Below are 43,471 nucleotides of genomic sequence, written 5' to 3' on the forward strand. Positions count from 1 at the left end.
GGCCAGGCCATCCGGTCCGGCCAGGCCAGGGCGCAGGCGATCGGCGTCTTCATGTCCGGCGGCCCCATCTGGGCCAGGGTCGAGCCGTCGATGAACTCGACCAGGCTGTGAATGATCGATTCGGGGTGGACCACCACGTCGATGCGATCGGCCGGCATGTCGAACAGATAGGCCGCCTCGATCATCTCGAGGCCCTTGTTGGCCATGGTGGCGCTGTCGACGGAGATCTTGGCGCCCATGCTCCAGTTGGGATGAGCGACGGCCTGTTCGGGCGTCATCGCGGCCATCTCCGCCCGCGAAGCCATGCGGAAAGGACCGCCTGAAGCCGTCAGGATCAGTCGCGCCACACGCTCGGGCGCCTCGGTCGGAAAGACCTGAAAGATGGCGGAATGCTCGGAATCGACCGGGATCAGCCGCCCGCCGGACGCCGTCACCCGCCCGATGAGGGCCCGACCGCAACAGACCAGACTTTCCTTGTTGGCCAGCGCAAGCGTCGCACCGGTCGCGGCGGCGGCCCATGCCGACTTCAGCCCCGCCGCCCCGACGATGGCAGCCATGACGAGGTCGGCCGGTCGCGTCGCCGCCTCGACGACGGCCGCTTCGCCCGCCGCAACGGCGATGCCGGTCCCGGTCAGGGCCGTCCTCAGCGTCTCCAGCCGGTCTGGATCAGCCGTGACGGCCACGGCGGGACGCCAGCGGCGCGCCTGTTCGGCCAGTCGCTCGATATTCTTGCCGCCCGTCAGGGCGACGACCTCGAAGGCGCCGCTCCCGGCTCTTTCGGCCTGATCCATCAGGTCCAGGGTCGAGGCGCCCACCGATCCGGTGGACCCCAGCACGGTCACGCGCCGCCGGATCACGTGCTCGCGCCGAAGTAGTTGGCCAGCGTGCGTCCGACGGCGACGACCACGATGGCGAACATCAGTCCGTCCACCCGATCCATCAGGCCGCCGTGGCCGGGGATCAGGTTGCCCGCGTCCTTGACTCCGAACCGACGCTTCAACGCCGATTCCCACAGGTCACCGGCCATGGTCGCAAGCGCGGCGGCGAAACCGAGCAGCGCGCTCCATCCGATCGAACGCACGCCGGACTCAGGCAGGGCCGCCATGGCGGCGCCCGCAACGGTACCGGCGATCAGGCCGCCGATGAAGCCGGACCAGGTCTTGTTGGGCGAATAGCGCGGCCAGAGCTTCGGACCACCTACGGCGCTTCCAACCAGGAAGGCCACGATATCCGAGGCCCAGGCGACCACGAAGGCCAGCGTCACCCAGTAGAAGCCGACTGCCGTGGTCCCGTCGCGCAGCCAGATCAGCAGCAGGGCGGGCCAGCCGAGGTAGAGGACGCCATAGGCCGCATCGATGCCCGACTGTCCGCGGGCCTTTGCGAACACACCGGCTGCGGCCGCGCCGAAGACCAGCAGCACAAGACTGAAGGACAGGGCCTGGTTGGGGTTGGACAGCAGGGTGGCGCAGAGCGCGAGGGCGACTGCAGCGGCGACGGCCTTCCAGTCGGCGGGCGCGCTCATCCTGGCCCATTCCATCGACAGGACCACGCAGGCGATCAGCAGGACGCCGAGAATCCAGGGGCCGCCGAACCAGACCGCCAGCAGGGCCAGAGGCGCCAGCACGATGGCCGAGGCGGCGCGCAGGCCCATGTCGCGCACCTTGAACGCCATCAGCTGACCGCGAGCGCTGGTTCGACCGCGATGGCGCCGAAACGGCGGTCACGCTGCTGGTACTGGCGCACAGCATCAGCGAGGGCTTCGGATCCGTAGTCGGGCCACAGCACGTTCTGGTAGACCAGCTCGGCGTAGGCCGCCTCCCACAGGAGGAAGTTCGACAGTCGCTGCTCGCCCGAGGTCCGCACGATCAGGTCTACCGGCGGGCCGCCCGCTGTCGACAGCCCCAGCCCCAGGGTCGCCTCGTCCAGCGGCCCCGTCGCCTGACCGGCCAGCAACTGGTCCACATAGCCTTGGGCCGCATCGACGATGTCAGCCCGGCCGCCGTAGTTGAAGGCGACCTGCAACAGGAAGCGACTGTTGTGAGCCGTCGATCGCTCCGCGCGTTCGACGATGGCGGCGATATCGGCGGGCAGCCCGGTCCTGCGGCCCAGCACGCGCACCCGCACGCCCTCCCGCTCCAGCCGGTTCAGATCGCTGGCCACATAGGACCGGACCAGACCCATCAGGTCGGAGACCTCCTCCGCCGGACGCCGCCAGTTCTCGGTCGAGAAGCCGAACACCGTCAGGCATTCGATACCGAACTCCGGCGCAGCCTGCACGGTGCGCTTCAAAGCCTGGACCCCCTCGCGATGACCCATGGCCCGGGGCAGACCGCGAGCCTGAGCCCAGCGACCGTTGCCGTCCATGATCAATGCGACATGCCTTGGCCCCGATTCAGGGGCCGCCGCGCCGCCGGTGGGGGCCGTCATCCGCTATCCGTTCTGTCGAGGTTCGAGGAGAAGCCTCAAACCTGCATGATCTCAACTTCCTTGGTCTTCAAGGTCTCGTCGATACGCTTGATGGCCGCGTCCGTGTCCTTCTGGACCTCGGTTTCCATCTTCTTCTGCTCGTCCTGGCTGATGTCGCCGGCCTTCTCGGCCTTCTTCAGGTCCTCGTTGGCGTCGCGGCGAACGTTGCGGACGGAAATCTTCTGCTGTTCCGCATACTTGCCGGCCAGCTTGGCCAGTTCCTTGCGGCGCTCCTCGGTCAGCGGAGGCACGGGAATGCGCAGGGTCTGGCCGTCGACGATCGGGTTCAGGCCCAGGCCGGCGGCGCGGATGGCCTTTTCGACCGGCCCGACCATCGACTTGTCCCAGACGCTGACCGAGATCATGCGCGGCTCAGGCACGCTGATGGCGGCCACGGCGTTCAGCGGCGACGATGAGCCGTAGGCCTGAACCTGAACCGGATCCAGCAGGCCGGCGTTGGCCCGGCCGGTGCGCAACCCCTGGAACTCCTCCTTCAGGGAGGACACGGACTTGTCCATACGGTCGCGATAGATCTTCAGATCGGGCTTGGCCATCGGGGTCTCCTCGTTCGTTTGTCTTGTCAGGCCGCTTTGGCCGGAGCGTCACTGATGACAGTGAACGTTCCCTTGCCTTTCAGCACTTTGCGCAGCGAATCCTCCTCACGGATCGAAAACACCACGATCGGAATCTTCGACTCGCGCATCAGGGCGATGGCGGCGGCGTCCATGACCTTCAGGTTCTGCGACAGCACGTCCTGATAGGTCAGGTGGTCGTAGCGGGTGGCGTTCTTGTCCTTCTTCGGATCAGCGGAATAGACGCCGTCCACGGAAGTTCCCTTCAACAGGGCATCGCAGCCCATCTCGGCGGCGCGAAGGGCGGCGGCCGTATCGGTCGTGAAGTAGGGATTACCGGTGCCGGCGGCGAAGATCACCACCCTGCCCTTCTCCATGTGGCGCACGGCGCGACGACGGATGTAGGGCTCGGCGATGGCCGCCATCGGGATGGCGCTCTGCACCCGGGTGTCGACGCCGATCTTCTCCAGCGCGTTCTGCATGGCCAGGGCGTTCATGACGGTGGCCAGCATACCCATGTAATCGGCGCTGGCCCGCTCCATGTCCGCCGCCGCCGTCGACAGCCCACGGAAGATGTTGCCGCCGCCGATCACCAGACAGACTTGGGTCCCGCCCTTGACCACCCGGGCGATGGCCGCAGCCACGGTGTCGACCGTGTGCATGTCGATGCCATAGCCCTGCTCCCCCATCAGGACCTCGCCCGACACCTTCAGCAGCACCTTCTTGTATTTCGGAGGGGTGCTGTCAGCGGGCATGGGGGTCTCGTTCTCGGGAATCGGGCGGGCCATCATAAACGAAGGGCGCGTCCGGCTTCAAAGCCGAACGCGCCCCAAGTGTCACGCAGTGTTTGCGCTTAAGCTTGCGGAGCCATCATCGAGGCGACTTCCGAAGCGAAGTCCGGGCCCTCGACCTTTTCCACGCCTTCGCCCAGCGCCAGGCGGACGAAGCCGGCCAGGTGCAGGCCCGGCGCGCCCAGTTCCTTGCCGGTGTCGGCGACCAGCTGTTCGATGGTCACGTCCGGGTTCATGACGAACGGCTGCTTGGTCAGCACCACGTCCTTCTGGAACTTGTTGATCTGGCCTTCCACGATCTTGGCGATCATGTTCTCGGGCTTGCCCTCTTCCTTGGCCTTTTCGGTCAGGACAGCGCGTTCCTTCTCGACGGCGGCCGGGTCCAGATCGTCGGTGTTCAACGACAGCGGAGCGGTCGCGGCGACATGCATGGCGATCTTGCGGCCCAGTTCGCGCAGGGCGACCTTGTCGCCGCCGCCGTGCAGGGCGACCAGCACGCCGATGCGGCCGAGGCCCGGAGCCACGGCGTTGTGGACGTACGAGGCGACAACGCCTTCATCGACCGACAGGCGCGCCGCGCGACGCAGCTGCATGTTCTCGCCGATGGTCGCGATCATGTTCGTGACCTCGGCCTGGATGGTGTTGCCGTTTTCCAGTTCGGCGCCGTGCAGGGCCTCGACATCGTGGTGCTCCAGGCCCTTCTCGGCGAAGGCCTTGGCGGCGTTCTGGAACAGTTCGTTGCGCGCGACGAAGTCGGTTTCCGAGTTGAACTCGATGGCGGCGCCGATTTCGCCCTTGCCGTCTTCACGGCTGGCGACGGCAACCAGGCCCTCGGCGGCGACGCGATCAGCCTTCTTGGCGGCCTTGGACAGGCCCTTGGCGCGCAGCCAGTCGATCGCGGCGCTGATGTCGCCGTCGGTTTCCTGAAGCGCCTTCTTGCAATCCATCATGCCGACGCCGGACTTGGCGCGAAGTTCCATGACGAGGGCGGCGGTGATCTCGGCCATTTCTGGTCTCCTGAGGTCTTGAATGCGTGAGCGGCCGGGCTTGGATTAGCCCGGCCGCATGTCAGTTTGCGGACGGTCCGGATCGCCGGACCGATCCGATCAGGCTTCGGTCTTCTCGGCTTCGGCAGCCGGCGCCTCGGCAGCGGCAGGCTCTTCGGCAGGCGACTCTTCGCCCGAAGCCGCCAGCATTTCCTCGGCGACGGCCTCGGCGCCCGCGGGGGCGACATCGGCTTCAACCGGGGCCGAAGCCTCGGCCAGCATCGGCTCGACGGGGTTTTCCGAAGCGCCCAGATCGACGCCCGAGTGGGCGGCGCCGGCGGCCAGACCGTCGAGTACGGCGTCGGCGATCAGGTCGCAGTAGGTCTGGATGGCGCGCGCGGCGTCATCGTTGCCCGGGATCGGATAGGTGATGCCGTCGGGATCCGAGTTTGTATCCAGGATCGCGATGATCGGGATGTTCAGCTTGCGGGCCTCAAGGATCGCGATCGCTTCCTTGTTGGTGTCGATCACGAACATGATGTCGGGGATGGAGCCCATGTCCTTGATGCCGCCCAGGGAAAGCTCCAGCTTTTCCTTTTCGCGCTCGAGGGTCAGCAGTTCCTTCTTGACCCGGCCCTCGCCGCCGCGCTCCAGCAGACCTTCCAGCTCGCGCAGGCGGGCGATGGAGCCCGACACGGTGCGCCAGTTGGTCAGGGTGCCGCCGAGCCAGCGGTTGTTCATGTAGTACTGGGCGCAGCGCTTGGCGGCCTCGGCGACGGGCTCAGCGGCCTGGCGCTTGGTGCCGACGAACAGGACCCGTCCCCCTTTTGCAGCGACTTCGCGCACGGCCACCAGAGCCTGGTGGAACAGCGGCATCGTCTGCGACAGGTCGATGATGTGGATGTTCGAGCGCGAGCCGAAGATGTAGCGCTCCATCTTCGGGTTCCACCGGTGCGTCTGGTGGCCGAAGTGGGCGCCTGCTTCGAGCAGGGTGCGCATGGAGAAGTCTGGCAGAGCCATGATTGGAAGTCCTTTTTCCGATTATTCCGCCGCAGACGTTGAAAGGACCAAATGGTCCCTCGGAACGGAGCGCTTCAGGATTTCTCCCCGAAACGCGCCACGCCTGCGTGTGAAGTGGGCGGGCATATAGGCGAGGCGGGCCGGAAAGGCAAGCGAAGTCCCGGCATGAGAAAGGGCGGTCCGTTCGGACCGCCCTTCTCGTTATCCCGGGTTCGTCCCGTTCTAGATCGCGTCGAGCATGCGCTGGGCATGGTCGCGGTGCACAGTGACCTTGGGGATGATCTCCATCGCCAGGGCGGCCAGGCCCGCGGTCTCGGTGTGGTCCTTGAAGCCGTTCAGCAGGGTCAGGGCCTCATTGTGGGCAGCGACCTGCTGGGTCAGCCAGACCCGGTCGAAGTCGGCCGGGGCTGCCGCGTTCAGGTTGTCGATCATGCCCTGACGGCGCTCGTCCAGTGCGGTCGGCAGGGTCGTGTCAGCGGCCTCCGTGGGTGCAATGGTCTTCAGCTTGGCGGTCGAGGCCGTGTGGTCCGACTTGATCATGCCCGCGAGCTCGTCGATCCCTGTGGTCGACGACCTGGCCATGGCGATCTCTGCGGACTGCAACTCGTACATGTCCGAAACGGCCAGCGAGGTGACGAAACCGCCGGCGGTGTTCGCGCCGAGGGTCGCGGCCGAGGTCTGGCCGACAGGTCCCGACATAGCGTCCTGCGCGGCGTTGACGGTGGCTGCCGCGTCGTCGGCCGGATCATCGGATTGGCTGCAGGCGCCCAACAGGGCAAGAGTGGCGGCGCCGGCGAGAAGCATGCGTGTCATGGAATAATCCTCCGTGGTTAGCCGTCGTAACCGGGGCGGACCACCTTGGGTTCCAATGTCGGATAGAGGACCCCAACGCGGCTGGAGCGCTCACACAGCCAACGGCGGTCGCCCCCAGGGCGTCAGTTCTCCGCCGCCAGCGCCAGCAAGGCGCGGTCCATCACCTCGGTCGCCGACCCGGCCGTCGACGGTCGGTCGTTGGCGTAGATCGAGAAGACCAGCGTCCGGCCGCTGGCTGCGGTGAGGAACCCGGCCAGGGCGTTGACGCCGTTCAGACTGCCGGTCTTGGCGAAGATCCGGCCTTCCAGCGGCGTGCTGACGAACCGCCGTGCCAGGGTCCCGTCCCTGCCGCCGACCGGCAGGGTCGCCCGCCAAGTCTCGCCCCAGGGCTGGCTCATGGTCCACAGCAGGAAGGTGGTCGTCGCGCGCGGGCTGATGCGGTTATAGACCGACATGCCCGAACCATCGTTCAGATCGTAGGCCGCACGCTCGACGCCCGCGTCCGCCATCAGGGCCTCCACCTCACCAAGCCCGTCGGCGCGCGAACCGGAGCCCTCGATCAGGCCCAATCGACGCAGCATCAGCTCGGCGTACAGGTTCTGACTGGACTTGCCGATGCGCCGGAGACTGGCCGTAAGAGGCTGCCGAGTCAGGCGCGCGACCTCCACGCCGTCCGCTTCGGCCGCCCGATCCTCGTTCATGCCCGCGCGCGCGACCGGGTCGTCCGCCAGTGTCAGCGGGCGGTGACGCGCCCGGACGCGCCCCTCGATCACGACCCCGCGTTGCTCCAGAAGGCGGCTGAATCTGGCCGCCGCCAAAGCGGCTGGATCGTCGATCCCGATCCGTAGCGTGATCGCGGCCCCCTGTACCGGCATCCGGCCATAGAGGCGAACGGCGTCCGACCCTGGCCGCCGGTCCAGCCGCAGATCGGCCTCTCCCTCAGCGACCGTGATCGCCTCGGTCTGCAGAACCAGAAGATCGTCGCCCGCCCGCCATGCCGTTTGCAGCGGCCCGCCGGCTGCCTCGCCGGGCGACACCTCCAGAAGGACGACATTGTCATTGACGGTCAGGGCCGAGACGGCCGTTCCGAACGACGTCTGCATGTCCTCCCAGCTCCAGCCAGGGCCCCATCGCTCGTCGGGATAGAGGCTGTCATCTCCGATGACGTCGCCGACACTTCGGGCGCGGGCCGCGACCGCGTCGGCCAGTTCGGCGAGGCATGTCACGATGCAGGCCGGTCCGTCGCCCAACAAGGGATCGCCCGCCCCGATCAGGGCCACGTCCGGAGCTCCGCCGCCGGCGCGCCGCTCCAGCCTGACGGACGTCCCGTCATCGGGGTCGGCCGCATCAAGGTCTTCCAGCCGGGCGAAGATGGCGGCCGTAGTGAAGATCTTGGCATTGGACGCGGGGCTGAAGCGATCGTCGGCCCGCACCTCAGCGATCGTCTCGCCTTCGGACGTCACAGCCAGAAGTCCCCAGCGCGTGCCGCCAAGCGCCGGATCGTCCAGGATGGCGACCATCGACGGCTCAATCGCCACACGGCCCGCCCCTTGGGACGCACAGGCGCCGAGCGAGAGACCGAATCCCGCGAACAGCACCCACAACGCCGCGCCCAGGCCGGGCTTCAAGCCCCGTCGGCGAACGCCCATCCCGCTTCTCCGCCGTGTTTCAGATCGTATGCAGGCCGTCGTAGCGCATCGTCGGGGCAACGCTGAACGGTTCGATATCGGTCAGGCAGCGGACATTTACGGCGATATTGACCTTGCCGTCCGGGCCGGCGCCCTCCCCGTGGGTTTCGACGCCGCAGGTCTTGCAGATGAAGTGCCGGATCTTGCGTGTGTTGAAGAGGTATTCCTGGATCGCGTCCTCGCCCTTCAGCAGGCGAAAGGCCGAGGGCTCCACGAAGGTCAGCCAGACACCCGTTCGGAAACAGTGAGTGCAGTTGCATTCCATGACCATCGACAGGTCCGTATCGACCTCGAAGACGACGTCGCCGCAGTGACAGCCTCCGGTGTGTGTCTCAACTTCGGCCATGGTTCCCTCTTCCTGATCAGGCATCTTCCAGCATCAGCACGCCCGGCGCCGACTTCAGCGCGCCTCTCAGCGCCCCGTCCAGCCTGTAGCGACCCGGCAGGCGGACCTCGACCTCGCGCCGCCCATCCAGCGAGGCGATCAGGGTGATTTCCCCGCCCTTGCCTTGAGCCAGAGCCCGCGCCAGCCGCGCCTGTATCGCCGCCGGGTCGGTGGATCGCGCAGAGACGTGAACCCGCAGCCCCACCGAGGCGTCGTCCACCAGCGCGTCCAGCTTCGAACAGTCGTCGCCGAAGAACCGCACCTCGCCGTCCGACGACTTGGCCCGGACCCGCACCATCAAGGCGGCGCCGACCTCCAGCAGTTCCCGGCATTTTCTCAGCTGCTCCGGCGGGAACAGACATTCGAACTCGCCGGTCGGGTCCGAGAAGGTGACGAAGGCGAATTTCTCGCCCGACTTGGCGCTGGCCCGCTCCTGACGACGACGGACGACGCCCGCCATCATGAAGGCGTCGTGGCCCTGTTCAGCGCGCTGCACCGCCTCGGCGACGAAGGTCACGCGCTTGCGCCGCAGAGCCCCCTCCATGTCCTCCAGCGGGTGGCCGGAGAGGTAGAAGCCGACGGCCGACAGTTCCTGGTCCAGCCGTTCCGGCCCGACCCAAAGGTCCACGCTCTTCAACCGGGGACGCGAGGCCGCAGCCTGATCCGCGCCGAACAACGACACCTGCGACGACGTCCGGTCCGCCGCCACGCTCTGGCAATAGGCCATCAGCACATCGGCCTGTTCGAACAGCTGACGCCGGTTCGGGTGGATGCTGTCGAAGGCCCCCGCCTTGGCCAGGCCTTCCAGCGCCCGCTTGTTGACCGCGCGCGGGTCGACCCGTTCGAGGAAGTCGAAGATGTCGGCGAACCGCCCGCCGGTCTCGCGCACCTCGACGACGTGCTTCATGGCCTCGAGGCCCACGTTGCGGATGGCGCCGAGCGCATAGAGGACCGCGCCCTTGCCCTCGTCGTCCCACGCCACGTCGAAGTCGGCGGAAGAGGCGTTCACGTCGGGCGCGCGCACCGGCACCTCGAACTTCCTGGCGTCCTGATAGAAGACCGCCAGCTTGTCGGTGTTGGACAGGTCGAGCGACATCGAGGCGGCGAAGAACTCGACCGGGTGGTTCGCCTTCAGCCAGCCGGTTTGATACGAAATCAGCGCATAGGCGGCGGCGTGCGACTTGTTGAAGCCGTAGCCGGCGAACTTGGCCACAAGTTCGAAGATGCCGTCAGACTGCTGTTCCGGCACGGACTTTTCGGAGGCGCCCGCAATGAAGCGCGCCTTCTGGATGTCCATCTCCTCCTTCTTCTTCTTGCCCATGGCGCGTCGAAGAAGGTCGGCCTCGCCGAGGCTGTAGCCGGCCAGGATCTGGGCGATCTTCATCACCTGTTCCTGGTAGATGATGACGCCATAGGTCTCCGACAGCGTCTCCTGCAGGGACGGATGCAGGTAGTCGACTTCCTGTCGCCCGAACTTGCGGTCGATATAGGTGTCGATCATCTCCATCGGCCCGGGCCGGTACAGGGAGATCAGGGCGGTGATCTCCTCGATGGAGCCGCAACGCATCTTGCGCAGGGTGTCGCGCATCCCCTGCGATTCCAGCTGGAACACGCCGACCGTCTGACCCGAGGCCATCAGCTCATAGGTCGACTTGTCGTCGAGCGGCAGCAGGTTGAAATCCTGCGCAGCGCCTCTGCGGCTCAGATAGCCGTGCGCCCGGTCCAGCACCGTCAGGGTCTTCAGGCCCAGGAAGTCGAACTTCACCAGACCCGCAGGTTCGACCCATTTCATGTTGAACTGGGTGGCCGGAATATCCGAGCGCGGGTCCTGATAAAGCGGCGTCAGCTCGACCAGGGGCCGGTCGCCGATGACGATGCCGGCGGCGTGGGTCGAGGCGTTGCGGTACAGGCCCTCCAGCTCCAGCGCCGTCGCCAGCAGGTTCGCCACCGACTTCTCGGCGTCGCGCGCCTCCTTCAGGCGCGGCTCGATCTCGATGGCCTGCGCAAGCGTCGTCGGATTGGCCGGATTGTTGGGCACCATCTTGCAGAGCCGGTCGACCTGACCCAGGGGCATCTGCAGCACCCGGCCGACGTCGCGCAGCACCGCTCGCGCCTGCAGCGTGCCGAAGGTGATAATCTGGGCGACCCGGTCCTTGCCGTAGCGCTCCTGGACATAGGTGATCACCTCCTCCCGCCGCTCCTGACAGAAGTCGATGTCGAAGTCGGGCATGGAGACCCGTTCGGGGTTCAGGAACCGCTCGAACAGCAGGCCGAACCGCAAGGGGTCCAGATCGGTGATGGTCAGGGCCCAAGCGACCAGAGACCCGGCGCCGGACCCCCGCCCCGGCCCGACCGGGATCCCGTGCGACTTGGCCCATTTGATGAAGTCCGCCACGATCAGGAAATAGCCGGGGAAGCCCATCTGGGTGATGATCCCGACCTCCCACTCCAGGCGGGTCCAGTAGTCGGCCTCGGGCGCGGACGGTGTGACCTGTCTCAGACGTGCCTTCAGACCCTCGCGGGCCTGGTGCATCAGTTCGTCGGGCTCGGTCCGGCCGTCGCCGGCGTCGAAGCGCGGCAGGATCGGCGGGTGGGTCTTGACCAGGAAGGCGCAGCGTCGCGCGATCTCGATCGTCGTGTCGCAGGCCTCGGGCAGGTCGGCGAACAGGGTCCGCATCTCCGCCGCCGTCTTGAAGAAATGCTGGTCGGTGATCCGGCGGCGATCCTCCTGACCGGTGAAGGCGCCGTCGGCGATGCACAGCAGGGCGTCGTGCGACTTCGCCTGGTTCTGCTTCGCGTAGTGGACGTCATTGGTCGCTGTCAGCGGGACGTCGTTGGCATAGGCCCATTCGACCAGACCGCGCTCGGCGGCGGCCTCGTCCGCCAGACCGTGCCGCTGCAGCTCGACGTAGAACCGGTCGCCGAACACCCCGGCCATGGTCGCCAGCGCATGGGCGGCCTCGCCCGGCTTGTTCTGCACGAACAGGGGATCGACGGGGCCGTCCGGACCGCCGGACAGCAGAATCAACCCTTCCGAATGGGCGACGACCTTCGCCCAGGGCACGTGCGGCTCGTCATCGCCCGCATCGAGATAGGCCGAGGACGACAGGGCGCACAGGTTCCGCCAGCCGATCTCGCTCTGGCAGATCAGGACGATGGTCGGGACCTTGGCCCAACGCTCTGCCCGCTTGCCGCCGATGCCGGTGACCGGAAGCGCACAGGCGATCAACGGTTGAACACCGACGCTCTTCGACGCCTCGGAGAACTCCAGCGCTCCGAACAGATTGACCCGGTCGGCCACGGCCACGGCGGGCATGCCCGCATCGGCCGCCAGCCTGCCGACCTTGCCCGCCTTGATCGCACCTTCCAGCAGCGAATAGGCCGAGCGCACCCTCAGATGGACGAAACCGGTCTCTGAGGGGGTATCGGTGATGGCCTGAACCTCGAGCGCAGGCCGGAGGCGACTCATCTCGCCAACAGGGCGACCTGCCACACCATCCAGACAAAGCCGCCGCACGATGCAAGCGACAGCGCTTCCCGAACCACCCGTGTCATCGTCTTATCCCCAGATTGCGTGTTCCGGTATTGTTCTATGTTGTCTGTTTGTTCTCGTCAACAGGACCTGTGAACCGATGGCGACGCGCCGTGGAAAGGTCTAGGTTCAGCGGAGACATGGGGCCGCCCTTCCGGCGGCACGCGTCAGGAGTACCGGTCATGGCCAAGGGTCAAGTGAAGTCGAACAAGGAAGTCCGCAAACCCAAGGCGGAGAAGCCCAAGCCGGCCGTGTCCGTCGGGACCTCGCCCTTCACCCAGCCGCCCGGCAAGAAGTAGACGTCAGCCGCGCGAGCGCTCGACCGTATCCACGCTGGGATTCGCCCTCAGCGCGGCGATGATGCTGGTCGCGTGCTTCGCGTCGGCGACCTCGACGTCCAGGTCGACGTCGAAGAAGTCCGACTGCCTGTGGGCCATCTTCAGGTTCAGGATGTTGCCGCCGGCCTCGCCGATCACCGTCGCCACCTGACCCAGCACCCCCGGCGCGTTCTGGATCGTGGCGCGCAGGCGGGCCGTGCCCACCACCCCCTGCTCCGCCTGCGGCGTCCACTGCAGGTCCTGCCAGACGCTGTCGTCGTCGGCGAAATCCGCCAGCTTCTGGCAGTCGATGACGTGGACGGTCAGCCCCTTTTCGGGCTCCAGGATGCCGACGATCCGGTCGCCCGGCACCGGGGTGCAACAGGCGCCGAAATGGATGCTGACGCCCGGCGTCAGGCCGCCGCCGCGCACGAACAGCCGCGCCTGGGCGTCGGCGATCTTCTTGCGATCCGTGCCGGTCGTCAGCGTCCCCTTCAGCGACGGGAACAGGATTTCGACGACCCGGTTGGCCTGAATTCGCCCCCGGCCGATGGCGTCGAACAGGTCTTCCTGCGTGCCCGTGGCGAGGGTCTCGACCACGGCCTTCAGCGAGACATCGGCCAGCGACTTGCCCGCGCGCGTCAACGCCTGTTCCAGCGTCGTCTTGCCCAGCTTGTGGAACTCGTCCCGCTCTGACGAGCGGATATGGCGACGGATCGCCGAGCGCGCCCGGCCGGTGACGGTCAGGCTGCGCCAGTCCGCCGGCGCCTCGCGTTTCTTGCCGCGGATGACCTCGACCACATCGCCGTTCTGCAGCGCCGTGCGCATGGGCTTGAGCTCGCCGTTAATCTTGACCCCGACCGCCGTGTCCCCGACCTCGGTGTGGACCGCATAGGCGAAGTCCAGCGCCATCCCGCCGCGCGGCAGGGTGATAAGGGCGCCCTTGGGCGTGAAGACGAAGACCTGGTCCAGGTACATCTCGAGCTTGGCGTGCTCGACCCAGTCCTCGCCCCCCTCTCCGTGCTCGATGACCTGCACGAGGTGACGCAGGTTCTGCAGCGGGTCGCGCCCGCCGTCCTTCTCCATCGCCTCCTGGTCGAATCCGTAGGACTGGTTCTTGTAGGCCCAGTGCGCCGCCACCCCGTCCTCGGCGACCCGGTCCATGGCCTCGGTGCGGATCTGCATCTCGATACGCAGGCCGCCCGGTCCGACCACGGTTGTGTGCAGCGAACGATAGTTGTTCGACTTGGGCGTCGAGATGAAGTCCTTGAACCGCTCTGGCACCATCGGCCAGGCGCGGTGAATGACACCCAGCGCCCGGTAGCAATCGTCCTCGAACTCGACCAGCACCCGGAAGCCGTAGATGTCCGACAGGGACGAGAAGCCGACCGACTTGCGCTGCAGTTTCCTCCAGATCGAATAGGGCGTCTTCTGCCGACCATAGACGCGCGCGGCGATGCCCGCCTCGCTGAGCACCTGCTGGATCTCGGCGGCGACGCCTTCGGTGGCGTGGCCGTGTTCGAGCTTCAGCGCCTCCAGCCGCCGCTCGATGGCGGTCCGGGCCGTTGGATTCAGATGCTCGAAGGCCAGTTCTTCCAGCTCGGAGGCGATGGAGTGGATGCCGATCGACCGGCCCAGCGGCGCATAGACCTCCAGCGTCTCGCGGCTGATCCGCTCACGCTTCTCCGGCTTGACGTACTTCAGCGTCCGCATGTTGTGCAGACGGTCCGCCAGCTTGACCAGCAAGACCCGCACATCGCGGCTGATGGCTAGGATGAATTTGCGCAGGTTCTCGGCCTGGCGCGTGTGCTCGGCTTGCAGTTCCAGCCGCGACAGCTTGGTCACCCCCTCGACCAGAACCGCGACCTCCTCGCCGAACATGCGGGCGATGTCGTCGCGCGTGGCCGAGGTGTCCTCGACCACATCGTGCAGCAGGGCCGTGACGATGGTGGCCGTGTCCAGCCGGTAGTCGGTCAGGATGCCCGCGACCTGGATCGGGTGGGCGAAATAGGGGTCGCCCGAGGCCCGCAGCTGCGAGCCGTGCATCTTCATCGCATAGACATAGGCCCGGTTCAGCAGGGCCTCGTCGGCGGTGGGATCATAGGCCTTGACCGCCTCGATCAGCTCGAACTGGCGCAGGACCGGAATGCGTTTCGCCGCCGGCTGCGGAGCCGACGGCGATACGATGTCATTGGCAATGTCGTTCGCCGGCGGGATCGAACCGGACCGCGCCGGGAGGATGGTGATACCGTTGGCGGGTTCCGCCGTCAGTAGCGTTCCTCCTGGCCGCCGTCCCGGTCGCTCTGCAGCGCGCGGATCAGTTCGGCCTCGGCCATGTTCATGTGCTGCGGCTCGGCCAGCAGACCGACGATTTCCGCCTCGTCCTCGGCTTCGGTGCGCTCGTCGACGCGCTGCAGGGCGACCACGACGGTCTCCAGCAGTTCGGCGGGAACGACGGTGTCCTCCGCGATCTCGCGCAGGGCGACGACCGGGTTCTTGTCGTTGTCCCGATCGAGCGTCAGGGCGGCCCCGTTGGCGATCGCGCGGGCGCGGTTACCGGCCAGCAGGACCAGTCCGAACCGGTTCGGCACCTTCTCGATGCAGTCTTCGACAGTGACGCGAGCCATGAATTACCTCGGGCGGGGGGAGAACCGCGTTGCATACAGATAGGTGTGCATTTGTGCAACGCCACATCTGCATTCCGAGGGCGGCGCTTTTGCGGCGCTCAACTCAGAGGGCGAGCATCGATGCCCACCGTTGCGCCGGCGCTGAGTGTGCTCGCGGTCGTGGTCAGCACCGGATGGCGCCACTCCGGCGCGATCTCCGCCAAGGGCCCCGTGACGAACAGCCGGTCCGCCGCCCTCGGATGCGGCAGGATCAGCCCCTCGCAATCCCCCTGCGAGCGGCCATAGGCGATCAGGTCCAGATCCAGGGTCCGGGGCGCGTTCACCGCCGTGCGTCGGCGTCCGAACGCCTCCTCGATCCGGCCTAGCGCCGCCATCAGGGCGTGGGGATCATGGGCGGTGCGGACGATCGCCACGCCGTTCAGGAAGGGCGGATCGGTCGGATCGGGCCAGGCCTGCGACGCCCACCAGCTGGAGCGAGCGACCACATCGATGCCTTCGGACCGGAACCGGGCCAGCGCCGCCTCCAGAGCCTCATGGCACGAAGACCACACCCCCTTGTCATTGCAGCCCAGCGCGACGATGACCGCCATGTCCAGATCCAGGTCGTCGTCGATATTGACGCTGACCGCTTCAGGTTCTGTGACCGATTTCGGGGGCACGATTTCCATGAGACTCTATCCGACCGACCGCCTGGCCCTCTTCATCGACGGGGCCAATCTCTATTCGGCGACCAAGGCCCTGAACGCGGACATCGACTTCAGGAAGATGGTCGATGCGTTCCGGGAGAAAGCCGTCCTGGTTCGCGCCTGTTATTACACGGCGGTGACCGAGGGCGAAGAGTTCTCTCCGATCCGGCCCCTGATCGACTTCCTCGGCTACAACGGCTTCACCTTGGTGACCAAGCCGGTGAAGCGGTTCACGGATGCCCAGGGTCACACCCGGACCAAGGGGAACATGGACATCGAGATCGCCGTGGACATGCTGGAGCTGGCCCCGCGCATCGACCACGCCATCCTGTTCTCGGGCGACGGCGACTTTCGCCGGGTGGTCCAGGCGGTGCAGTCGAAAGGCGTTCGCGTCACCGTCGTCTCCACCCTGAAGAGCCAGCCGCCGATGATCGCCGACGAACTGCGGCGCCAGGCCGACGACTTCGTCGATCTGGTAGACCTGCTCCAGGACTACGGCCGCCCGCGCACGCCCGGCACGACGCCGACTGTCCGCACCTTCGACCGGGACGACCGCGCATGATCCCCGAGCCGCCCCGCGATTGCCCGCTCTGCCCCCGCCTCGTCGCCTATCGAGAGGAGAATAGGCGCCAGAACCCCGACTGGTTCAACGGCCCCGCCCCGTCGTTCGGCGATCCGGACGCCCGGCTGCTCGTCGCGGGCCTCGCTCCCGGCCGCACGGGCGCCAACCGGACGGGCCGTCCCTTCACCGGCGACGGCGCGGGCTGGATTCTCTACCAGACCCTGACGAAGGCGGGCTTTGCGACCGGCGTCTACGATGCGCGGCCCGACGACGGGCTTAAGCTTGTCGATTGCATGATCACCAACGCCGTCCGCTGCGCCCCGCCGCTGAACAAGCCCCTGCCGATCGAGGAAAAGACCTGCCGTCCCTTCCTCATCGACCGTCTGGCCGCCCTGCGCCGCCTCAAGGTCATCGTCACCCTGGGCGACGTGTCGCGAAAGAGCGTGCTGAAGGCGCTCGGCGCCCCGGCCTCGGCGATGGCCGCCGGACATGGGGTTCAGGCCCGGGTCGGCGGCTACACCCTGATCAACAGCTATCACTGCTCACGGCTCAACACGAACACCGGGCGCCTGACGCCTGAGATGTTCGAGGACATCTTCCGACGCGCCCGCGCCGCCATCGACGCTGACCCCGCCTAGGGGACTGTTGTTGGCCGGACACACCGAATCGGCGAGTCCGGCTCCAGCCGATCCGGATCGGAACACTGCCGCGCAGCTTCCGTTTGGGGGTCAGAGGGAGCTTTTCAATGCGCAAACAGACCACCAACAAGGCTCAGCTGTTCACGTCGGGTGAACGCCAGGTCGCCGGGCTGGCGATCCTGACGGCGGTCGTTGTGACGCTGTCCGGTCAGGTCGTAGACGCGATGATGCGTCCGTCGCTGGGTCTCTATGACACCCACCGGACGACGGTCGCCTCGGTCCAGAACGTGGTCGACGCCCAGCCGTTGGGCTGAACCTCAGCCCTTGTCGCGCATCAGCCGGGCCTTGTCCCTCTGCCAGTCGCGATCGGCGGAGGCCTCGCGCTTGTCGTGCAGCTTCTTGCCCTTGGCCAGGGCGATCTCGAGCTTCGCCTTGCCGTCGTCGTTGAGATAGAGCCGCAGCGGGATGATCGTCTGGCCATCCTTCTGAACCGCCCCGATCAGCCGGTCGATCTGCTTGCGATGCAACAGCAGTTTCCGCGGCCGCCGCGGCTCGTGGTTGAACCGGTTGGCCTGGGCGTAGGGCGGGATGTCTGCGTTGATGAGCACGATCTCGCGACCCTCCACCGCCGCATAGCTTTCGGCGATATTGGCCCGGCCCATCCGCAGCGCCTTGATTTCGGTCCCCAGCAGCATGATCCCCGCCTCAAGATTGTCCTCGAGGAAATAGTCGAACCGCGCGCGGCGGTTCTCGGCGATCAGCTTGGCCTTGGTGATCGGGGCCTTTGTGGCGGCCGCGGCCTTTTCCTTCGTCGTGGCCATCAGAGACCCGCCGCCGCCATCGCCGCGTCGATGGCCGGCTTGACCGCGTCGCTGGTCGGCACGAGCGGCAGGCGCATCTCCTCGGTGCAAAGCCCCAGTCGCGCCAGGGCGTATTTCGTCGGCGAGGGCGAACTGTCGAGGAACAACGCCCTTGCCAGTCCGCTCAGCCGGTCCTGCCACGACAGGGCCAGTGCGCGATCTCCGGCCTGGATGGCGTTCCACAGGGCGACCATCCCCTCGGGCGCGACGTTCGACACCACGGAGATGATCCCGCCGCCGCCATGTGCCAGATAGCCGGGGAAGCTCGCGTCGTCGCCGGTGATCAAGGCGAAGGGTCCGCCGATATTGACCCGCATCCAGCTCGCCCGGCCCATGTCGCCGGTCGCGTCCTTGATGCCGACGATATTGGGATGCGCCGCCAGCGCCGCAACCGTCGAATCAGCCATGTCGACGCCCGTCCGGCTGGGCACGTTGTAGAGCAGCAGCGGCAGTTCGACCGCGTTCGCAATGGCCTCGAAATGGGCCTGCAGACCCGCCTGTGAGGGCTTGTTGTAATAGGGGGTGGCGATCAGGGCGGCGTCGGCGCCGACGGTCTTGGCATGCCGGGTATAACCTAGGGCCCTGTCGGTCGCGGTCGAGCCGCAGCCTGCGATGACACGCACCCGGCCCGCCGCGACACGAACGCACAGCTCGACGACCTGGCGATGCTCGTCGCCCGTCAGTGAGGCGCTCTCTCCGGTCGTGCCCATGGGGACGACGCCGTGAACCCCGGCCGCAATCTGACGTTCCAGCAGGGCCTCGAAGGCGGCTTCGTCCACGTTTCCGTCACGAAGTGGTGTGATCAGGGCGGTGATCACGCCCTTGAACAAGGGGGCGGTCATTGAAACAAGTCTACCTTGCGTGGGGATGGGCGACGGGCGCCTGAAACGAGACGCAAGAGGGTAGGTTGCCGGGCTCAAACTCGCAACCGGGATGAATGGGGATCGGACACTTCATGCTCGCGACCAGCCTCGCGGCCGCACTGGCCGTTCTCGCACCGATTCCGCAGACTGCCGACCTGAACCGTCAGCCGACTCCCTACGTCACGGGCCAGACGGGGCAGAGCGGCTATCAGGCGCGAATCCTCAACGACTCCGACACCACCTCCTTCCGCCAGGGTCTGGCCGCCGCCCGCGCCCGCGACGTGATCGGCACGCAGACCGCGATTTCGAGGATCGGCGACCCGACCGCCCGCAAACTGGTCGAATGGGCCCTTGTCGACACCGCCGCCCCTCAACTGTCCTACACAGAGCTGTCGAACGACGTTCAGTCGATGCGCGCCTGGCCCCGCGCCGAGGCCCGGATCGCGGCCGGCGAACAGGCGCTGGAACGCGCGGGAATGGGCGCCGACGCTGTCCTCGCCTTCTTCGCCTCCTCCCGCCCGACCACGATACAGGGCGCCATGGCCCTCGCCGAGGCTCTGGACCAGCGCGGCCGTTCCGGCGAGGCCCGCCTGCTGATCCAGGAATGGTGGCAGACCCAGTCTTTCGACGAAGCGACCCAGAGCCGAATCCTGACCCGCTGGGGCTCCGGCCTAACCCAGCGCGACCACGATGCCCGTCTCAACATGCTGCTGACCGGCCCGCATGGCCCCGCGACGCGCGCCATGCTCAATCTCGTCTCGCCGGAGCGCCGCGCGACCGCCAACGCGGCCATCACACTGCGCAGCGCCTATTCGGCCGACGGCGTCGTCGCCAACCTGTCGCCGTCCCAGGCCATGGACCCCGCCGTGGTGCTGGAGCGCGTCCGCATCCTGCGCGCCGCCAACCGGCAGTCGGAGGGCTTCGCCCTCCTCTCCGCCCTGCCCGCCGCGCCCCTGCACAGCGACGGCCAGACCGCCCTGTGGAACGAGCGTCGTAACTATTTCCTGGATGCGCTGGAGCGTCGCGAATGGCGCGCGGCCTATGACGCCATGGCCGGACACGGCTTCCCGGCGGGCGAGCGCAAGGTCGACGCCGAGTTCTTCGCCGGCTGGGTCGCCCTGACCAAGCTGGGCGATCCCGCCCGCGCCGCCGGTCATTTCGAGACCCTGCGCCAGTCATCCTCGACCCCCATCACCCAGGGCCGCGCCCTCTACTGGCTGGGCCGCGCGGCCGAGGCCCAGGGCGACCAGGCCCGGGCCCAGGCCTTCTACCAGGGCGGCGCGCGTCACATTCAGACCTTCTACGGCCAGTTGGCCGCCGAGAAGGCCGGGATCACCACCCTGACCCTGCCCGCCGAGCCGGTCCCGACCCGCAACGATGTCGCCGCATTCGAGGCCAACGAGGTCGTCCGCGCGGCCCGCATCCTGGGCGAGACCGGCGAAATGAGCCTGTATCGCGTCTTCGCCTACCACCTCGACGACACCCTGCCGGGCATCAATGACCTGGCGCTGTTGATGGATATGACGCGGGGCTACGGCGACGGCTTCGGCGCCATGATGGTCGGTCGCGCCGCGAGCCAGCGCGGCTTCCTGCTGCCCGAACGCCAGTACCCGATTCGCATCCCGCCCGAGGTCGCCGGCGCTGCTCCCTTGTCCTTCACCCTGGCCATCACCCGTCAGGAATCCAGCTTCGACCCCCGCGCCCGCTCCGGCGCCGACGCACGCGGCATGATGCAGTTCCTGCCCTCGACCGCCTCAGGCGTCGCGCGTCGCCTGGGCATGACCTATTCGGCCGAGCGGCTATGGGACCCGGACTACAACATGACCCTTGGCAGCTATCACCTCGGCGAGCTGATGAGTCAGTTCCGGGGCTCGATGCTGCTGACCACCGTCGGCTACAACGCCGGTCCGGCGCGGGGCCCCCAGTGGGTGGCCCGTTGCGGCGATCCGCGCGGCGGCGTCACGGGCGGCGGAGTCGATCCCGTCGACTTCATTGAGTGCGCGCCCTTCACCGAGACGCGCAACTACATGATGCGGGTGATGGAGAACATGGCGGTCTACAAGGCCCGCCTGAACGGCGGTTCGGCCCCGCTCACGACCTCCTCCGACATCGCGCGCGGCGCCGGAGGACCCCAGCCCTACCAGCCCTGAGTGGTCAGGGCTTCAGCAGCCCCATAAACAGGGCGTCGAGCATCGTCCGGGTCAGCAGATTGCGATCGACCCAGTCGAAATAGGGTTTGGTGATCATCAGCGAGACGACGCCGTGTGACCCGGCCCAAAGGGCCTGCGCCGTCGTCCGCGCATCGCCCCTGAGATGACCCTCGGCGCCCGCCTGTTCGACAATGGCCTCGAAGCCCCGGAACAGGTCGGCGCCCAGCATCTGGGCCGCGCTCTGGGCTCCGTCCCGCGCCTCGATCGGTCGGGTCAGATAGGTCAGACGATAGGCATTGGGGTTCTCGAAGCCGAAATCGATATAGGCCTCCATCAACCGGCGAAGGATCACTTCCGGAGATCCGCCCTCGGCCACAACAGCCGCGTTCGCGGCCTGCAGTCGCGCAAAGGCCAGCCGACAAATCTCGTGCAGTATCTCGCTCTTCTCGGAGAAGTGCATGTAGAGGGCCGTCGACGACAGACCGACCTCGTCGGCGATCCGGCGGATGGTCGCACCCTCGTACCCGACTTCGACGAAGATGCGCTCCGCCGCGGCCAGAATCTCCGCACGGCGGGCGTGTCCTTCGCCTTTCGGCTTGCGGGTCGAGCGGGACGAAGCGGTGGAGGACATTACAGTTTCGGCCGACACGCTGAGCTCCATGAAGGAGAACCGGCGCGCCAACGGGGCCCGCCTCGGCCTTGCATAGCCCCATTGCCACGACGGCGCCAACGGCTTGCCCGAAGCACAACCTTGGGATAGGTCATTAACCTTGGCGCGCATCGGGGGCGGCATGCATATCCTGACGAGCGGGTACCCCTATCGCGCGGATATGCGATCCTGCGGCCTCGGCCAGTCGATCGTCATCGCGATGGCAGTCGGTGTTCCGGGATGGGGTATCGCGACGAACGGGCCCGTCACCGCCACGGTTCTTATCCTGCTCGTTCAGATCATCTTCCTCGCTGCGGCCGCCTGGCGAGTCCTGCTGATTCTGGTGAGCCTTCGCCTCGACCCCGATCCGGAGCCGGCGACCGAACTCCCGCGCTACACCGTCCTCGCCGCCCTGCTGGACGAGGCGGAAATGCTGCCTCAGCTCGTCGGACGCCTCGACGCAATCGACTATCCCCGCAACCGGCTGGAAGGCTTCCTGCTTCTGGAGGCGCACGATAATTCGACCCTCGACGCCGCCGCCAAATGCAGACTCCCGGCCTGGCTGAAGGTGTTCGTCGTCCCGCCCGGCGGCCCGACAACCAAACCGGCGGCCCTCAACGCCGGCCTCGCGATCGCTTCCGGCGACCTCCTCACTGTCTACGACGCCGAGGATGACCCGGATCCGCAGCAGTTGCGCGAAGCCGCCGCCCGTTTCGCTGCAGATCCTGCGGGGCGCCTGGCCACACTCCAGGCTCCGCTGCGCATACGTCCGCCAGCCGGCTTCGAAAGATCGTTCCTTGGTCGACAGTTCGCAGTCGAGTACGCCGCGCTGTTCGAAGTCACCCTGCCGGCCATGGCACGGCTCGGATTTCCGTTTCCACTCGGCGGAACAAGCAATCACTTCAGCGTCCAGGCTCTGCGCGCTGTCGGCGGATGGGATGCCCACAATGTCACCGAGGACGCCGATCTGGGCTTCCGCCTGTGGCGCAGTGGCTACCGCCTCGGCACCCTCCGGCGTCCGACCTATGAGACACCGCCCTGTGACATGATCGACTGGCTCCCCCAGAGAACGCGCTGGCTCAAAGGCTTCATGCAGACCTGGGGCGTCCACACCCGGTCGCCGGCCGGGCTGGGCTGGCGCGGTTGCCTCTCGCTGACGATGACTCTTGGACTGTCGCTGCTGGCCGCCGTGGCCCACGCCCCGTCACTGGCCTGGCTCATCGCCACCGTGGCCATCTCGACGGCGGCGGGTCTGTCGCCGGAGGCCCCCCGGTTCGCCCTGGCGGTGCTTGTGGTCGGCATGGCCGCGGCCTGGCTGAATGGGAAGATAGGCGCGCGACGGGCCGGCGTGCCCTACACCGCCGCCGACATGATCGTCGCACCGGCATACTGGTCGCTGTTGACGCTCGCGTTCGGCCACGCGGTCTGGCGTCTGGTGGCCGAGCCGTTCGCCTGGGACAAGACGCGCCACCGCCGCGATCCGGCCATCGAGATCGCGGCCATAGCGGAGGACGAAGCTGGACGCGAGGCCGCCTGACGGCAGGATCTTGATCGGGTGAGGAGGAATCGCTTCGCGATTCCGCTGATGCCGTGAATCAAGGTCCAGCGTTATTCTGGAGCCTGATCCGACCGGAAAACCGCTTACACTTTTCCGGATCAGGCTCTAGAGGCCTTGCCGATGCCGCCCGTTCTGTCCTCCCTGCCCCAAACCCTCGTCACCCAAGGCTGGTCGGACTATGCCCTGCTGGACAGCGGCGAAGGTCGAAAGCTGGAGCGCTACGGTCGCTACACGGTCGTCCGCCCGGAACCCCAATGCTTCTGGAAGCCACGCGACCCCGGCGTCTTCGACCGCGCCAACGCCGTCTTCGACCCCCAGCAGGAGGAAGAGGACGCCGGACGCTGGCGTTTCGACGAACACGGCCCGATCGACGCCTTCCCGCTAGGCTGGCGCGACGTGCGCTTCATCGGCCGCTTCACCCCCTTCCGGCATCTGGCCTTCTTCCCTGAACAGGCCGCCAACTGGGAGTGGCTGGACGCACGCATCCGCACCTTGCAACGCCCCAGGGTTCTGAACCTTTTCGGCTACACCGGCGTCGCCTCGCTGGCTGCCGCCGCGGCCGGAGCCGAGGTGACCCACGTCGACGCCTCCAAGAAGTCGGTCGCGTGGGCCCGCGAGAACGCCGAACTCTCCGGCATGTCCGAAAAGCCGATCCGCTGGATCGTCGATGACGCGCGCAAATACGCGGCCCGCGAGGTCCGGCGCGGGGCGAAGTATCACGGCATCATCCTCGACCCGCCGAAATACGGACGCGGCCCGACGGGTGAGATCTGGCGCCTGTTCGAGGACATGCCCGGCCTCCTCGCCGACTGCGCCGCCCTGCTGGCCGACGACGCCGACTTCCTGCTGTTGAACGCCTATGCCGCGCGCATTTCCGGCCTGTCTCTGGCGCATCAGATGCGGGAAGCCACGGCGACGCGCGGCGGCCGTATCGACTGGGGCGAATTGGCCCTGTCGGAAGATGGTCCCGACGCCCGCGCCATCGGCCTCAGCTTCTTCGCCCGGTGGTCGGCGTCATGAGCGAAGACCGTCTGATCACCTCCCTGACCAACGACACGGTCAAGGCCGTGCGCGCCCTGCATATGCGCAAGGAGCGCGAGGCCACGGGCCTGTTCCTCGCCGAAGGCCTCAAGTTCATCGGCGAGGCCCTGGACCAGGGCCGCGCGCCCCGGACCTTGCTCGTCGGCATGGAGGCCCGCCCGCATCCCCTGCTCGACCGCGCCCGCGCCGAGACCGTGAAGGCCGGCGGCGAGATCGTCGTGGTCACCCATCCGATCCTCGAGAAGATCAGCCGCCGCGAAAACCCGCAGACGGTGCTCGGCGTCTTCGAACAGGCCTACACGCCCCTGACCGCCCTGAAGCCCGAGACCGCGCCCTGCTGGGTCGCCCTGGAACAGGTCCGCGATCCCGGGAACCTCGGCACCATCATCCGCACAGCCGACGCGGCCGGCTGCGGCGGCGTCATCCTCATCGGCGACTGCGTCGATCCCTTCTCGGTCGAGGCCGTCCGCGCCACTATGGGATCGGTCTTCGCCGTGGCCATTGCCCGCTGCACGCCGCAGGACTTCCTCGCCTGGCGTGAAACCTGGCCCGGCAGCGTGGTCGGCACCCGTCTGGACGCCACGATCGGCTATCGCGACGCGGCCTATGCCAGACCCAGCCTGATCCTGATGGGCAACGAACAGGCCGGCCTGACCGACGCCCTCGCCGCCGCCTGTGACGTCAACGTCAAGATCCCGATGCGCGGTCGGGCCGACAGCCTGAACCTCGCCATCGCCACCGGCGTCATGGTCTATGCGGTGACCGACTAGTCCTCGTCCTTCAGACGCGACATGCCGATCAGGGCCAGCACCGTGATCGCCGCCGTCGCCGCCAGGTAGAGCCCGACCGCCGGCACCCCATAGGTCTTGGCCAGTGACGTCGCCGCATAGGGCGCCACCGACGCTCCCGCGATCCCCGCCAGATTGAACGCCATCGACGCGCCGGTGTACCGGACCGCCGCCCGGAAGGGTCGCGCCATCGCGGCGCTGAGCGGACCATAGGTGGCGCCCATCAGCGCAAACCCCAGCGAGAAGAAGATCAACAGCCCTGTCAGCCCCCCCTTGAACAGGGGCGCGATCAGGAAGCCGAACAGGCCGATCCCCACCGAGGCGATGATCAGCACCCGAATCTGCCCGAACCGGTCGGCGGCGAGGGCCGAGATCGGGATGAAGGCCGCAAAGAAGATCACGCCGACCAGTTGCGTCGGCAGGATGTCGGCACGCGTGAACCCCAGGCTCGTCGTCGCCCAGCTCAGTGCGAAGACCGTCATCAGATAGAACAGCAGGAAGGTCGTCGTCGCGCCCAGCGTCCCCAGGATCAGCGCGCCCTTGTACTTCGCCAACAGGGTCAGGACCGGCGTCTTGACCCGCTCGGCCCGCTCGATGACCCGGCTGAACTCCGGAGTCTCGGTGATGCGGAGCCGAACCCACAGGCCGACGATGACCAGCACCGCACTGGCCAGGAAGGGCGTGCGCCAGCCCCAGCTCAGGAAGGCCTCCTCGCTCATCGTCGAGGTCAGGATGATGAAGGCCCCGGTCGACAGGATGAAGCCGATCGGCGCGCCCAGTTGGGGGAACATGCCGAACCAGGCCTTGCGTCCCGGCGGTGCGTTCTCGGTCGCCAGCAGCACCGCCCCGCCCCACTCGCCGCCCAGCCCCAGCCCCTGCCCGAAGCGGCAAACGGCCAGAAGCAGGGGCGCGACCACCCCGATCTGCGCATAGGTCGGCAACAGGCCGATGGCGATCGTCGACAGGCCCATGGTCATCAGGGCTGCGACCAGCGTCGCCTTACGTCCGATCCGGTCCCCGAAATGGCCGAAGATCACCGCGCCCACCGGTCGGGCGAAGAAGGCTAAAGCGAAGGTCGCGAACGACTGGAGTTGCGCCGTCAGCGGGTCGCCGCCGGGGAAGAACAGGGCCGGAAACACCAGCACGGCCGCCGTGGCGTAGATGTAGAAGTCGAAGAATTCGATCGTCGTGCCGATCAGGCTGGCGAACAGGACGCGGCGCGTCGAGGCCGGGCTGGGCGCGATCAGCAATGCAGGTTCGGTCAACGGCATTCCCCCAGGGTCGTCGGCCATCGTTGCGTCGGACACCCTCCGCCGGTCAAGCCTCAGGTCCCGCGCGGCTTCACCCGGTTGGTCGGCGGCGCTTCGGCCGGATTCTCGGGCCAGGGATGGCGCGGATAGCGGCCCCGCATCTCGGAGCGCACATCCTTCCACGACCCGCGCCAGAAGCCGGGCAGGTCCTTCGTCATCTGGATCGGCCGCCGCGCCGGCGACAGCAGGGCCAGCGTCAACGGCACACGCCCGCCGCCGACGGCCGGGTGGGTCGTCACCCCGAACAGCTCCTGCACGCGGATATCCACGCGCGGCCCGCCCTCGGCGCCGTAGTCGATGCTGGCCGACCCCAGGGGCGTCGTCAGCCGCGCCGGCGCCAGGTGATCCATCAGCCGCCGACGCTCCCACGGAACCAGCACCTCCAGCCCCTGCGCCAGCGCTTCGTCCCGGATTTGCGACAGGTCCTGCACGCCGTCCAGCAGCGACCACAGCCAGTCCGCGCGCTGCGCCAGCAAGGCGGCGTCCGAAACCTCAGGCCAGTCCGCATCCAGCCCGTACAGAAAGGCGAGCCGGGCCCGAACCGCGCTCGACCGCTCGCCCCACTTCAAGCCTTTCAGCCCGTCCGCCTCGACCTCGTCACGCAGCGCCTTCGTGATCGCCGCCCGGTCCGGAGCCCCGGTGATCTTCTCGTCGAAGACGATGGCTCCGACCCGCCGGATGCGCCGCATGACCATCCGTCCAGACGGCTCGCGCACCAGCCGGTCCTCGGTCGTCAGCCGCGCCTCCAGTGACCCCGGGTCCAGCGGCGCCGCCAGCCGGATGCGGTCCCGCGCCTCTCCCCCGCCCAGATCGCCGACCGCCAGCCAGCCCTCCCGCGCCAATGCGTCCGTCGCATCGAGAAACGCCCCTCGCCCGGACGCCAGCAGCACCTCGCCCGGCTTGCCCCGCGCCCTGGCCACCCGTTCAGGAAACGCCTCGGCCAGCAGGTCGCCCGGCTCGATATCGCCCCCGCCGGTCCCGCCGCCCGCCGCCTTCGCCCAGCGCTCCACCAGCCTGCGCGCATCCTGGGCCCGCGGCGACCGGTCCCGCTCGAACCCGCGCAGCCGGTCTCTCAGATCGACTTCGTTTCCGCCCAGCCCCGGCTCGCTCAACACCGCCGCGATCCGGGCGCCAAGCGACGCATTGCCCCGATCCGCCGCCACGGCCACCAGATGCGCCAGCCGGGGCGCCAGAGGCATCCGCGTCAGCCGCCGCCCGTGACCGCTCAGCCCGCCCGCCTCATCCAGCGCCCCCAGCCGTGTCAGCACCGCCCGCGCCTCCGCCAACGCCCCGGCCGGCGGCGCGTCCAGCAGCGCCAGACCCTCCGTCGTCCGGGCGCCCCACCGCGCCAGATCGAGCGCCAGTCCGGTCAGGTCGGCTTCAAGAATCTCCGGCCTCTGATGGGGAACCAGCCCTCGCGTCGATTCCTCGTCCCACAGCCTGTAACAGACCCCCGGCTCCGTCCGCCCCGCCCGGCCGCGTCGCTGTTCCGCCGAGGATCGGCTGACCCGGACCGTCGCAAGCCGCGTCAGTCCGCTGGACGGTTCAAATCGCGGCACCCGCGACAGGCCGCAGTCGACCACGACGCGCACGCCCTGGATGGTCAGGCTCGTCTCCGCCACCGAAGTCGCCAGCACGATCTTCCGCCGCCCCTCCGGCGAGGGTTCGATCGCCCGATCCTGCGTCTCCTTGTCCAGCGCGCCGTAGAGCGCGACGACATCGACCAACGGATCGCGCAGCCGTTCGTTGATCCTCTGCGCCGTCCGATGGATCTCTCCTTGTCCGGGCAGAAAGGCGAGGATCGACCCCGGCTGGTCGCCCAGCGCCGTCAGACAGGCCCTCGCCGTCGCATCCTCGATCCGCTCGACCGGGTTGCGACCCAGATAGATCGTCCCGACCGGAAACGCCCGCCCCTGCGCCTCGATCACCGGGGCTCCATCAAGGAGCCTTGATACTCCGGCGATATCCAGCGTGGCCGACATGACCACCAGCTTGAGGTCGTCGCGCAGCACCGACTGGCTGTCCCGCGCCAAAGCCAGCCCCAGGTCTGCGTCCAGGCTCCGTTCGTGAAACTCGTCGAACAGGACCGCTCCCACGCCGTCCAGACCTGGATCGTCCAGAATCATCCGCGTGAACACGCCCTCGGTAATCACTTCGATCCGCGTCTTCGGCCCGATGCGGCTCTGCAACCGGGTGCGATAGCCGACGGTGTCGCCGGCCTTCTCACCGAGCGTCTGCGCCATCCGCTCCGCCGCCGCCCGCGCCGCCAGCCGTCGCGGCTCCAGCAACAGAATCTTCCGGCCGCCCAGCCAGTCCGCCTCCAGCAGGGCCAAGGGCACGACCGTCGTCTTCCCCGCGCCCGGCGGCGCCGCCAGCACGACCACAGGATTCGCGGCGACCGCGACCTTCAGCTCTTCCAGCACGGAATGAATGGGCAGGATCATCCCGGCTGCACTAGCGCGGCGCCGTCCTGCGACCAAGGAATGGGCGCCCGAACCCCGCCTGTAGGGTCACGAAAGCGTTGCGGGGCCTTCATGGATCGGAAACCGCGTTGCACGTGCACGGATCCGTCGCTAGCGTCCCGCGCTGGAAGGCGGCCCGGGGAGGGTTCGCCGTGTTTTCGTATCGAGGGGGCGCGACGTATGTCCGCAGATGGCCTTAGGCCCAAGGGGAACCGACTGTTCCTCAGAAAATCCGTAGCGCAGATCCAGAAGGAAGCCGCCAAGAGCGAGCTCAAGCGCACGCTCGGCAAGTGGAACCTGATGAGTCTGGGCATCGGCGCCATCATCGGCGCAGGTATCTTCGTCCTGACCGGCCAGGTGGCTGCGGCCAACGCCGGGCCGGCCATCATGCTTTCCTTCATCGTCGCCGGCATCGCCTGTGGCCTGGCCGGCCTCTGCTACGCCGAACTGGCCTCGACGATGCCGGTCTCCGGCTCGGCCTACACCTATGCCTACGGCACCCTGGGTGAGGTCTTCGCCTGGATCATGGGCTGGCTGCTGGTTCTGGAATACGGTGTCGCCGCCTCGACAGTGGCGGTCGGCTGGTCCGGCTATGTCGTCTCGATCCTGACCGATTTCGGCATCAGCCAGCAGATCTTCCCGACCATCGCCTACGCCGGCGGCGAGGGCCCTCAGTGGGCGACGCCTCTGGTGCAACTGGTCCAGGAAGCGGGCGCGACGTCCTTCCCCCTGACCGGCACCTTCAACCTGGTCGCCGCCATCGGCATCGCCGCCGTCTGCGGCCTGCTCGTGCTGGGCGTTTCGGAATCGGCCAGCATCAACAACGTGATCGTGGTCATCAAGATCATCGTCCTGCTGACCTTCATTGCGGTCGGCATCGGCTATGTGAACCCCGACAACTGGGTGCCTTTCATCCCTGAACCCACCGGGGTCGCCGGCCAGTTCGGCGTCGGCGGCATCTTCCGGGGCGCTGCGATCATCTTCTTCGCCTACGTCGGCTTCGAAGCGGTCTCGACCGCCGCGGCCGAGGCCAAGAACCCCTCCAAGGATGTGCCCTTCGGCATCCTGGGCGCCCTGTTCGTCTGCACCCTGATCTATATGGCCGTCGCCGCCGTCATGACCGGCGTGGTTCCGTACCTGGAGCTGGCCAGCCCGGCGCCCGTCGCCGTCGCCATCGACCGCATGAGCCTGGACTGGGCCAACACCCCGATCATTCTGGCCAGCGGAGAGCCGCTCAACATCATCAGCTTCATGATCAAGATCGGCGCCATCACCGGCCTGTCCTCGGTCATGCTGGTGCTCTGCTACGGCCAGACGCGGATCTTCTACACGATGGCCCGCGACGGCCTGCTGCCGCGCGCCTTCGCCGTGATCCATCCGAAGTACCGTACCCCCTGGATCGGCACGATCCTGCTGGGCGTCCTGATCGCCATCGCGGCGGCCTTCCTGCCCATCTCCATCCTCGGCGACCTGGTCTCGCTGGGTACGGCCACGGCCTTCTCGATCGTCTGCCTGAGCGTGATCTTCCTGCGCATCAAGCACCCGGACATGCCGCGTCCGTTCAAGGTCCCGGGCGGCATCTTCACCGCCGTCCTGGGCATCCTGGCCTGCCTGTTCCTGGCCAGCCAGAACCTGATCCCGATGTTCCAGCACGCGGCGGAGGACAACCCCCTCCCGCTGATGCTGCTGGGCGGCTACGCCGCCGTCGGCGCGGTCATCTACGCCGCCTACGGCTTCTGGAACTCCAAGCTGGCCAAGGGCATCGACATCACCGAGGAGACCACCATGTCCTCCCCGGCCGAGGCGATGGGCTCCGGCGTCGACAACCAGAAGGACTGATCCCGCCTCACAGCGGAATCGAGAAAGGCCCGGGAGCAATCCCGGGCCTTTTGTCTTTGGTCGGAGCACAAAGCCCGCGCTCAAGCAGCCAGGCTCCGCGAGCCAGCGATAGCGCGCAAAATGCGCTCAAGCAGTGAGCCACCGCGCGGCGAGCGTTAGCTCCGAAAAAGATGGTGCGGATGAGAGGACTCGAACCTCCACATCTTGCGATGCCAGAACCTAAATCTGGTGCGTCTACCAGTTTCGCCACATCCGCGTGGCGGCGTGTCTAGGACCTGACGGAGCCTGCGACAACCGTCATGTCAGTTCAGTCTGGGCTAACTGATCCGCCATCCCCTAGGACAGCCGCCGCTCGATCCGGCCGGGCGCGAACGACTGCCCGGCGAGATCGACCCATGACGCCCGGAACCATCGCTGTCCTGTCGCTCAGCATGTCCACGGACGCCTTCGCCGCAGCCGTGGGGCGCGGCGCCTCGCATCGCCCGACGTGGCGCTCGGCGGTCAAGGCCGGGGCGGTATTCGGCATCATCGAAGCCATCACCCCCCTGATTGGCTGGAGCCTCGGCCTGTTGGCCGCAGGCTTCGTCGAGAGGGTCGACCACTGGATCGCGTTCGTCCTGCTCGCCGTCGTTGGCGGCAAGATGATTTGGGAGGCGTCCAGACCCGCCAGCGAAGGCGCGGCGCGGCCCCCCCGCTCCGGCCCCTGGGCCCTGATCGCCACAGCCGTGGGCACCAGTATCGATGCGGCGGCGGTCGGAGTTGGCCTGGCCTTCCTGGGAGCGAACATCTGGATCATCGCCCTCAGCGTCGGCCTGACGACCTTCGCCCTGACCACGGTCGGCATGCTGATCGGGCGAGCCGTCGGGGTTCGCTTCGGCAAGATCGCCGAACTGGTGGGCGGCCTCGCCCTGATCGCCCTCGGCACGACGATCCTGCTCGAGCACCTCGGGTTTCTGGCCGTCTGAGGCCCGACCGAAAGGTCGCATTAACCTTGATCGTCGAGGGTCTGCCTGAGTTCCTGCAGGTCCCCGATTCGATGAACGCCGCCGAACGTCCGATCATCATCAAGAAGGTCAAGAAGGTGGTCGGCGGCGGCCACCACGGTGGCGCGTGGAAGGTCGCCTACGCCGACTTCGTGACCGCGATGATGGCCTTTTTCCTCTTGATGTGGCTGATCAACACGACCGACCCGGAACAGAAGCGCGGCATCGCCGAATATTTCGCTCCAGCCAGCGTCAGCCAGACCACTTCCGGCTCCGGCGGCATCCTGGGCGGCACCTCCCTGGGCGAGGACGGCTCCAAGAGCGCCGGCTCCATGTCGGTGCTGGAACAGCAGGCTCCCGAGGCCCCCATGGACGCCCCCGAGGAGGCCGGCTCCAGCGCCAACCTCGCCGCCGCCTCGGAAGAGGAACTGCGCGAGGAGATCGCCGCCCGCGAGGCCGCCGAGTTCCGCTCCGCCGCCGAGTCCCTGCGCCAGGCCATGCAGCGCATGCCCGAACTGGCCGAACTGTCGAAACAGCTGATCATCGACCAGACGCCCGAAGGCCTGCGCATCCAGCTGGTCGATCAGGAAGGCCGCTCGATGTTCGAACAGAACTCGGCCCGCCCCAACGCCCGCGCCCAGGTCCTGCTGCGCGCCATCGCCGGGGTCGTGAACCAGCTGCCGAACCGTGTCTCGATCTCCGGCCACACCTCTGCGGTCGCCGGGTCGGGACGCGCTTCCACCCCGTCCGACTGGCCCCTCTCTGCCGGCCGCGCCGACGCCTCGCGCCAGATTCTCCAGGCTGCGGGCGTCGACGCCGACCGGGTCTATTCGGTCGCCGGCAAGGCCGGGTCCGATCCTCTGTATCCGGACGATCCGTCGCTGGCCGGCAACCGCCGCATCGCCATCGTCCTGCTGCGCGAGGCGCCGGTCCTGCCGACGGACACCAGCCTGTGACCGCCGCGCCGTTCGGTTACGGCGCGAACTGTCTTGCAGCGCAGCACGGATTGGCGGCAAATCGTCCGATGCAAGCGGCCCTGCCCTACGCCGGACGAAATCGGATGCGGACCTGACGCCGTGACCCAGCATGTCCCGACACGCCAGCTTCGCTTCTTCATGACGGCGGTCGCGCCCTGCCCCTACCTGCCCGGCATGACCGAGCGGAAGGTGTTCGCCAACCTGCCCTTCTCCGACGGCGCCCATGTCAACGACGAGCTGACCCACGCCGGCTTCCGCCGCAGCCAGAACATCGCCTATCGCCCCGCCTGCGAGGGCTGCGACGCCTGCGTCTCCGTCCGCCTGCCTGCGCCGGACTTCGTCTTCTCGCGCGGCCAGCGCAAGGTGCTCGCCCGCAACGACGACCTGTCGCGTGACCTCGTCGAGGCCGAGGCGACACAGGAGCAGTTCGCCCTTCTGAAACGCTACCTTGCCCATCGCCACCCGGGCGGCGGCATGACCGATATGAACTGGCCCGACTATATCGCCATGGTCGAGGACACGGCGGTCCGCACCCACCTGATCGAATACCGCCTGCCCTCGACCGACGAAGGCCCGGGCGATCTGGTCGCCGTGACCCTGGCCGACCTGCTCTCCGACGGCCTGTCGATGGTCTACAGCTTCTTCGACCCGGAGATGGTCAAGCGCTCGCTGGGCGTCTTCGCCATCCTGGATCACGTGAGACAGGCCCAAGCCGTTCGCCTGCCCTTCGTCTACCTCGGCTACTGGGTCGAGGGCTCCACCAAGATGGACTACAAGGCCAGATTCCGGCCGATGGAAGTCCTCAAACCCCTCGGCTGGATGCGGATCGACTAGGCCTTCCGCAGTCTGACCGGACTTCCGGCCGCACGCACGATCACGCCCCTGGCCTCCAGATCCAGTTGCACGCATTTGGCCCACCAGCCCGCCGTGGCTCCTCCCGGGAACAGGTCCTCCGGGAGTTTCGGCGTCAGGGCCGCCTTGATCTCCGCCGGCGTCATGCCCGGCGCCTCACGCGTAAGCACCGCGAGATAGGCGTCGCGCGTCGCCTCGTACTTGTCCGCATCGACCGACTGGATATGGCCGGGGCTGACGATGTTCTGAACCTCGATCCTGCGCCTGGCCACGGACAATCCTCTCAGTTGTAGGGAACGGCGGTCGAAGCCGTCTGCGGCACGGCCGTATCCACCAGGTCCGGGTCCCACGCTCCCGGATCCCGCCCGCCGCCGAACTTCACCAGGGCCGCGATCCGTTTGTCGATTGACGGGTGCGTCGCGAACAGGGCGTCGGTGAAACCCGCGCGCTCATTGTCCAGGAACATGCCTTGCACGTCGTCCGGCGCCTCGAGCTTCGACCGCCCCGAGACCTTCCTCAGCGCCGAGATCATCGAGTCCGGGTTCTTGGTCAGCTCGACCGCGCCTGCGTCCGCCACATATTCCCGCGTCCGCGACAGCATCAGCCGGATGACGATGGCGAAGACGTAGCCGATCGCGGCGATCGCAAACCCGATCAGGATCAACGGCAGGGCGTTCTTGTTGTCCTTGCCGCCGCGCAGATAGAACAGCCCGCGGAACACCAGCTGGCAGATCACGCTGATGATCCCGGCGAAGATCGAGGCGATGATCATCGTCCGCACGTCCTTGTTGATGACGTGGGTCAGTTCGTGGGCCAGCACCGCCTCCATCTCCTCTCGGTCCAGGGCGTCGATCAGCCCCCGGGTAACGGTGACGCTGTAGTGGCCCTCGCGGATGCCCGAGGCGAAAGCGTTCAGACTGGCCGACTCGATGATCCGCAATGTCGGCGTGTGCAGGCCGCGGGAGATCGCCAGGTTCTCCAGCAGGTTATAGAGCTCGGGCGCGTCCTGACGCTCGACCCTGCGAGCCCCGGTCATGGCGTCGACCATCGCCTGGTTGCCAAACCAGGCGATGGCGAACCAGATCAGGGCGACGACGACCGCCAGCGGGATCGTCCCCGCCAGCATCCCGACCGCATATCTGACATCATCACTGAGCGTCCCGCCTGAGTTGGGCAGGAAGCCGAACCCCATCAGCACCAGTTCCAGCCCGAACAGAACGAGCGTCAGCATGACCGGAAACCCGATCAGCAGCAGGGTCGAGCGGGTATTGTTCGCCCAGATGTGGGTCTGGAGACCGACAGCGGCCATGTGGACCTAGAACTTCACCGACGGCGGTGCGGCGGTCATCGCGGCGCGATCCGCAGCGTCCACGGCGAAGAAGGGCTTCTCGGTTCCAAAGCCGAACATCCCGGCGAACAGGACGGTCGGGAACTGGGCGCGGACCGCGTTGAACTCGGCCACGGCATTGTTGAAGAAGCGGCGCGCAGCGGCCAGCTTGTTCTCGATGTCGCTGAGCTCGCGCTGCAGTTCGAGGAAGTTGGTGTTGGCCTTCAGGTCAGGATAGGCCTCGGCCACGGCGAACAGCTTGCCCAGGGCGCCGGTCAGCATGTTGTCGGCGGTCACCTTGTCGTCGACGGTCGTGGCCCCGGCGGCGGCGGCCCGCGCCTGGGTCACGGCGTTCAGCGTTTCCTGCTCATGGGTCGCGTAGCCCTTCACGGTCTCGACTAGGTTCGGGATCAGGTCGTTCCGCTGCTTCAGCTGAACGTCGATGTCGGCGAACGACTGGTCCGCCTTCTGGTCCAGGGCGACCAGCCGGTTGTAGGCCCCCATGACCACGAAGATCAGGATGACGACGATAACGCCGATGACGATGAGTGTGATCATGATGGGTCCCCTGCGATGACCATGATTATCGCGCGAAGGGCGAACGCCGGATAGTGAAATCGGAGGAGGCGCGTCGTTCAGGCGCTGTGGAATTGTTCTTGCTTTGTTCCCTCCCGGGTCATAACCTCACTTCATGTCTCCCGCTCACCTGTCGAAGAAAGGACGAGGCGCCCGCACCAACGCTTCCGGCCGGTTCGAACCCGTCGTGCACGAGGGCTTCGACGACGGCTGGACGGCGGATGACGAGACGCCGGCGCCGCTCCGAACGAGCCTGACGCCTGAACACGCCCGCACGATCATCACAAAGAACACCAGTCCCGACGTCGGTTTCGACCGCTCGATCAACCCCTACAAAGGCTGCGAACATGGCTGCATCTACTGCTACGCCCGTCCATCCCATGCCTGGATGGGCCTATCCCCGGGCCTGGATTTCGAGAGCCGGCTCTTCTTCAAGCCCGAAGGGCCGCGTCTCCTGGAACAGGAGCTCGCCGCGCGGAAATATGTCTGCAAGCGCATCCACATAGGCGGCAACACGGACCCCTACCAGCCGGTCGAGCGGACGCAGAAGATCACGCGCGGTCTGTTGGAAGTCTTGCAGAGATTCAGTCAGCCCTTCTCCATCATCACCAAATCGAACCTGATCACCCGCGATGTGGATATTCTGGGCCCGATGGGCCGCGACGGTCTGGCCAGCGCCTTCGTCTCGATCACGACGCTGGACCGCGATCTCGCCCGCACGATGGAGCCCCGCGCCGCGACGCCCGCGCGCCGTCTCGACGCAGTGAAACGGCTGGCCGACGCCGGCGTCCCCGTCGGCGTCGGCTTTGCACCCGTCATCCCGGGCCTCAACGACCACGAGCTCGAATCGGTGCTGGAGGCGGCGGCAAAGGCGGGGGCGACCACGGCCATGTATGTGACCCTGCGCCTGCCGCTCGAGATCAAGACCCTCTTCGCCGAATGGCTGGCCGACGCCCGCCCCGATCGCGCCGCCCGCGTCATGTCCCTGGTGCGCCAGACACGCGGCGGCAAGGACTACGACGCCGACTGGTCCCAGCGGATGAAGGGCACGGGCCCCGTCGCCGACCTGATCTCGGCCCGCTTCAAGGCGGCGGTGAAACGCTACGGCCTCGACGGACCGAGGCATGAGCTCGACGTGACGAAGTTCAGGGTGCCGGCGGATGCGCGGGCGCAGCTGGAGCTGTTCGACTGACTTTCGGCATCCTCCGGCAAGCCGCCGCTTGGCGGCGCAGACCGGGGGACGCAGCGGCACGCGAAAGCGTGACCCGAAGGGCGGCGCGTAGCAGCCAACCTGTCGCGGACACGGTTATCTGACCATCGCGCCTGAACAGATCGCCTTCGGCGCCGCTGGGTCCCCCGGTCTTCGCTTCGCTACGCCGGAGGATGACGAAAAACGATCATCCGCACCCGACGAGTCCACACCATGTTCGAAATCGCAGTGAAGACTTCGCCGCAAGACGCCGTAATAATACAACTTCCTGAAATTGCACTCTGTGGACTCGGTTTTTTGGAGTCCAATCCCGGATGGACCCGACTCACCCGCATCGCCACCCTGACCCGATGCGCGAATCCCGCCCCGTCCAGACCTGAGCCCATGCCCGGCTTCTACGAGTTCTTCGCCGGAGGCGGCATGGTCCGCGCCGGGCTCGGCTCCGGATGGGACTGCCTGTTCGCCAATGACTTCGACGCCCGCAAGGGCCTGACCTATCAGGCCAATTGGGGCACGGGGGGCGAACTGACCGTCGGCGACATCCGCGCCCTCGACGCCGCCGCCCTGCCCGGCCGACCTGACCTCGTCTGGGGCAGCTTCCCCTGTCAGGACCTCTCCCTCGCCGGCCACGGCGCCGGCCTTGCCGGAGAACGCTCCGGCACCTTCTACGCCTTCTGGGATCTCATCCGCGGTCTCGCCTCGGAAGGCCGGGGCCCCCGCCTCGTCGCCGTCGAGAACGTCTGCGGCGCCCTGACCTCCCGCAATGGCGCGGACTTCGAGGCCATGTGCCGGACCTTCGCCGAGGCCGGCTACCGCTTCGGCGCCCTGGTCATCAACGCCGACCGGTTCGTGCCCCAGTCCCGCCCTCGCCTCTTCGTCGTCGGCATCCACGCCGAGCCCCCCATAGCCCCCGACCTGACGGCGCCCGGCCCCATGGCCCCCTTCCACACCCCGGCCGTGGTCCGCGCCGTCGACCGCCTGCCCGAGGACCTGCGCGCCTCCGCCCTGTGGTGGAACCTGCCCTCTCCCGAACGCCGTGTCTCCACCTTCACCGACGTGATCGAGGACCGGCCCGACAGCGTCGCCTGGCACACCCCGGCCGAGACCGACCGCCTCCTGTCGCTCATGTCCCCGGTCAACCGCGCCAAGGTCCAGGCCGCGCAGCGCGCAGGCCGCCGGATGGTCGGCGGTGTCTACCGCCGCACCCGCACCGACGCCTCGGGCCAGAAGGCCCAGCGCGCCGAGGTCCGTTTCGACGACATCGCCGGCTGCCTGCGCACGCCTTCGGGCGGCTCCAGCCGTCAGACCATCCTCGTCATCGACGGGCCCCGCATCCGCTCCCGCCTGATCTCGGCCCGCGAGACCGCCCGGCTGATGGGCCTGCCGGACTCCTACGTCCTGCCGCGCACCTATTCGGACGCCTACCACCTGACCGGCGACGGCGTCGTCGTCCCGGTCGCCCGCCACCTGGCCCGGTATCTGTTCGAGCCGCTTGTCGGATCGTCAGCGGTCGCCAGCAAGGCTGCCTAGCGCCGGAACACGCCCACCAGCTCGACGTGGGCCGACCACATGAACTGGTCCACCGGCGTCACCGTCTCAAGCCGGAACCCGGCGTCGATCAGCACCCGGGCGTCCCGTGCGAAGGTCTGCGGGTTGCACGACACCCCGACCACGACCGAGGCCTTGGTGTCCTTGATCTGGGCGGTCTGGTCGATGGCCCCGGCCCGGGGCGGATCGAACACGATCGCCTCCACGCCCTTGAGGTCGTAGGGCGACAGCGGCCGCCGGAACAGGTCGCGCGCCTCCGCCGTGATCTGTTTCATCCCCTTGGCCGAGCCGATGCCCTGCTTCAGCGCCGCGATCCCTGCCGCCGATGCGTCCGCCGCGATCACACTGGCCACGGTCGCCAGGGGGAAGGTGAAGGTCCCGGCTCCGCAGAACAGGTCCGCCACCTTCTTCGCCCCCTTCACCGCCGCCACGGCCCGCTGGACCATGGCCTGCTCCGCCTCCGGCACGGCCTGCAGGAAGCCGCCCGCCGGCAGGGGCACGATCGCCGGCCCGAACTGGACCCGCGGCTGACGCGCCATCATCAGGGTCTCGCCGGCCATGCTGAGCCGCGCCACATCCGCCTCCCGCGCCGCCCGGATCGCCTGCATCTGCCGGTCCGCCGACAGGCCGCCGGACTTCCGCTCGATCCCGGTTACGTCGATGTCCAGCCCGTCCAGCGTCCAGGTCACATGCAGGGTCGGCGCCGACTTGGGATGTTCCAGAAAGGCCGCCGCGACCTTCGCCAGCGCCGGGAACGACGCCACCAGCCGGGGATCGGCCACCGGACAGGCCGAGACCTCGACCAGCCGCCAGGACTTGCGAGCCTTGAACCCTAGGACGACCCGCCCGTCCTCCAGCCGGCGCGCGTGCAGGGCCAGCCGCCGCCGCGTCCCCGGCGGCACCGCCACCGTCGCCTCCACCTCTGTCTCGATCCGCTCGCGCCCCAGGGTCGACACGACCAGATCCCTCTTCCAGTCCAGATAGGGTCCGGCCGCCCAGTGCTGCAGCGAACACCCGCCGCAGTCGCCATAGTGGGGCGAGACCGGCGCGATCCGGTCGGGGCTGGCCTCAAGGATCTCGGGCGCCTCCATCCGTCCATCGACGACTTCGCCGCGCACGGTCTCGCCCGGCAAGGTCAGGGGCGCGAACACCGGCCCGGCGGGCGTCTCGGCCACGCCGTCTCCCTGCCCGGCCACCCGGGCGATCTTCAGCGTCATGGTCATCGGCGGCTTCTAGGCGGTCCGACAGAATTCCGAAACCTGAACGAAGATGAACGCTCCGCTCAAAACGCATTCAGGTTGGCAGGCCCATACATCGACCCAACAAGACGCCGGACCTTCCCGGCGCCGAACCGGGGTTCTCTCAATGACCGCCTTCGTGAAGTCCGCCGCTGTCGCCGCCGCCCTCGCCGCCGCCGCGACCCTCGTGCCCGCCGCCGCCTCGGCCCAGTCCTACGGATATGGCTCCGGCTACAACCATAACCAGGGCTACAGCCAGTCCTACGGCTACAATGACCGCTATCAGGACCGTTGCCAGACCTTGGGTCAGGGTCGGACCGGCGCGGGCGCCCTGATCGGAGGCGGTATCGGCGCCGTCGCCGGCTCGCAGATCTCGGGGCGCGGCAACCGCACCGAGGGTTCGATCATCGGCGGCGTGCTCGGCGCCATCGTCGGCGCCCAGGTCGGCCGTTCCTCGAACGACCAGTGCCGCTCGAACAACGGCTACTCACGCTCCTACTCGCAGGCCCCGACCTACTACAGCTCGAATGACCGCTACGACGACCGCGCCTATTCGTCGAACCGGTACGACGACCGCGGTTATCGCGACGACTACCGCCGCAACGACCGTCGGGACGACCGCCACTACGAGGATGGCTACGAGGTCAGCCCTGATGGCCACTACTATTTCGATCCCCGCCGCGGCTGGCTGCCGCGCTGATCAAAGGGTTCGCGGCGTCGATATTTTTCAGCCCCCCTGTCGATCGACGTCGTGACGGGCCGCCGGTGGAGCAATCCACCGGCGGTTTCTTCTTGTCCGAAGGGTCGCCAACGCTCGGCTCGCGGAGCCGCGCTGCTTGAGCGACGGCTAGCTGGTCCGACGTGCCCAGAGCAGGAATTCGATGTTGCCGTCGCCACCCGTGATCGGGCTTTCGGCGGTCGCCTGAACGGTCCAGCCAACGGTCGCCAGCCAGTCGGAGACGCGACGGACGGCGTCCAGATGAGCCTGCGGATCCTTGACCACCCCCTTCTTGCCGGAGTCCTTGGGGCCCTCGCCCTCGAACTGCGGTTTGACCAGGGCGATGAGATCGGCGTCGTCCGCCGCCAGAGCCAGAGCGGCGGGCAGGACCTTGGCAAGGCCGATGAAGCTGGCGTCGCAGACGATCAGGCCTGGCGTTTCCGGGATCAGGGCCTCGTCGAGCGTCCGGGCGTCGGTCTTCTCCAGGTTCACCACCCGGCGATCGGCGGACACCTTCGGATGCATCTGCCCCTGGCCGACATCGACCGCGAAGACCTTCGCCGCGCCTCGCGCCAGACAGACCTCGGTGAAGCCGCCGGTCGATGCGCCGATGTCCAGCACCACCCGGCCCTCGACCGTCACCGGCCACAGGCTCAGCGCGTGATCCAGCTTCAACGCCGCGCGGCCGACCCAGCCATGGGCCTCCACGACGGTCACTACGGCGTCCTCGCTGACGCCTTGCGACGCAGCGCGGGCCGGCTGGCCATCTACGGTGACGCCGCCGGCCTCGATCGCGGCCCTGGCCCGTGACCGGCTTTCGACCAGACCGCGCGAAACCATCAGGTGGTCCAGTCGGGTCCGGGGTCCAAAGTCAGCCAATGTCGGCCAACCGGGCCAGAGCGGCCTCCAGACGCGTCTTGCCGGCCTCGGCCTCGGCCAGCTTGGCCCGCTGCTCGTCGATCACCGCAGGGGCCGCGCGCTCGACGAAGTTGGGGTTGCCCAACTTCTTCATCACATGCCCCACGTCGCTCTCGAAGGCGGCGATCTCCTTGGTCAGACGCGCGCGTTCGGCCTTCAGGTCGATGATCCCGGCCAGCGACAGGGCCGCTCCCGATCCGCCGGACACGAAGGTCACGGCCCCGGCCGGAGCCGCATCCGCAGACGCCACATCCGACACCCGGGCGAGCGTCAGGATCAGGTCGCGATGCCGCGTCGCCTTGTCCGAGGTCGCCGCATCCGGCGCGACGAAGGTCAGCGGCGGCTTGGCCCCCGGTGGCACGTTCATCTCGGCGCGCAGGCCGCGCACCTCCCCGACCAGATCGACCAGCCAGCCGATCTCGGCCTCGGCCTCGGCATCGATGAAGGCGTCCGGCAGCACGGGCCAGGCCGCGCTGATCAGGGTCGCCTCGTCGCGCGACGCCCCCTCCTTGCCGAGTTCGGCCCACAGCTCCTCGGTGATGAAGGGCATGACCGGGTGCAGCAGCTTCAGGGTCTGGTCGAGCGTCCAGGCGGTCATGGCCCGCGTCTCGGCCTTGGCGGCCTCGTCGGCCCCCTGGAACACCGGCTTGGCCAGCTCCAGATACCAGTCACAGAAGACGTTCCAGACGAACCTGTAGAGGGCCGAGGCCGCATCGTCGAAACGACCGCCCTCGATCGCGTCCGACACCGCGCGCTCGGTCCTGGTCAGCTCGCCGCGAACCCAGCGATTGATCGTCTGCTCGACGGTCGCGGGGTCGAAGCCCTCCACCCGCCGCGCCTCGTTCATCTCGGAGAAGCGAGCGGCGTTCCACAGCTTGGTGCCGAAGTTGCGATAGCCCTCGATCCGCTGCTTCGACAGTTTGATGTCGCGGGTGCCCGACAGGATGGCCATGGTGAACCGCAGGGGGTCGGCACCCAGTTCATCGATGATGGTCAGGGGATCGATGACGTTGCCCTTGGACTTGCTCATCTTCTGGCCCTTCTCGTCGCGGACGAGGCCATTGATGATGACCCGTTTGAACGGGACCTCGTCAATGAAGTGCAGGCCCATCATCATCATCCGGGCGACCCAGAAGAAGATGATGTCGGCCGCCGTAACCAGGTCGCTGGTCGGGTAGAACCGCTCCAGATCCTCGGTCTTCTCCGGCCAGCCCATGGTCGAGAAGGGCCACAGGGCCGAGGAGAACCAGGTGTCGAGGACGTCCTCGTCCTGGGTCAGGGCCTTGCCGCCCGACTGGGCGACGGCCTCGGCCTCGGTCTCGGCGACATAGATGCTTCCATCGGCGTCGTACCAGGCCGGGATCCGGTGGCCCCACCAGAGCTGGCGCGAGATGCACCAGGGCTCGATGTTGCGCAGCCATTCGAAATAGATCTTCTCGTAGGATTTCGGCTCGAACACCGTGTCGCCCTGCTCGACGGCTTTCAGCGCCGGCTGGGCCAGGGTGTGGGCGTCGACGTACCACTGATCCGTCAGCCAAGGCTCGATGACGACGCCGGAGCGGTCGCCGTGCGGCACCACGTGGCGCGTCTTCTCGATCTCGCGCAGCCAGCCGGCCTCTTCCGCCAGGGCCACGATCGCCTTGCGGGCCGCGAACCGGTCCATGCCGTCGTATTCGGCCGGGATGTCAGGGGTGTCGGCCGTGGTGATGCGGGCGAAGGCGTCCAGCACGTTGAGGGCGGCGAGCCCGGCCCGCTTGCCGACCTGGAAGTCGTTGAAGTCGTGGGCCGGGGTGATCTTGACCGCGCCCGAGCCCTTGGTCGGATCGGCATAATCGTCGGCGACGATCGGGATGCGCCGGCCGGTGATCGGCAGGATCACCGACTTGCCCACCAGACCCTTGTAGCGCTCGTCATCCGGATGCACGGCCACGCCGGTATCGCCCAGCATGGTCTCCGGCCGCGTTGTGGCCACGACGATGAAGTCGCGCGTCTCCCACTCCGTCGCCTTGCCCTCGTCATCGAAAGCGATCGGGTGTTCGTAGGTGACCCCGTCGGCCAGCGGATAGGCGAAATGCCAGTAGGCGCCCTCGACCTCGCGCTGCTCGACCTCCAGGTCCGAGATGGCCGTCTGGAACTGCGGGTCCCAGTTCACCAGACGCTTGTCGCGATAGATCAGCCCCTGCTGGTGCAGCTGGACGAAGACCTTGCGGACCGCGGCGTTCAGCCCATCGTCGAGGGTGAACCGCTCACGGCTCCAGTCGCAGGACGCCCCCAGGCGGCGCAGCTGCTGGACGATGGTCCCGCCGGACTCGGCCTTCCATTCCCAGATCTTCTCGACGAAGGCCTCGCGGCCCATTTCGCGACGACCGATATTGCCCGCGGCCGCCAACTGGCGCTCCACGACCATCTGGGTTGCGATGCCCGCATGGTCCGTGCCGGGCAGCCACAGCACCGCCTTGCCCTGCATCCGGTGATAACGGGCCAGGATGTCCTGCAGGGTGTTGTTCAGCGCGTGGCCGAT

Annotated in this window: 40 protein-coding genes and 1 tRNA gene (1 of these 41 cut by a window edge); 15 read left to right on the plus strand and 26 right to left on the minus strand. The window is 67.6% G+C overall.

From position 1 onward, the window contains the following. The 11 genes from dxr to dnaE form a co-directional block, all read right to left on the minus strand. A protein-coding gene (gene dxr / locus RMO01_RS12395) for a 1-deoxy-D-xylulose-5-phosphate reductoisomerase (RefSeq protein WP_309629366.1) crosses the window boundary here: on the minus strand, positions 1-857 show its 5' portion. It extends 340 nt beyond the left edge of the window; 857 of the gene's 1,197 nt are visible here — the first part of the coding sequence; the start codon lies at positions 855-857; its stop codon lies off the left edge, out of view. Further along, on the minus strand, positions 854-1,672 hold the full coding sequence (locus tag RMO01_RS12400) for a CDP-archaeol synthase (RefSeq protein ID WP_309629367.1): 819 nt from the start codon (positions 1,670-1,672) through the stop codon (positions 854-856). Before RMO01_RS12400 ends, dxr begins: the two co-directional genes overlap by 4 nt. Further along, on the minus strand, positions 1,672-2,427 hold the full coding sequence (gene uppS, locus RMO01_RS12405) for a polyprenyl diphosphate synthase (RefSeq protein WP_309629368.1): 756 nt from the start codon (positions 2,425-2,427) through the stop codon (positions 1,672-1,674). Before uppS ends, RMO01_RS12400 begins: the two co-directional genes overlap by 1 nt. Before the next feature lie 35 nt (positions 2,428-2,462). Further along, a complete protein-coding gene (gene frr, locus RMO01_RS12410) occupies positions 2,463-3,020 on the minus strand; it encodes a ribosome recycling factor (RefSeq protein ID WP_309629369.1) in 558 nt (185 codons plus the stop codon). 26 nt (positions 3,021-3,046) lie between these two features. After that, on the minus strand, positions 3,047-3,793 hold the full coding sequence (gene pyrH / locus RMO01_RS12415; protein WP_309629370.1) for a UMP kinase: 747 nt from the start codon (positions 3,791-3,793) through the stop codon (positions 3,047-3,049). Positions 3,794-3,891: 98 nt separating this feature from the next. Next, on the minus strand, positions 3,892-4,836 hold the full coding sequence (gene tsf, locus RMO01_RS12420; RefSeq protein ID WP_309629371.1) for a translation elongation factor Ts: 945 nt from the start codon (positions 4,834-4,836) through the stop codon (positions 3,892-3,894). Between the two features lie 99 nt (positions 4,837-4,935). Further along, positions 4,936-5,835, minus strand: coding sequence for a 30S ribosomal protein S2 (gene rpsB / locus RMO01_RS12425; RefSeq protein ID WP_309629372.1), 900 nt, complete (start codon positions 5,833-5,835; stop codon positions 4,936-4,938). A 222-nt stretch (positions 5,836-6,057) separates the two neighbouring features. Further along, positions 6,058-6,648: a DUF4142 domain-containing protein gene (locus tag RMO01_RS12430; protein ID WP_309629373.1), complete on the minus strand. Its 591-nt coding sequence runs from the start codon at positions 6,646-6,648 to the stop codon at positions 6,058-6,060. Positions 6,649-6,770: 122 nt separating this feature from the next. After that, complete coding sequence (gene dacB, locus RMO01_RS12435) at positions 6,771-8,297, minus strand: D-alanyl-D-alanine carboxypeptidase/D-alanyl-D-alanine-endopeptidase (protein WP_309629374.1); 1,527 nt, start codon at positions 8,295-8,297, stop codon at positions 6,771-6,773. Positions 8,298-8,316: 19 nt separating this feature from the next. Next, positions 8,317-8,682, minus strand: a complete 366-nt coding sequence (locus RMO01_RS12440; RefSeq protein ID WP_309629375.1) for a GFA family protein — start codon at positions 8,680-8,682, stop codon at positions 8,317-8,319. Positions 8,683-8,698: 16 nt separating this feature from the next. Next, the gene (dnaE, locus tag RMO01_RS12445; RefSeq protein ID WP_409013077.1) at positions 8,699-12,190 is read right to left on the minus strand and encodes a DNA polymerase III subunit alpha; all 3,492 of its coding nucleotides are present in this window, start codon (positions 12,188-12,190) and stop codon (positions 8,699-8,701) included. Positions 12,191-12,435: 245 nt separating this feature from the next. Here dnaE and RMO01_RS12450 point away from each other — a divergent pair, with 245 nt between their 5' ends. Next, a complete protein-coding gene (locus RMO01_RS12450; RefSeq protein WP_303695797.1) occupies positions 12,436-12,552 on the plus strand; it encodes a hypothetical protein in 117 nt (38 codons plus the stop codon). Between the two features lie 3 nt (positions 12,553-12,555). Here the strand turns inward: RMO01_RS12450 and RMO01_RS12455 are convergent, their stop codons facing one another. The 3 genes from RMO01_RS12455 to folK form a co-directional block, all read right to left on the minus strand. Then, positions 12,556-14,769, minus strand: coding sequence for a bifunctional (p)ppGpp synthetase/guanosine-3',5'-bis(diphosphate) 3'-pyrophosphohydrolase (locus tag RMO01_RS12455; protein WP_309629403.1), 2,214 nt, complete (start codon positions 14,767-14,769; stop codon positions 12,556-12,558). A gap of 68 nt (positions 14,770-14,837) precedes the next feature. Continuing rightward, positions 14,838-15,197, minus strand: coding sequence for a DNA-directed RNA polymerase subunit omega (gene rpoZ, locus RMO01_RS12460; RefSeq protein WP_298163127.1), 360 nt, complete (start codon positions 15,195-15,197; stop codon positions 14,838-14,840). Between the two features lie 98 nt (positions 15,198-15,295). Further along, positions 15,296-15,787 (minus strand): 2-amino-4-hydroxy-6-hydroxymethyldihydropteridine diphosphokinase, encoded by a 492-nt coding sequence (gene folK, locus RMO01_RS12465; RefSeq protein WP_309629404.1) that lies wholly within the window; start codon positions 15,785-15,787, stop codon positions 15,296-15,298. A 76-nt stretch (positions 15,788-15,863) separates the two neighbouring features. On the opposite strand from folK, the gene RMO01_RS12470 reads away from it, so the two are divergent. The 3 genes from RMO01_RS12470 to RMO01_RS12480 all read left to right on the plus strand — a co-directional run bounded on the left by RMO01_RS12470 (position 15,864) and on the right by RMO01_RS12480 (position 17,397). Beyond that, the gene (locus RMO01_RS12470) at positions 15,864-16,445 is read left to right on the plus strand and encodes an NYN domain-containing protein (RefSeq protein ID WP_309629376.1); all 582 of its coding nucleotides are present in this window, start codon (positions 15,864-15,866) and stop codon (positions 16,443-16,445) included. Further along, a complete protein-coding gene (locus RMO01_RS12475) occupies positions 16,442-17,083 on the plus strand; it encodes a uracil-DNA glycosylase (RefSeq protein WP_309629377.1) in 642 nt (213 codons plus the stop codon). The genes RMO01_RS12470 and RMO01_RS12475 overlap by 4 nt, the downstream gene beginning before the upstream one ends. Positions 17,084-17,190: 107 nt before the next feature. After that, entirely contained in the window at positions 17,191-17,397 is a 207-nt protein-coding gene (locus RMO01_RS12480) for a hypothetical protein (RefSeq protein WP_309629378.1), read from the plus strand. Positions 17,398-17,400: 3 nt separating this feature from the next. Here RMO01_RS12480 and smpB read toward each other — a convergent pair whose 3' ends face one another. Continuing rightward, positions 17,401-17,904: an SsrA-binding protein SmpB gene (smpB, locus tag RMO01_RS12485; RefSeq protein ID WP_309629379.1), complete on the minus strand. Its 504-nt coding sequence runs from the start codon at positions 17,902-17,904 to the stop codon at positions 17,401-17,403. Beyond that, the gene (dapA, locus tag RMO01_RS12490; RefSeq protein WP_309629380.1) at positions 17,904-18,785 is read right to left on the minus strand and encodes a 4-hydroxy-tetrahydrodipicolinate synthase; all 882 of its coding nucleotides are present in this window, start codon (positions 18,783-18,785) and stop codon (positions 17,904-17,906) included. The genes smpB and dapA overlap by 1 nt, the downstream gene beginning before the upstream one ends. Before the next feature lie 113 nt (positions 18,786-18,898). Between dapA and RMO01_RS12495 the strand changes: the two genes are divergently transcribed. Beyond that, positions 18,899-20,956 carry a lytic transglycosylase domain-containing protein gene (locus tag RMO01_RS12495; protein ID WP_309629381.1) on the plus strand — a complete coding sequence of 686 codons (2,058 nt, stop codon included), beginning with the start codon at positions 18,899-18,901 and terminating at the stop codon, positions 20,954-20,956. A 4-nt stretch (positions 20,957-20,960) separates the two neighbouring features. Here RMO01_RS12495 and RMO01_RS12500 read toward each other — a convergent pair whose 3' ends face one another. Continuing rightward, complete coding sequence (locus RMO01_RS12500; RefSeq protein ID WP_309629382.1) at positions 20,961-21,587, minus strand: TetR/AcrR family transcriptional regulator; 627 nt, start codon at positions 21,585-21,587, stop codon at positions 20,961-20,963. Positions 21,588-21,726: 139 nt separating this feature from the next. Between RMO01_RS12500 and RMO01_RS12505 the strand changes: the two genes are divergently transcribed. From RMO01_RS12505 to RMO01_RS12515, 3 genes are all read left to right on the plus strand, one after another. After that, a complete protein-coding gene (locus RMO01_RS12505; protein WP_309629383.1) occupies positions 21,727-23,142 on the plus strand; it encodes a glycosyltransferase family 2 protein in 1,416 nt (471 codons plus the stop codon). A 141-nt stretch (positions 23,143-23,283) separates the two neighbouring features. After that, positions 23,284-24,183: a class I SAM-dependent methyltransferase gene (locus RMO01_RS12510; protein ID WP_309629384.1), complete on the plus strand. Its 900-nt coding sequence runs from the start codon at positions 23,284-23,286 to the stop codon at positions 24,181-24,183. Next, entirely contained in the window at positions 24,180-24,974 is a 795-nt protein-coding gene (locus RMO01_RS12515) for an RNA methyltransferase (RefSeq protein ID WP_309629385.1), read from the plus strand. Before RMO01_RS12510 ends, RMO01_RS12515 begins: the two co-directional genes overlap by 4 nt. Here RMO01_RS12515 and RMO01_RS12520 read toward each other — a convergent pair. Together RMO01_RS12520 and hrpB are read right to left on the minus strand one after the other, a co-directional pair. Continuing rightward, positions 24,971-26,263 carry an MFS transporter gene (locus tag RMO01_RS12520; RefSeq protein ID WP_409013078.1) on the minus strand — a complete coding sequence of 431 codons (1,293 nt, stop codon included), beginning with the start codon at positions 26,261-26,263 and terminating at the stop codon, positions 24,971-24,973. The genes RMO01_RS12515 and RMO01_RS12520 overlap by 4 nt on opposite strands. Before the next feature lie 53 nt (positions 26,264-26,316). Continuing rightward, positions 26,317-28,746 carry an ATP-dependent helicase HrpB gene (hrpB, locus tag RMO01_RS12525; protein ID WP_309629387.1) on the minus strand — a complete coding sequence of 810 codons (2,430 nt, stop codon included), beginning with the start codon at positions 28,744-28,746 and terminating at the stop codon, positions 26,317-26,319. Between the two features lie 198 nt (positions 28,747-28,944). Here hrpB and RMO01_RS12530 point away from each other — a divergent pair, with 198 nt between their 5' ends. Continuing rightward, on the plus strand, positions 28,945-30,603 hold the full coding sequence (locus RMO01_RS12530) for an amino acid permease (protein WP_309629388.1): 1,659 nt from the start codon (positions 28,945-28,947) through the stop codon (positions 30,601-30,603). Positions 30,604-30,774: 171 nt separating this feature from the next. On the opposite strand, the gene RMO01_RS12535 is transcribed toward RMO01_RS12530, so the two are convergent. Next, positions 30,775-30,859, minus strand: a tRNA-Leu gene (locus RMO01_RS12535). Between the two features lie 139 nt (positions 30,860-30,998). On the opposite strand from RMO01_RS12535, the gene RMO01_RS12540 reads away from it, so the two are divergent. The 3 genes from RMO01_RS12540 to RMO01_RS12550 all read left to right on the plus strand — a co-directional run bounded on the left by RMO01_RS12540 (position 30,999) and on the right by RMO01_RS12550 (position 33,397). Further along, positions 30,999-31,568, plus strand: a complete 570-nt coding sequence (locus tag RMO01_RS12540) for a manganese efflux pump MntP family protein (RefSeq protein ID WP_309629389.1) — start codon at positions 30,999-31,001, stop codon at positions 31,566-31,568. Positions 31,569-31,639: 71 nt separating this feature from the next. Further along, entirely contained in the window at positions 31,640-32,542 is a 903-nt protein-coding gene (locus RMO01_RS12545; RefSeq protein ID WP_309629405.1) for a flagellar motor protein MotB, read from the plus strand. A gap of 120 nt (positions 32,543-32,662) precedes the next feature. Then, on the plus strand, positions 32,663-33,397 hold the full coding sequence (locus RMO01_RS12550; RefSeq protein ID WP_309629390.1) for an arginyltransferase: 735 nt from the start codon (positions 32,663-32,665) through the stop codon (positions 33,395-33,397). Here the strand turns inward: RMO01_RS12550 and RMO01_RS12555 are convergent. Genes RMO01_RS12555 through RMO01_RS12565 form a run of 3 tightly spaced genes read right to left on the minus strand, consistent with a single transcriptional unit; the run spans position 33,394 to position 35,300 of the window. After that, complete coding sequence (locus RMO01_RS12555; RefSeq protein ID WP_309629391.1) at positions 33,394-33,687, minus strand: DUF6958 family protein; 294 nt, start codon at positions 33,685-33,687, stop codon at positions 33,394-33,396. The two genes, RMO01_RS12550 and RMO01_RS12555, sit on opposite strands and share 4 nt — an antisense overlap. Positions 33,688-33,698: 11 nt before the next feature. Then, positions 33,699-34,724 (minus strand): M48 family metallopeptidase, encoded by a 1,026-nt coding sequence (locus RMO01_RS12560; protein WP_309629392.1) that lies wholly within the window; start codon positions 34,722-34,724, stop codon positions 33,699-33,701. Positions 34,725-34,730: 6 nt separating this feature from the next. Further along, positions 34,731-35,300 (minus strand): LemA family protein, encoded by a 570-nt coding sequence (locus tag RMO01_RS12565; protein WP_309629393.1) that lies wholly within the window; start codon positions 35,298-35,300, stop codon positions 34,731-34,733. A 133-nt stretch (positions 35,301-35,433) separates the two neighbouring features. On the opposite strand from RMO01_RS12565, the gene RMO01_RS12570 reads away from it, so the two are divergent. Beyond that, a complete protein-coding gene (locus RMO01_RS12570; protein WP_309629394.1) occupies positions 35,434-36,510 on the plus strand; it encodes a PA0069 family radical SAM protein in 1,077 nt (358 codons plus the stop codon). Between the two features lie 402 nt (positions 36,511-36,912). Further along, entirely contained in the window at positions 36,913-38,058 is a 1,146-nt protein-coding gene (locus RMO01_RS12575) for a DNA cytosine methyltransferase (protein ID WP_309629395.1), read from the plus strand. Here RMO01_RS12575 and RMO01_RS12580 read toward each other — a convergent pair. Beyond that, positions 38,055-39,293: an RNA methyltransferase gene (locus RMO01_RS12580; protein WP_309629406.1), complete on the minus strand. Its 1,239-nt coding sequence runs from the start codon at positions 39,291-39,293 to the stop codon at positions 38,055-38,057. The two genes, RMO01_RS12575 and RMO01_RS12580, sit on opposite strands and share 4 nt — an antisense overlap. A gap of 148 nt (positions 39,294-39,441) precedes the next feature. Between RMO01_RS12580 and RMO01_RS12585 the strand changes: the two genes are divergently transcribed. Further along, positions 39,442-40,014 carry a glycine zipper 2TM domain-containing protein gene (locus tag RMO01_RS12585; RefSeq protein WP_309629396.1) on the plus strand — a complete coding sequence of 191 codons (573 nt, stop codon included), beginning with the start codon at positions 39,442-39,444 and terminating at the stop codon, positions 40,012-40,014. A gap of 147 nt (positions 40,015-40,161) precedes the next feature. On the opposite strand, the gene RMO01_RS12590 is transcribed toward RMO01_RS12585, so the two are convergent. Both RMO01_RS12590 and RMO01_RS12595 read right to left on the minus strand, forming a co-directional pair. Beyond that, positions 40,162-40,911, minus strand: coding sequence for a TlyA family RNA methyltransferase (locus RMO01_RS12590; protein WP_309629397.1), 750 nt, complete (start codon positions 40,909-40,911; stop codon positions 40,162-40,164). Next, the coding region (locus RMO01_RS12595; protein WP_309629398.1) for a valine--tRNA ligase at positions 40,904-43,471 on the minus strand (2,568 nt) is incomplete at its 5' end. The genes RMO01_RS12595 and RMO01_RS12590, both read right to left, overlap by 8 nt.

The organism is Brevundimonas sp., assembly GCF_031412435.1.
GTDB lineage: Bacteria > Pseudomonadota > Alphaproteobacteria > Caulobacterales > Caulobacteraceae > Brevundimonas.

What these genes read in the sequence shown, in the direction of transcription:
- RMO01_RS12400 (WP_309629367.1), bottom strand. Translation starts at nt 1,672, where the DNA reads ATGGCGTTCAAGGTGCGCGACATGGGCCTGCGCGCCGCCTCGGCCATC.
- uppS (WP_309629368.1), bottom strand. Translation starts at nt 2,427, where the DNA reads ATGACGGCCCCCACCGGCGGCGCGGCGGCCCCTGAATCGGGGCCAAGG.
- frr (WP_309629369.1), bottom strand. Translation starts at nt 3,020, where the DNA reads ATGGCCAAGCCCGATCTGAAGATCTATCGCGACCGTATGGACAAGTCC.
- pyrH (WP_309629370.1), bottom strand. Translation starts at nt 3,793, where the DNA reads ATGCCCGCTGACAGCACCCCTCCGAAATACAAGAAGGTGCTGCTGAAG.
- tsf (WP_309629371.1), bottom strand. Translation starts at nt 4,836, where the DNA reads ATGGCCGAGATCACCGCCGCCCTCGTCATGGAACTTCGCGCCAAGTCC.
- rpsB (WP_309629372.1), bottom strand. Translation starts at nt 5,835, where the DNA reads ATGGCTCTGCCAGACTTCTCCATGCGCACCCTGCTCGAAGCAGGCGCC.
- RMO01_RS12430 (WP_309629373.1), bottom strand. Translation starts at nt 6,648, where the DNA reads ATGACACGCATGCTTCTCGCCGGCGCCGCCACTCTTGCCCTGTTGGGC.
- dacB (WP_309629374.1), bottom strand. Translation starts at nt 8,297, where the DNA reads ATGGGCGTTCGCCGACGGGGCTTGAAGCCCGGCCTGGGCGCGGCGTTG.
- RMO01_RS12440 (WP_309629375.1), bottom strand. Translation starts at nt 8,682, where the DNA reads ATGGCCGAAGTTGAGACACACACCGGAGGCTGTCACTGCGGCGACGTC.
- dnaE (WP_409013077.1), bottom strand. Translation starts at nt 12,190, where the DNA reads ATGAGTCGCCTCCGGCCTGCGCTCGAGGTTCAGGCCATCACCGATACC.
- RMO01_RS12450 (WP_303695797.1), top strand. Translation starts at nt 12,436, where the DNA reads ATGGCCAAGGGTCAAGTGAAGTCGAACAAGGAAGTCCGCAAACCCAAG.
- rpoZ (WP_298163127.1), bottom strand. Translation starts at nt 15,197, where the DNA reads ATGGCTCGCGTCACTGTCGAAGACTGCATCGAGAAGGTGCCGAACCGG.
- folK (WP_309629404.1), bottom strand. Translation starts at nt 15,787, where the DNA reads ATGGCGGTCATCGTCGCGCTGGGCTGCAATGACAAGGGGGTGTGGTCT.
- RMO01_RS12470 (WP_309629376.1), top strand. Translation starts at nt 15,864, where the DNA reads ATGAGACTCTATCCGACCGACCGCCTGGCCCTCTTCATCGACGGGGCC.
- RMO01_RS12475 (WP_309629377.1), top strand. Translation starts at nt 16,442, where the DNA reads ATGATCCCCGAGCCGCCCCGCGATTGCCCGCTCTGCCCCCGCCTCGTC.
- RMO01_RS12480 (WP_309629378.1), top strand. Translation starts at nt 17,191, where the DNA reads ATGCGCAAACAGACCACCAACAAGGCTCAGCTGTTCACGTCGGGTGAA.
- smpB (WP_309629379.1), bottom strand. Translation starts at nt 17,904, where the DNA reads ATGGCCACGACGAAGGAAAAGGCCGCGGCCGCCACAAAGGCCCCGATC.
- dapA (WP_309629380.1), bottom strand. Translation starts at nt 18,785, where the DNA reads ATGACCGCCCCCTTGTTCAAGGGCGTGATCACCGCCCTGATCACACCA.
- RMO01_RS12495 (WP_309629381.1), top strand. Translation starts at nt 18,899, where the DNA reads ATGCTCGCGACCAGCCTCGCGGCCGCACTGGCCGTTCTCGCACCGATT.
- RMO01_RS12500 (WP_309629382.1), bottom strand. Translation starts at nt 21,587, where the DNA reads ATGTCCTCCACCGCTTCGTCCCGCTCGACCCGCAAGCCGAAAGGCGAA.
- RMO01_RS12510 (WP_309629384.1), top strand. Translation starts at nt 23,284, where the DNA reads ATGCCGCCCGTTCTGTCCTCCCTGCCCCAAACCCTCGTCACCCAAGGC.
- RMO01_RS12515 (WP_309629385.1), top strand. Translation starts at nt 24,180, where the DNA reads ATGAGCGAAGACCGTCTGATCACCTCCCTGACCAACGACACGGTCAAG.
- RMO01_RS12520 (WP_409013078.1), bottom strand. Translation starts at nt 26,263, where the DNA reads ATGCCGTTGACCGAACCTGCATTGCTGATCGCGCCCAGCCCGGCCTCG.
- hrpB (WP_309629387.1), bottom strand. Translation starts at nt 28,746, where the DNA reads ATGATCCTGCCCATTCATTCCGTGCTGGAAGAGCTGAAGGTCGCGGTC.
- RMO01_RS12530 (WP_309629388.1), top strand. Translation starts at nt 28,945, where the DNA reads ATGTCCGCAGATGGCCTTAGGCCCAAGGGGAACCGACTGTTCCTCAGA.
- RMO01_RS12540 (WP_309629389.1), top strand. Translation starts at nt 30,999, where the DNA reads ATGACGCCCGGAACCATCGCTGTCCTGTCGCTCAGCATGTCCACGGAC.
- RMO01_RS12545 (WP_309629405.1), top strand. Translation starts at nt 31,640, where the DNA reads ATGAACGCCGCCGAACGTCCGATCATCATCAAGAAGGTCAAGAAGGTG.
- RMO01_RS12560 (WP_309629392.1), bottom strand. Translation starts at nt 34,724, where the DNA reads ATGGCCGCTGTCGGTCTCCAGACCCACATCTGGGCGAACAATACCCGC.
- RMO01_RS12565 (WP_309629393.1), bottom strand. Translation starts at nt 35,300, where the DNA reads ATGATCACACTCATCGTCATCGGCGTTATCGTCGTCATCCTGATCTTC.
- RMO01_RS12570 (WP_309629394.1), top strand. Translation starts at nt 35,434, where the DNA reads ATGTCTCCCGCTCACCTGTCGAAGAAAGGACGAGGCGCCCGCACCAAC.
- RMO01_RS12575 (WP_309629395.1), top strand. Translation starts at nt 36,913, where the DNA reads ATGCCCGGCTTCTACGAGTTCTTCGCCGGAGGCGGCATGGTCCGCGCC.
- RMO01_RS12580 (WP_309629406.1), bottom strand. Translation starts at nt 39,293, where the DNA reads ATGACGCTGAAGATCGCCCGGGTGGCCGGGCAGGGAGACGGCGTGGCC.
- RMO01_RS12585 (WP_309629396.1), top strand. Translation starts at nt 39,442, where the DNA reads ATGACCGCCTTCGTGAAGTCCGCCGCTGTCGCCGCCGCCCTCGCCGCC.